A 57,671-nucleotide genomic window follows, 5' to 3' on the forward strand; every position below is an offset into this window, starting at 1 on the left:
TCACAGACTTCTTATTTCAGTTTTACATCTACCAGTAATCAGGTTTCCAGTCTTTCACTGAATAACTTCACCGGAAACCCTTCCGCACCAAACAGCTGGAAATTATATAAAGGAAATGACCTTTCAAGCTGGCAGGCAAAAACCAATTTATCTCAAATTCAGCTGAATAACAATGACTGGCTAGGTTTAAGTTTCGGACAAAGAAGACCAATTACTCCGGCAGAATCATTTTCTACATTGGGTGTTTCCAGCGTCAATAAGAAAAAATTCGGTATCTATCCTAATCCGGCAAGTGACTTCATTCAAATTGATAGTCCTGAGAATGTGAAGGAAGTGAATATCTATTCTGCTACAGGGCAGAAAGTATTAACTTCCCAAGCAACAAAGATTAATATCCGGTCTTTGAGTTCAGGAGTTTATTTTGTTGAGATAAAAACTTCTGCCAATTCAACCATTCATAAGATAGTAAAGAAATAGGAAAAAAAATATTTTCCCGGCCACGACTGGTAACTTTTTTTAAGTGCAGTGGTGTCAAAACACGAGACTTTCTCAATTTTTGAGAAGGTCTTTTTTCGTCACGGGATTCCATTTTAACGACCGAAATTGTAAAATGAATTCAATATAAACTATAAAGCTCCTAATTTTAATTCTGAAAAACCAACAATAAAGGTAGATTACTTATCAATTTGATAAAATATCTTTTTGAATAATTTATTAAATTCCATAAAAGACTTGAAATCAGGTACAATTCACAAAAAAACACCTATTAATTTATATGATATATTTGCAGCGTTTTTAAGGTTGAACATTGTTCATTAATAGGGAATCAGGTGAGAATAAATATTCGAATCCTGAGCTGTTCCCGCAACTGTAAACTAATCTACTTATAGCCTTTAATACCACTGGATAAAAATCCGGGAAGGCGGCTATAAGATGTAAGCCAGGAGACCTGCCTTAAATTAATTTCAACTTTCGGGAATAAAAGTTTGTGAAAGAAAAATCTAAACAGATTTTTTCATGAATGTTTTGTCCTGTGGTGAGGTTTCGGGAATAAAACTTTAATTTAATTATATCATGAAGAAAATCTATTTTCTTATTCTTGCGTTTGTACTCTCTTTTGCAAATGCGCAAACTGAAGGGGTCCTGGTACTCAACGAAGGCGGTGCCGGAAGCAATAATGCTGAAATATCGCTGATCTCCAATCAATCGGTTGTGACCAACAACTATTTTAAAATCAATAACAATAATGCAACACTGGGCGATACCGCACAAGACATTAAAATTTTTGGTGACAAAATTTTTGTGGTTTTAAACATTTCCAACCAAATAAAGGTCATCAACAAATCTGACTTTTCTTTGATTACCACGATTTCAAACAACCTGGACAATCCAAGATACATTGCTTTTAGCGGAGATAAATTCTATGTAACCAACTGGGGAGGAACAGGTTCTGTCAATAATTATGTAGCGGTTTACAATCTCAACACGTATTCTCATGAAGCAAATATTGCTGTAGGGTCGGGACCTGAAAAAATTTACAGTAAAGACGATAAGCTTTATGTTTTATTAAAGGGAGGTTTTGGAATCAATCAGTATATGGATGTTATCAATACTTCTACCAATTCGGTTATCTCAGAAGTAAATGTAGGAGATTTTCCACACAGTATTTTTGAAAAAAACAACCTTCTTTACATCATGAGTTCCGGAAATCCTTATACTCCTAATTCTTTTGGAACTTTTACGGTTTACAATACAACAAGCCAAAGTATCGTTTCCAGCACAGCACTTCCTGCAGGGACAAAACCAGCTTATATGGATACAGACGGTACGAATATTTATTATATGAAAGATGCGTCAATTTATAAAACATCTATTGCGGCTCCTTCTTTTTCAACAAATGCAATTGCAAGTGCACCTATTCCTATAAATAGTTATGGTACGGCCTATGGGTTTAATATTGTTAATAATAAAATTTATGTTGCTGACCCTAAGGGATATGTTGCACCGGGAAAAATTTACACTTATGATTTGCAGGGAACCTTAGAAAATACTTTTACAGTGAGTCTGCTTCCTAATCAAATCATTGCTTATAATAGTGCATCACCATCTCTTTCTACAGCTGAAAATACAAAAGCTTCTAAATTGTCATTATATCCGAATCCTGCAAGTGACAAATTCTTTGTACAAGGTTTAAATACCGGAAATATTCAGATTTATGATACTGCCGGAAGAATGATCATCAACACGCAGTATACTCAAAACGGTATTGATGTAAGTACTCTATCTAAAGGCAATTATATTGTAAAAATCACAGATAAGAATAATAATTTCACTGAAAAACTAATCATTAAATAATTCTTCAATGCAAAAATTATTAAGTCTTTTATGTACACTTATTGTGGGACTGTGCCTTGCGCAGTTTACTGCAAATGATGTAAAATTTTTCGTGGGAACAGGTTCTCAAACTGCCTATTTTGTAGCAGATTTCAAAGATGGAACTGATGACCGATCTTACGTCTGGGGAGTAAGATTTAATCCGGGGCAGAATATAACCGGGCCTCAAATGCTTCAGATGATCAAAAGTGCAGAACCTGCTTTTGATTATATTTTAACGTTTAATAACGGGTTTCTTGATAAGGTTAGTTTTAATGACCATTCTCAACAATCAACACCGGACTGGTGGAGTTTATGGCGTGGTAATGATACGAACAGCTGGTCTTCAGTAGGATGGATGAACAATGGAACGATATTAAACGGCCAGTGGTACGGTGCATCTTATGGATTCAGCAATCCTACAGCACAAGCACCTGCTACGCCAATTCCTGCATACAGTTCTTTATGGTACGATTCCTCTCAAATTACCAACTGGATTGGCACCGGATCTAATAAAAGCTTAGTTGTTATAGATTTCGGAACTGATAATTCTAATGGAAATGCTAATTCATTTGTCTTTGGAATTCAATACAATGGAACGATTACTGCTGAACAGGCTTTGCAGTTGATTCAGTCACAAGCTTCTTATTTTACCTTTACCTCAACCAACAACCAAGTTTCCGGTCTTTCACTGAATAATCTCACTGGAAACACTTCCGGATCAAACAGCTGGAAATTGTATAAGGGAAATGATATCTCAAGCTGGCAGACACAGTCCGAGCTTTCACAAATTCAATTAACCAATAACAAATGGCTTGGATTAAGTTTCGGACAAAGAAGACCTTTTACTCCTACTGAAGCATCTAATGCAACACTGGGTGTTTCTACTGTCAATAAGAAAATTTTAAGCATTTACCCTAATCCGGCAAGTGACTTCATTCAGATTGACAGTCCTGAAAATGTGAAGGAAGTAAATATCTATTCTGCATCGGGTCAGAAAGTAATGACAGCGCAGGCAACTAAGATCAATATTCAGTCTTTAAGTTCAGGGGTTTATTTTGTTGAGATTAAAACCTTAAGCAATTCAGTACTCCATAAAATGGTTAAGAAATAGAAAAAAGAATATTTTTTCAACCCTAAATACACGATTTTTTTATTCATGTATCATGGTAAAACAAAAACGCACCCGGTTGGGTGCGTTTTTCATTTGATTTAAAATCAATTATTTTTTTTCTGTAGATCTCTGTAAAACCTCATCTACCATTCCGTAGCCTTTAGCCTCTTCAGATGTCATCCAGTAATCTCTGTCAGAAGATTTTTCAACCCACTCATAAGTTTGTCCTGAGTGGTGCCCGATAATTTCATAAAGCTCCTGCTTCAATTTCAACATCTCTCTAAGGTTGATTTCCATATCAGAAGCCACTCCCTGAGCCCCTCCTGAAGGCTGGTGAATCATGACTCTTGAATGCTTCAGCGCAGAACGCTTTCCTTTTTCACCTGCCACCAATAATACAGCTCCCATAGAAGCAGCCATACCGGTACAGATCGTTGCTACATCCGGCTTAATGATCTGCATGGTGTCATAAATACCTAAACCTGCATAAACACTACCCCCTGGAGAGTTGATGTAGATCTGAATATCTTTTGACGGATCTGCACTTTCTAAGAATAAAAGCTGTGCTGTAACAATGTTTGCTACCTGATCATCAATCCCTGTTCCAAGAAAGATAATCCTGTCCATCATCAAACGGGAGAAAACGTCCATCTGAGCAACGTTTAATCTTCTTTCTTCCATAATGTACGGAGTAAGATTCGTTGGCCCATACATTCCCATATACTGATCGGTTACCAAACCGTTGTTTCCTAAATGCTTTACAGAGAAATCTCTGAAATCTTTTTTAATGTCCATATTTCTATTATGTATTATTTTAAACAAATATTTTCAAAGTTTAAATTACAATATTTATTCCTAAAATTTTATAGGACTTTTTGTCACAGAATATAAAATATTGTCTATAAACTATCTATTTCTATCTCCATAGATCCCTTTGATCGGGGAATATTCGATAATATTACTAAGTCTTATTGAAGCCTGTTTCAGCAAAGTGATCTTCTTGATCAGTTCATAATATTTTCCTTCATCGGTATTGCTGTACTGATCCAGCTCTTTTGCTGTCTCTGTAATCAGATAATCAATGTACCGGTATTTGTGCAGTAAAACATCCCCCTGAATCTGATCCGCCACCTTATCTCCATAATTGGGAGGATAGATGTTTCTGGAAGCCCAGTTTTCAAGATCATCCAGCGGTATCAGTGCATCTACTACTTTGGTTGTGATTTCTTCATCCATAAAAGATACAAAAAAGTTTCCGCTTCTAAGCTCATCTTTCTGAATTCCCTCTCTTACCTGATTGATAATAATCTCATTTTCTTTGACTAAAAACGTATACTGTTCTTCTTCAAAATGATGAAGAATTTCTTCAATAACTGTAATCTGGTACTCTTCATTTTGTTCATTTCTGCGTTTCAGGACAATATCCCCAAACATCAGCATATGATCTACCAGCTTATTCTCCATAAACAGTACTCCAAACAGGAAAGGATCTTCTTTCTCTTTATCCAGAGGGACAATCTCCATCTTGGGAGCCGTTTTATCCTTCTGCTGCTGCTGAACATGGCTCGTCTGATTCTGGGTAATCTGCTTCTGAACATCCAGTTCGTTGAAAAGGCTCTGCTCAGAAAGTCCGAACTTATTCGAAACCTCCTTAAGATATACCTCCCTTTTCAGGGCATTCTGTACAAAGGAAACCGATTTTACAATATCCCTTATCGCTTCAGCCTTTTTAATAGGATCATTTCCTATATCTCTCAACAGGATTTCCGCTTTAAAGTCGATAAAATCCATCGCTTCATTTTCGATGTATTTTTCAACGTATTCCTGCGGATGTTTTCTGGCAAAAGAATCCGGGTCATCTCCATCAGGGAACAGTAGTACACGGATATTCATGCCTTCTGTCAAAAGCATATCGATACTTCGGAAACTGGCTTTAATACCGGCATTATCTCCGTCAAAAAGTATGGTTACATTTTCCGTAAGCCTCTTGATCAGTTTAATCTGCTCAGTCGTCAGCGAAGTTCCGGAGCTTGCTACCACATTTTCTATCCCGGACATATGAAGTGAAATCACATCCATATACCCTTCTACCAAAAGACAGGCATTTTTTCTTGAAATAGCCTGTTTACTTTGGTTTAACCCGTAAAGAACATTGGATTTATGGTAAATCTCCGTTTCCGGAGAGTTGAGATATTTTGCTGTTTTTACATTATTCTTAAGAATTCTGGCTCCAAAACCTAAAACTCTACCCGAAAAACTATGAATTGGGAAAATAACCCTTTCACGAAACCGGTCAATTCCTGCCGGTGAATTTTCAGGGAAGATAGAAAGTCCTGATTTTTCAAGAATATCTTTGTTATAGCCTTTCTCCAGCGCATACGCTGTAAAAGCATTTTTCTTTTCAGGAGAATATCCAAGCTGGAATTTCCTGATGATATCATCCTTAAGCTCTCGTTCTTTAAAGTAAGAAAGACCTATACTTCTGCCATCCTGCTCATCCCAAAGTATCTCCTGAAAGTAAGTGTTGGCGACCTCGTGGATCTTATATAAAATATCTTTTTCGGTCTGGGCATTCTTTGCTTCCTCAGAAATTTCACGTAAATCCTCTTCTATTTCGATTCCATACTTTTTAGCAGCATGACGAAGAGCTTCAGGATAAGTAAAATTCTCAATTTCCATCAGGAAAGAGATCGCTGTTCCTCCTTTTCCCGTAGAGAAGTCTTTCCAAATCTGCTTACTTGGCGAAACGACAAAACTTGGCGATTTTTCTTCATGAAAAGGACTGAGTCCTTTAAAGTTAGACCCCGCTCTTTTCAACTGCACATATTCCCCTACAATCTCTTCTACCCTGATTGTGGAGAATATTTTATCTATCGTCTGCTTAGAAATCATGCTGTAAAATTAAGTATTTTTATGTAGAATTCGGAAGCTTTTGAATAAGAGAGTTTGAGAGCCGGAAGTTAAAAGAACCTGAAAAAGGAAGCCTATCAGGCTTTATAAGTAATAAAATAATAGGATACCTTTGCTTATTCGGTACTTATAACTATTTCACAACACTGCTACTCTTGCATTCTCAAACTTAAAATTTCACTATTTTTGCAAACAAATTAGCTTATGCAGTTCACTATTAATACAATCGAAGACTGGCAGGAAGTTGTCACTACCATCCTTCCGGAATTGAAACATAACATCCTTCTTTTAAAAGGAAATCTGGGTGCCGGGAAAACTACTTTCACGCAGTTTCTTCTTAAAAATCTGGGAAGTACGGATGAAGTAAACTCCCCTACCTACTCTATTGTCAACGAATATATGACGCCTAAAGGGAAGATCTATCATTTCGATCTTTACCGCTTAAAAAACATTGAAGAAGTATATGATATCGGGATTGAAGAGTATCTTGACAATTCCTTTCTGTGCATTATAGAGTGGCCGGAAGTGTACGAAGAAGAGCTTTACGGGCTCAACTACCACACAATGAGTATTGTGAATACGGGTGAAAACAGAGAAGTTTCATTCGATTAAATATTATGTATCTTTGCTCATTAATTAAGTATAAAAACAATCTGTAAGACATAATTTAATTTAAGGATGAGTACAAATATTTTTACTCCTTTCACAGAAGAAGAATTGATGCCGAAAGAGGAAAAATTGGAGGTTATAAAAAAAGGAAAACAGTTCAGTATTGGGATTCCTAAAGAAACCTGTCTCAACGAAAGGAGAACCTGCATTACTCCTGACGCCGTACAGGTGTTGGTAGAACATGGTCATGAGATCATTGTGGAGGCAGGAGCCGGAGAAGGTTCATTTTTTACAGATTTACAGTATTCTGAATCTGGAGCAAAGATTACCACTGATCCTAAAGAAGCTTTTGGACAGGATCTTATTTTAAAAATTAATCCTCCTACCGAAGATGAAATTGATTATATGAAACCAAATACCTATCTGGTTTCAGCACTTCAGATCAACCTTCGGGATAAAAATTACTTTTTAAAACTTGCGGAGAAAAAAATAAATGCTATTGCTTTCGAATTTATCGTTGACGAATACAAACAGCTGGCATTGGTAAGATTAATCGGTGAAATTGCAGGAACAGTTTCTATTCTCTATGCATCGGAACTTCTCGCTTTATCCAACGGATTAATGCTGGGTGGTATTACAGGAGTAAGACCAACTGAAGTAGTGGTTCTTGGAGCCGGAATTGTGGGTGAATTTGCTACAAAAGCAGCCATAGGATTAGGAGCCAGTGTAAAAGTTTTTGATAATTCATTATCTAAACTGAGAAGACTTCATACAATAGTTGACAGCAGGGTTCCCACTTCTATCATAGACCCCAAAGAACTCAGTAAAAGTTTAAGACGCGCTGATGTAGTGATAGGAGCTTTACCAAGATTAAATATGACTCCTATTGTAACTGAAGATATGGTCATGAAAATGAAAAAAGGCAGTGTCATCATCGATATTACAATAGACAACGGTAAGGTGATTGAAACATCAGAACTGACAACTATGGAAGACCCATATGTCATCAAACACGGTGTTATCCACTGCGGACTTCCGAACCTTACATCCAGAATGCCAAGAACTACAACAAAGGCAATTTCGAATTTCTTCCTTTCCTATATTTTAAATTATGATGAAGAAGGCGGTTTTGAAAATATGCTGATCCGCAAAAACGAAATGAAGCAGAGTTTATATATGTACAAGGGAAGACATACTAAAAAGATCATCTGTGACCGTTTCGGACTTACGTACCACGATATCAATCTTTTAATTTTCTAATGAAAAAACTGAAATTTTATGCAATAGGCTTCGTTCCGGGGTTGTTGCTTGTATTTTTTATTTTAAACAAGAAAGGAGCAAGCTGCAGCGGTTATTTACCGAACAGCCGTGTGATTGCAGAAACACTTTCTAAAGAATTCAAATACTCTGAAGACTTTAAAAACGGAATGACTACTTACAAAATCAATGAAAAATTTGTAAAAGACAGTATCATTACCAAAGGAAAAGTAGATTTTGACCGAAGCAATGCACAAAAACAGCCTTGCCCGGACTATCTGATCTCTTATCCTGAAAAAAATCCATCATACGAGATCACTTTTGAAAAGTGTGAAGAAACCGTGACTTTAAACAGTCTTAAGAAAATTAGATAGTTTTCTATAACTGATACGATATGGAAGGCAATTACTACATGATTCATGATTATCTGATATTCATCGGAGTTTTTGCCATTTTCCTTTTCCTGACAGCAAGTATTTATCTGTTCAGCCAAAGCCAGAAACTGAAACTGAAAAATGCCAAACTGTCAGAAGCCAATAAAATCATTGAGCAGCGACTGAATGAAGTCCGTCTGGAACATATCGGGACCAAACTGAATCCGCACCTCTTTAAAAACATTCTTAACTCCGTTCAGTCTCATGCCTACCAGACTTATATGTCTCTGGATAAGCTGGCCAACGTTCTGGATTACATTTTGTATGAAAGCAACAATAAGTTTGTTAGCCCAAAAGAAGAACTGCACTTTGCCTTGAGCCTGATTGAAATTAATAAAATTAAAATAAATCCCCTTTTCGACTTCAGGATTAAATCCAGGATCAACAAATCTGACTCTGTATACGAAGAAAAGGTATTTGCTCCTCTGATCTCTGTGGATCTGATAGAAAATGCTTTCAAACACACAGATTTTCTTGCCCCGGATTCTTTTATTTCCATCTATATGGAGCTTGAGAACGGTATTTTCACAATGAAAGTCAGTAACAAAGCTTCCCAGAAAAACATTCTTGAAAAAGAAAAAAGTGGTTTCGGGAGCCAGTCTTTTGATCAAAGGCTTAAAATGATCTACACTACTTACTACCAGCTGGAAAGGAGTTCCAAAAATGGAATCTTCACCGCTGAATTAAAAATCAATTTAGGAGAATTCTATGGTAAAATGCGTTATTCTGGATGATGAACTGCTTGCAATAAGCTATCTGAAACTTCTGTGCGGGCAAATTGACGATGTAGAAGTGGTAAAAGCATTCAATGATCCTAAAATTTTCCTGAAAGAAATTGAGACTCTCGACTGCAATCTCTGCATCCTGGACATTGAAATGCCCGGAATGACAGGCCTTCAGGTTGCCGAGTTGATTTCCGGTTCTAAAAAGATCATCTTCACGACCGCTTACAAAGAATATGCAGCAGAAGCTTTTGATCTTAATGTAGTAGATTACGTAAGAAAACCCATCAAAAAAGAACGACTGATTCAGGCTTTTGAAAAGGCTAAAGAACAAATCAGCACTGTTCAGAAAAAAACCTTTATCGAATGGAATACCAACATCGGCAAGACCATTATCCCCACCGAACAGATTGTCTACATCAAAACGTCTGAAATTGACAGCCGTGATAAGGATATTACCCTCAATGATGGTACAACCATTGTATTGAAAAATCTTAACTTCAAAAATCTTCTTGAAATGCTGCCTGCCAGAGACTTCGCACAGGTAAATAAAAAAGAGATTATCGCCCTGTCTTCCATCAAGGTATTTACCACCAACGAAATCATTACAACAATCCTTACCGAAGGAGAGAATTTTCTGAAACTTCAGATTGGAGATACTTATAAAAGCTCACTGATGGAATTATTCGGAAAATAGACTTTTCAAACATTTCCTGTTTCATTACAGAAAGACTCTGCTTCATTACACTCTCTGTTTTTGAGACCTCCTGCAAACGTACTTTTGTTCGATATTAAATGATTAATAATGAAAAAGGTTATTTATGCTGTGGGGATTATCATATCCGGACTGTGTTTTTCTCAGGAAACCCCTTCAAAAATTAAGGCTTCATTCTTTGAGGGAATTGCAGTTGCCGGATATGTAGATCACGGTGCTTTCATCAACTTTACCGGTCCAAACGTAAATGCTTCCTACAAAGGATTCAAATTCATTATCGGAATGCTTCCTTCTTTGAGAATAAAGGAAGATCAATCTCCCGGGGCGAAAAACAGTGCCATAACCCCTAATCTGGGTGCAGGACTTACAATGGTTTATAAAAAAATGGTTGTTCAGATTCCTGTTTATTACAATACCAAGACCGCTACACAGGACGGCAGCTGGAAAATAGGAGCCGGAATCGGATATTCTTTCAAATAGATTTTATTACATTTTTTGAAACCTTCATTACATTTTAATAAAAAGGACATTTAACATAACTATATTCTTATCAACTTTGCAAAAAATATTGGAATCATGAATTGGGGAAAATACAGAAATTTAATTTTCTATATCATTACTATAGCAGCCTTTTCCTGTCTGATGTACTACTTTATCATAGAAGGACAGACGCTGGAAATCAAAGAAAATATAGTTGCTAAAACAAGCAGCGGCTCTACCTGGGAAAACTTCCAGGAGTCTTTTAAAACGAATCTTCACCATCCTCTGGCATTATTACTGGCACAGATTGTTACCATCATTATGACCGCCAGGCTTTTCGGATGGATCTGTATGAAAATCAAACAGCCTACCGTAATCGGAGAAATGATTGCCGGGATTGTATTGGGGCCTTCACTTGTAGGGATGTATTTCCCAGAATTTTCCGCTTTCTTATTCCCGAAAGAATCTTTAGGCAACCTACAGTTTCTGAGTCAGATAGGTCTTATCCTCTTCATGTATATTGTGGGAATGGAGCTGGATCTTAGTGTGTTAAGAAAAAAGGCACATGATGCTGTTGTGATCAGCCACGCCAGTATTATTATCCCTTTTGCCTTGGGAATTGGGCTTTCTTATTTTATTTATCGTGAGTTTGCTCCTGATGGTATTCAGTTTACGTCCTTTGCCCTGTTTATCGCAATCTCAATGAGCATCACAGCCTTTCCGGTATTAGCAAGGATTGTACAGGAGAGGAACCTTCAGAAAACCAAATTAGGAACCATTGTTATTACGTGTGCCGCAGCTGATGATATTACGGCATGGTGTATTCTGGCAGCCGTTATTGCCATTGTAAAAGCAGGTTCTTTTACAAGCTCTATTTATGTTATTCTGATGGCGATTGCCTATGTCTTTTTAATGATTAAAATAGTAAGACCTTTCCTGAAAAGGATTGGCGATCTTCAGGCTGGCAAAAATACAATCAGCAAGCCAATGGTTGCTATTTTCTTCCTTACCCTTATTCTTTCTGCTTACGCTACTGAGGTTATCGGAATTCATGCTTTGTTTGGAGCGTTCATGGCTGGTGCTATTATGCCGGAAAATGCAAAATTCAGAACGCTTTTCATTGATAAAGTTGAAGATGTGGCATTGGTATTACTTCTTCCATTATTCTTTGTATTTACAGGTCTTCGTACACAGATCGGCCTTTTAAATGACAGCCACCTGTGGATGACTGCAGGGTTCATTATTCTGACTGCAGTTATTGGAAAGTTTGCAGGAAGTGCATTGACCGCCAAATTTGTCGGCATCAACTGGAAAGAGAGTTTAACAATTGGAGCATTGATGAATACCAGAGGCTTAATGGAACTTATTGTACTGAATATAGGATATGATCTTGGAGTACTAAGCCCTGAAATATTTGCAATGCTTGTCATTATGGCTTTATTTACCACGTTCATGACAGGTCCTGCTTTAGACTTTATTAATTTTATTTTTAAATCTAAAAAAGAACATCCTGAACCTGTTCATGACAATGACTCCAAATACCGTGTTCTTTTGTCCTTTGATAAACCTGAATCCGGCAGCACACTGCTAAAACTGGCACATGACTTTACTAACAAAATGAATGGCAATAAAAGTATTACCGCCATGAATATTGCTCCGGTAGATGAAATGCACGCTTATGACAGTAATGAATATGAAGACTCACAGTTTCAGAATGTGATCGAAACGTCTCACGAACTGAATCTGGAAGTCACTACCCTGTTTAAAGCTTCAACCGATATAGAAAATGACCTCACCAGCATTACCAATAAAGGACATTATGACCTTCTTCTGATCATGCTTGGAAAATCAATGTACGAAGGAAGTTTGTTAGGAAGATTATTAGGTTTTACCACTAAGATCATTAATCCTGAAAAGCTTCTGAACACCGTAAAAGGCAAAGGGAATATCTTCAACAACTCACCTTTTGACGATTTCACGCTTCAGATTTTAGATAAAGCCAATATTCCTGTAGGCGTATTGGTGGAGAAAGATTTCAAAGCGGCAGATAAAGTATTTGTCCCAATCTTTAACCTGAGTGATTTTTATCTGCTTGAATATGCCAAAAGGCTTATTAATAACAACAATTCACAGATCATTATTCTGGATGCTGCGGGACAGATCCGAAACAATATTGAAGTGAAAGAGCTGATAAGAAGTATTGAGCAGGTAGCTCCCAATCATATTACATTGTACAATGAAAAAAAGATTGAAAAAGAATTCCTGAACTCACAAGATCTGATGCTTATCAGCAGTAAAAGCTGGAAAAGCCTGATTGATACGAAGAGTCTCTGGCTGTCTGACATACCTTCCACTTTAATTATTTCAAATCCATAACACACACCGATATTTCTATTTCCAGAAGAAGCTGTTAAATATTATTCGTTGCCTGTAAAGAAAAACGAGTATATTTACAGCTTCTTTTTTTGAGACGTACTGATTAACAGTGACAACGGCGGAATAAAAAGAGATAAAGGCTCTGATCCCTATCCCTGAAAATTCTCCATCCAAAAAAAGATAAAACCATATCCAGGCTGCTTTTTTAAATTTCCATGGGGAAATAAATGGTCAGTACATGACCTGTGAAGTAACAGCCGCCCGATGGTAATACGTTTGATGAAGGGGGATAAATAAAATATAAAATAACCAAAGAATAAGATCGTACTATGTGCCGATATGCCATGATGGTTTACAAAGGTCATTATGCCTGCTTTAACTGCCAGAAAACATTTAAACGCCGTATATTAAAAGATGCGAACAAAGATGCCGTTACTTCAGTGGAAGCCAAATGTCCTGAATGTGGAAATCTGATGGCCAATATGGGCCTGGATTTTGAATCTCCGGCAAAAAATGATCACAAACAATGGGCACATATCAGAAATCTGTATACTGTAGGGATCACCTTCCATTCATGTGGCTGTTCCGGTCCCGGTTATATTCCACAAGACCATAAAGCCATCATCTCCTATCTCGAAAAGATCCGTTCAGACTATATGCATTCACTTGTATTCTGGAGATACCGCATTGAACCTGAAAATAAAAGGGAGCGCGAACTGGACTATCAAAAAAACGGCTCCCATCTATGGACTGTCAGCCGTAATGCCTTTAAAGAGACAGTCTCCAATCAGGAAGGGATCAATTACTGGATCGCAAAGATAAAAGAAGTGGAGGAACGGCTTAGCATGATCCGGCAATCAAAATAATCATGCAAATCCCGCATCATAGCATGTATATCCGGAAACTTTTTACTTTATTTTTTATTTTAGCCACGAAGGGATTTTACATTATAAACTTTAAGTAGATCCTAGCCGTCTAAGAGGCAGAAAATTGCAGGACCTGACAAGTTGGCTATAAGGCCTGTCCCCTAAAAATACACCACGCAGTGAAAAAGTTTCTGTTTAGAAAAATAATCTTTTGTAATGTTTGCCATACGAATGGCCTTCAACAGATCAGCCCACCCGGTACACGGGCAGGCTTCTCCATTAAAAAAAAACTGATAGGAAAATAATGGTCAGCAATACCGCGGTCACTCTTTTTTTGAAGAAGCCCCGCGGCCATATGAAAACCAATAATCTGTAATGATCCGATTTACTGGATCGCGGAAAAAATAATATTGAAACTTCTCACCCCGGCAGTGAAACCACCTAAAGCAGCAGGATTACGGTAAGCTCCCACCCAGATGACCTCTCCCGGGTCAAGAATCATAGTCCCTGTAACACTCAGGTTTTGGGAGGTCTGGCCAGGAGAACCGGCCGAAGCCACCTGGCTCCCTCCATGTATAGAGAGACCAGACCCTGCAAAATCAGTCATGTTTTCCATCGTTAATGCTGCTGACATCAGGAAAACCCCTCTTTTAGACACCGTAAACCGGCTGTGAGCGCTATCCCAAGTTCCAATGCTGCTGTCTGCATTAATGTTGACAACAGGAAAACTAAGCGTGGTCTCAGGTGTTGCCGGAAATATAGTAGCGTCCGGATTTCCGCTTGCATTAAAGGCGGTGACTACCGCAGGCGCCCTCACCACATCAATAAATTTCACCCATACTGATCCGTTAAAATAAAAATATCCCCGGTTAACCACGGCAACGGTCTTGTCACTTGTTTCGGTTACCGCCAGCCCTTCCGTCACATACACGATAGCCCCCGTTTGGTTTGCCCCGTAAAGACCATCTTTTGCCTTAAGGGCACTCCCGGTAATTCTGGGTGCCAGAAAACCATCCGGCTTGGTAGCAGCACCCGGAGTAGAGGCCACATCCAACGTAGCATAGGGAGTGGTTGTATTGATACCAATTTGGGAACATACAAATGCATATATGCACATAAGCCCGGTTATCATTATTTTTTTCATAATATAAGTATTTAATAAAATTAGAACGATAATTGTTTGTATAAAAATCTGCTGTAAAAGTAAGATAATGAAAAAGCCCTATCAGGAAAATGGCTGTCATTATTCGGAATAATGACAGCTATTCACTATTGATAAATACTTAAAAATAAGCGCATTATAAATATAACAAAAACACATAGCGCCTTAGTAAAAAGGCTGCCACTATCCGTGAAAAGTGACCCAACATTTTTTTGAATCGGTGGAGTCTGACCACACAATCCGGATGGTTCTGATATGCTCCTGTACCTGCAAAATATAACTTTCCAAAATATTCCGGAAGCTCCCTATAGGGTCAGTATTATTTTTAGAATTAACGATATTCCGGCCATGGCAGGTATCAGAACTAATGAATCTCAGAAAAGATAATATTAATTGTTCTGGCCCCTACTGTAAATCCTGAAGTTCCAGCATTACGGCGCGCACCTATCCATATAATGTCACCGGGATTAAGAATCATGGAGGCCATGTTACTTACTTGTATTCCAGCAGGGGAAGAGGTACTTCCCCCAGCAGGAGTACTAGTAGTTGACAACTGACTTCCTCCATGTATGATGATAGCGCATGCTCCAAAATCCGTAATATTTTCCATTCTTAAGTTTCCTGAAATAAGGAAAACCCCCTTTTTATATACCGTGTATTCATTGGTTGTACTGTTCCATGATCCGATAGAAGAATCGGCTGCAATATTCACAACGGGGAAGTTAATCTTATTTTCGGGGAATGGAGGAATTACAGTCCCCAGATCCGGATTTCCCTTGGAACTAAAAGCCATTACCATTTCCGGCTCCTGCACTACGTTTTCAAACCTCACCCATGCGGTTCCGTTAAAATAAAAATATCCGGGATCAATAACCGCACGGGTCTTTACACTGGTATCCGCTGCAGCAAGGCCTTCTTTAACATAAATGATGGCACCTTCCTGATCAGGTCCATACGCCGCATCTTTTGCCTTAAGCTCGGCTCCTGAAAGCCTTGGAGCCATAACCCCCTCCGGTTGGGAGGTCAGGCCAGCATTGACCCTTACATCAAGGGTGGCAGACGGAGTATTTGTATTGATTCCAACCTGAGAGAACATTAATGCAGAAGCCCATAAAAACCCTGCAATCATTATCTTTTTTTTCATCATAAAGTATTTTTTCAAATTATTTTTCATCATAAAAAAGCATCCAAAAATAACCTATAGCAAAGGATACGGCAATAAAAAGGCTGTCACTATTCGCGAATAATAACAGCCTTTTTATTAATTCAGTATACCTTTAAATAAATTATACAAATAAACACCAGGTAAATCTACTGATTCCTATAAGCGCTGCAGAGTGCTCCTTATTTGGCTCTCATTCTCTATTTATATATTGAAGCTTACCTTTAGTTAGTTTAGACGACTCAGTCTTTTGTTTCTTCTGTGATTTACACAGTCTGAAAACCCCTTCCGGAATCATCAGATAAAATTCTTTGACGGCAGCAAATAGTTTCCTGTGACCCCGTCAAAGAATTGAAAAATGAAAATTTAAACTAAGACTTTCTCATCACTTTAGTAGCACAAAATTATAGTGATGTTTTTTTACCCGCAAGAAAGTATCTGTCAATATTCGGGAATATTAACAGCCTAAAAAAGTGGATCACCTGCCTCTGATACTAGTAAATTGCTTTTATATAACGGTAAATAAAATCTTAATCTTTATAAGATAATATCTGTTATTATTCGGGAATATTAACAGTTTAAAGCATGATATAAGATTGAAAAATAATAAAAAATTACGGGGTCTTCCACTCTGCTGCTTTCTATTTCCAGCAAAACATTTATATACCCATCACTCTTCATGGACCAATTTTCCTCCAACTGTTATTATAAAATAAAGTCCGGACAGCCACTTTTAAAGTACCCGAACGAAATCATGAAAAATACAGGGCGCATTGGTTTTCAGCAGAACTCCAATAAGCAGTCCCGTAATGTGTACATATGCATATATATTGTATGCATATTGTATGCATATTGTATGCAGGAAGCAACAACCTGTAATCTGCAGGCCGCCTCTTTCCTGCAAAGAAAGTCCCGTAATGCTATTTTCATAATAACAGATGAAGAATCCCCCCATCACTTACCCCTGATATCCAATACAATATATTTAAATACAAATCTCAATAAAAATGAATAAAACGATTTCTTCAACTGCTTTTTACTGAAATAATTTCGTAATTAAATCATATGAAAAGAATGTTTTTCAATTACGGTTATAAAGTATAAATAAATCCTAAATTATTTACATAAAAGCTCTATCAGCATGAAGAAAAATTAGTGTATGCATATTGTATTTACGCCATGCAATATAGACATCCGTACAGAATTATTGTACAATAGTAAATGTATCATTTCTTTCCCGGATATGGTAAACCGGTAGGCTTCGGCGATTTGTTCATTCACATTGTACTTTCCTGCCACAGAAGTGAATTATACAGTTGAAATTATAACATTCTATATCTATAAAAACAGTAAATAATGAAAATAACAGAACATTTAGAAAAGTATATCGGTAAAATATCCAGAAGAGCAGATATAAAAAATAAAAGATATAATCATACTATATCCTTTTACGATAACATTCCATTTGGAGGGACACGAACTTATACAACATTAGGATTGAACAGGTATTTCACAGATTATAGCATAGAATTTGTCTTGGTTTGCCTCTCACAATATAACGAGAATGAAATTGCATCGTTTTTAACAGCTTTTTCAGAATATCTAATTGACAATAAAAAGGGAGTCCAAAAGGGAGATGTGATATCCTTTGATTTTACGATGACTTCTGAAACCCAAATGGATTCTTTGTATTTCACTTTCCCATTTTATTTTTACGACGATTTACAGCAATTAGAATTAGAAGACAAATCTGTAATTTTTCTACTCATAGTTCCAATTTACAGGGAAGAAGCTGATTTGATAAGGGAGAAAGGATGGGATCTCTTTGAAGAATTTATGGAAGAAAAGACAGTGGATGATCTTTGGGATTTAAAGCGAGAGCCCTATATCTGGTCATTTTAAATTGGTCATTTTTACAAAAAACCATGAGAAAGTTATTCCGGATTTACTGTGACTTTGAAGAAAATTGAGCAGGAGAAACTGAATGGATAGCCCTCCTTGTGTTGATACGAGCATCATGCTCTCTTCCGAAATGCAATCAAGACTGATATAGGAAGGTAAATAATCCTATATCTTTTCTTAGTATAGCTAATTTAGAAGTAGTGTTTGGTGATAACGGATATCAGAAAACCATTAAGGAAAAAGAAGTAGAATCAGCAGAACTTCTGATGGCAGAGCTGCCAAAGCAAAGTATAAACAAAGAAATCAATCAGGATGGTTTGGATCTGATCAGTTATAAAGTATCTTCCAACAAAATTGAAATTGATTTCCAGTTTGCAGGCGACGTTACCACTTTAGAGCTGGAACAAAAAGGCAGTGATGTGAAAAGAACCATTACCCACAGTGCTGATTAGGCCTTTATAGATGCTATCCATATATAATTTAGATAAGAAATTTTTAAAGTTTAAAAAAAATTTTATACCTTCGCTTCGTGAATTTCAACAACGGAACATATTATTATAGAATTTTTAACTCAGAACTGGGATAGGGATTCTTATGAACATAACTTACAACCTCGTCCTTGACGAGGTTTTTTTATTTACAAAAAGTTTAAAAGATGAAAATAGGTATTATCGGAATAGGATTAATCGGAGGTTCAATGGCTTTGAAGCTGAGAGAAAAAGGCATTGCGGACTTCATCTATGGAATTGATAATGATAAACAGCATATTGATGAAGCCCTGGAATTGAAAATAATTGATGCCGGAGCTGACCTTGAGCAAGGTGTGAAAGATTCTGATCTCATTATTATTGCCATTCCCGTGGATGCTGCCCGAAAAATACTGCCGGGAGTTTTGGATCTTATATCAGACCACCAGACGGTGATGGATGCAGGTTCTACAAAAGCAGGTATCGTAAAAGCCGTAAAAGACCATCCTAAGCGATCAAGATTTGTAGCCTTTCACCCGATGTGGGGTACAGAAAACAGCGGTCCAAAATCAGCTATTGCTGAAAGTTTCTCGGGAAAGGCCGGAGTGATCTGCAATAAAGAAGAATCTGCAGAAGATGCATTACAAACGGTTGAAAAAATAGTTGAAGCTTTAGATATGCACATGATCTACATGAATGCAGAAGACCATGACATCCATACCGCTTATATTTCCCACATTTCCCATATAACCTCTTATGCCCTTGCCAATACCGTACTGGAAAAGGAACGCGAAGAAGAAACTATTTTTCAGCTTGCCAGCTCTGGTTTTTCAAGTACCGTACGTTTGGCCAAATCTCACCCTGAGATGTGGGTTCCAATCTTTAAACAGAATAAGGAAAATGTACTGGATGTACTGAATGAGCATATCACCCAGCTCAGAAAATTCAAATCTGCTCTGGAAAAAGAAAACTATGAATATCTTGAAGAGTTGATCACTAATGCCAACAGAATCAGAGGAATTTTAAGATAAAACATCCCGCGGAGAAACTGAAGATTTATTTCATTTTCATCTGCCTTATTTCAATTTTTAAAATTTAGTTTTTAAAGTACATAAAACATTTGATTTTCAAATCAATACTACAAAATACTATAATCCCTTCAGAATAACAAGAGTGGTACTTACTGTATGCAGATTTTGTTATTCCGAAGGAATTTAAACTTATCTATTCAGAAAAGATATTCTTAGATTTATAACACTACTACTTCTACATATTTATTCATCTTACTGGAAGTCTATTTCATCTCGAAATTTTTCTTTCTTCTGGTCTTTTTTACAATTAATTTTAATAAAATTAAAAAACATTTTAACTTTATTAAAAAAAGTATTACTTTCGTAAAAAAATAATCCATGAAGCTACCCATAATCTGTCCAAGTTGTGATCATACCCTGAACGTAAGCCAAATGAAATGTCCGAGCTGTAAAACGGAAGTCAGTGGTGATTATGAACTTCCTGTTCTCCTGAAACTAAACCGTGAAGAACAGGATTTTATTCTCAACTTTTTCTTATCCAGCGGAAGCATTAAAGAAATGGCCAAACAGGCTAACCTTTCTTACCCGACTATGAGGAATAAAATGGATGACCTTATTACAAAGATTAATCAACTAAAAACTAACCTGTAAACTCATTCTAATGAACTGGAAAACCATTTTTAATCCATTTGAAAAATTTGATGAAAAACTACTCCTGTTGATAGGTATTCTCACTGTAATTATTTCTATTATAGCAGGATATTGGACAGGTACTACTTTCTCAAGCATATACAGAATAAGTAATTTAAAAGAAATTTCTTTTCAAGCCATAGCTATTTCTACCTTAGCCAGTTTTTCGTCTTCCATTATTATTCTTTTTATACTGGGTAAAATCTTAAATAGTAAAACAAGGCTTATAGATATTATCAATACCGTCTTAATTTCACAGCTTGTCCTGGTTATTTTACAACCTGCTTATAAGATTCCCTTTATAGATTCTGCTAAAAAAAACATGGCCGCCTACTCGAAAAATCCTACTGATTCTATTCCACTAATAGATATGTCGATGATGATGATGATGGGCATATTCAGTATTCTGGTTTTAACTTATAGCATTGTAATTTTTTATAACGGCTTTAAAACAGCCACCAATATCAAAAAATGGCAGCATATCGTTCTGTTTGCAGTGGTATCACTGATCAGTACTATAATCTGCCAGATCATAACGACTAACTTTATTTAACAATACCATGAAAATCAAATTATTATTCGTGCTGGTCTTTCTGGCACACCTTTGTCATGCCCAAATTGAAGGCATCTGGAACGGAGAACTGGACATCCAAAGTATGAAACTTCCTGTAATCCTCAAGATTAAAAAAGAAAAAGAAGGCTACACTTCGTCTCTGAGCAGTCCAAAGCAGAGCAAGGAATACCTCTATTCAGAAAAAACTGCTTTCATTAATAATGAACTTAGTTTCGAAATCCAAAAGATAAATGCTTCTTATAAAGGGACATTTAAAGACAATCATTTTGAAGGAAACCTTACCCAGAAAGGTAAAAGCTTACCTTTAAATTTATTCAGAGAAGTACAAAAAACTACAGATATTCCTTATCTCAATGGAAAAGCAATCAACACAAAAAAAATCGACAGCTTTCTGGATTATATCGCTGAAGAAAATCAGGGCATCGGAAGTGTATCTATTTTCAGAAATGGTTCTGAAGTCTACCGTAAAGACTTTGGCCAGAAGCAGCTAAAAAATGTCACTCATGACAAAAACACCTTATATCAGATAGGCTCTGTCAGCAAACTTATCACTGCTGTTATGCTTCTTCAGCTGGTAGAGCAGAATAAACTCAGCCTGAGTGACAAACTTTCAAAATTTTATCCCGAAATCCCTGATGCTGAAAACATTACTATTAAAAGCATGCTTAATCATACCAGCGGATTGGGAGATTATGTAGGAAAATCTATTGAAAACAATTGGCTTTTTGGAAAACCGGTCGGTGATAAGGCTATTATTGATGTTATAATAAAAGATGGCGTAAGTTTTAAGCCAGGACAAAAAATGCAATACTCTAACTCAGCTTATTTCCTATTAAGCAGAATCCTGGAAAAATTATACAACAAGCCTTACAATGTAATTTTAAAGGAAAACATCTTGAAAAAAGCCAATATGAAACATACTTTTTCAGTGCTTGATAATGTTCAGAATATTTTTAAATCTTATGAATTCTCCAAAGGCAATTGGGTTAAAGTGAAGGATTTTGATTTTCATAACTGCATAGGATTGGGAGATATCGCATCTACTACGGAAGATATGAATATCTTTATTAACGCATTATTCAATGGACAGTTCATTGATGAAAATACTCTGAAAATGATGATTTCAGATGAGAATGAAAAAATATTCGGGACCGGAATCATTAAAATGCCATTCTATAATATTATATCCTACGGTCATGGTGGTGATACAGCCGGTACTCACTCCACTGTATCTTATCAGCCGAATGATAAACTATCCTTTGCTATAACTGTGAATGGTAAAAATTTTCCACACAATCAATTATTCCTGGCTGTCCTGAATTTGATATATGACAGGGACTATGAATATCCTGTATTTGAAGCAGACAAAACAACTTTACCAGCACAGAAAAAATAAGCTGATATAGCTTACACTGAATGGAAAAACACAGTTGTTCAACAAAAAATAAATTTTAAGTTTTAGCTAAGCAGGCTATGTAAAATATTATAAAAAAATCCTTAGATATGGACTGCCCCTAAAAAGTGTCTAACTTTTTGGGGGCAGTCTAATAATAATCCAAGGATTTTATATTTTTAAAATGATTGGTTCTAGCACTCAGGAACGTTAACGGCAATAGCCAGCCCTCCTTCAGAAGTTTCTTTAAAACGATCACTCATTGCCTGAGCCGTTTCCCACATCGTCTGAATAACTTCATCCAACGTTACTTTTGCTTTAGCAGGATCACTTTCCAAGGCAATATTGGCTGCCGTAATGGCTTTTATAGCTCCCATTGTATTTCTTTCAATACATGGGATTTGTACAAGACCTTTAATAGGATCACAGGTTAGTCCAAGATGATGCTCCATTGCGATTTCTGCTGCCATAAGCACTTGCCCTACACTTCCTCCTAAAATTTCAGTAAGACCCGCTGCAGCCATTGCTGAAGACACTCCTATTTCTGCCTGACATCCTCCCATAGCTGCAGAGATGGTTGCATTTTTCTTAAATAACGTTCCAATTTCCCCTGCCACAAGCAGAAATCTTACAATATCATCTTCACTTTTGAATGACGTAAATGCCTGTGCGTACATCAAAACAGCCGGAATTACTCCGCTCGCCCCGTTAGTAGGAGCTGTAATAATTCTACCAAAGCTTGCATTTTCTTCATTCACAGCTAATGCAAAACACGCGATCCATTTATTAATATTGGTAAAGTTCTCCTCAGCATCTATTACAAGTTTGAACCATTCGTCTTTATTTTTGTAGATCTTATCACCAAGAAGTTTTCTGTTAATTCCCGCAGCTCTTCTGGTAACATTTAGTCCACCGGGAAGGATACCTTCTTTATTTACGCCTTTATAGACACATTCTTTGATCTGGCTCCAGATATATAAAGCTTCCTTTCTTGTTTCTTCCTGAGATCTCCAGCTTTCTTCATTGATTAAGATAAGATCTGAAATTCTGCTGAATCCCAGTTTTTCACAATATTTTACAATATCCGAAGATTTATGACAAGGATATAGGGTACGTACACACTCCTTTTGAATAGAGTTTTTTTCCTGGCTCGCGATAAAACCTCCTCCTACAGAATAAAAATCCTGAACAAGCTCTGTTCCATCTTCAAAAACCGCTCTAAAGATCATTCCGTTTGGATGAAAATCGAGTGATTTTTGCATATTCAGGACCAAATGATATCCATAGATAAAGGGAATTTCCTTCTCTCCACCCAGGTTAATAATCTGCTCTTTTTTTATCTTTTCTATTTTTTCGTCAATTTTGGAAGTATCGATGGTCTTAAAGTCCTCTCCATTTAGCCCAAGCATTCCTGCGATATCCGTTCCGTGTCCGATACCGGTTTTGGCTAGAGAGCCAAAAAATTCAAGGAAAACCTCCTTCACCTCTTCAATTGACCTTTCTCTTTTTATAATTCTGATAAATGCAGACGCTGCATTCCAGGGCCCCATCGTGTGTGAACTGGACGGGCCTATTCCTACTTTAATAATCTCAAAAACCGATATAGATTCCATAAATGATTCTTCATTTTCCTCAAAAGCAAAGATACATGATAAATCTTAATAAAAATCAGGATTTAACTGTGCTTTGGTGATAATTTAGGAACAGGAGAACATCACATCAGGCTTTCATCGTGCTGAGAAAGGTCCAGCCCCTTATTCTCGGATTCTTCAGATACCCGCAGCGTAATAATAGAATCAGTAATTTTATATAGCAGCAATGATCCGAAAAAAGTAAAACAGGAAACAAGAATCAAAGCAGCCATGTGATGAAGAAATACATTAATTCCTCCATGAAGGAGACTTGCCTTTTCACCATGAGCAAAAACTGCTGTCAGAATCATTCCCATAATTCCTCCTACTCCATGGCAGGCAAAAACATCCAGTGTATCATCTACCTTTTTTAAAGCTTTCCAGTTGACCATTACATTAGAAACTACAGCGGTTAAAAATCCTATAAAAAGGCTCTCCCCGATACTTACAAATCCACATCCCGGCGTGATCGCTACCAATCCTACTACAGCTCCAATGCAGGCTCCCAGTGCTGAAACGCTTCTACCATTGATTCTGTCAAAAAATATCCATGTCATCATCGCAGATGCTGATGCAATAGTAGTGGTTCCAAATGCTGTAGCCGCAGAAGCAGAAGCACTGAGTGCCGATCCTGCATTAAAACCAAACCAGCCAAACCAAAGCATTCCGGTTCCTAAAAGCACATACGGAATATTGGATGGTTCATGATGGGGATTTTTTCTGTTTCCTACTACCAAAGCTCCTGCAAGCGCCGCAAAACCGGCACTCATATGCACTACGGTTCCTCCTGCAAAATCTTTTACTCCAAAATATTTGTTCAGAAGGCCATCAGGATGCCAAACCATATGACAAAGCGGGGTATAAATGAAAATGCAGAAAAGAACAATAAACAACAGATAGGAAATGAAACGTACCCTCTCTGCAAAAGAACCTGTGATAATGGCAGGGGTAATGACTGCAAATTTCATCTGAAAAAGGGCAAAAAGTATAAAGGGAATGGTAGAAGCCATCTGAGAATGAGGCAGGCTTCCTACCTTATTGAAAAACGGATAGCTCAAAGGATTACCTATAATCCCGTAATGGACACCTTTAAACGAGAATCCAAGCGATTCTCCAAAAGAAAGGGAAAACCCAACGACCACCCATAAAATAGAGATCACCCCTAAAGCAATAAAGCTCTGAAGCATCGTAGAAATCACATTTTTCCTTCCAACCATCCCTCCGTAAAAAAACGAAAGCCCCGGGGTCATCAGCAATACAAGTCCTGCAGCAGCCAAAATCCAGGCTACATCTGCTCCCACAATCTTATCTTCACTTAAAAACTCTCCGGTATTGGCAACATCCGAGGATGGATTCCAGAATAAACCTCCGACAGCTACCAGTGAAATAACCGAGAATGAAACGATCCATTTTAATCCTATTTTCATAAAATTCATATTTAACCCTATCAAATTTAAATATAAATTCTGAAAAAATTAATTTTTCAACAGCAATACCCCTGTTAAAAAACCAATCAATAAATAATATTACTTTTTTTCACAGAAAATATCTGCGAGTATTTTTGAAACTTCCTTATGTTTAGTTGCCGGAAAAAGATGAGTTCCTCCCTTGATTACATAGTCAGGCTTTGAATTCCGGATAGGAAAAACAATATCTTTATCTCCCAAAATCTGGATTACGTCAGGATTTTCATCGAATTTCCACTCAGCAACCTTCTCTACAGACCATTTCAGGTAATAAGGATCTCTCACTTTGAAATACTGAAGAAGCTTAGGATTTTTAGGATCAAAAAGTTTTCGGACCACCACATATGCATTAGCAGCTTTATCATTAAACAAACCTACCGGAAGAATGCGTGGGATCTTCGTGACCTCTCCTGTTTTTATAAATTTGGATTTTTCTTTATCAGATTTTATACTTCCCAGAATAACAACTTTCTCTGCGGTTTTCAACCGGTTGATTTCCTGTACAATGATTCCTCCGAAAGAATACCCCAAAAGACAGAATGGCTCCGAATCATCTACTTTTTCAGCCATTCTTTTGACATAGTCATGAAAAGGTTCATTTTTTTCAGGGATAAGCCAGTCTATAAAAATCAATTCACAGTGCCTGGGAAACTCTATTCTTTCAAGTACCTTAAAGTCTGCTCCAAGACCACTTACGATATAAATTTTCATGCCGCTAATTTATAAAAATTGCAGAAAAAGGAAAAAGTATAAACCAAAAAGAACATAAGAAATATGAGAGATTGCTTTTGTATGACGCACTTGATCATATTTGGAGGTTATCTTATTAAATCGTCATGAGATGTACAAAGATTTGTTTCGGCATTAGCAGCTAATAAAAAAGAGCAGTCCCGCAGGAACCGCTCTTTTGATATCAATATAGTATTTAATCTTATTTTTTCTTTTTAGCAGGAAGTCTGTTCTCGTTATCTAACATTTCAGTAGTTACTTTGAACTGGATATCCATTTCATTTTTGATGAAATAATCTTTCAGTGAAGATTGATAGAATACTTTAAAGTCTCTTCTGTTCAGAGAGAACTTAGCAGATTCAATAGATGTTGTAAACTGAGTCACATATACATTGGCTGGGAAAGATATTGTTTTTCTCACCCCTTTAAGGGTAAGATCACCATACACTGTAGAGTTATACTCACTGTTTGCTAAAGGAATAATTTTAGTCAAATGGAATTTGGCAATCGGGAATTTCTTTACTTCGAAGAAGTTAGTACTTTTCAGGTCATCTGTAAGTTTGATCTGATCTTCGTCGGAAACATCTCCCGCCATGATGCTTCTCATATCTATTACAAACTCTCCGTCTACCAAAACAGTATGGTCAAAGTTGAATTTTCCGCTCTTTAGCTTTACAGTTCCTGAGTGGGAAGAAGCTTCAGTCTTTACAACCTTATACCCCCACCATCTGATCTCTGATGAAGTTACCTTTGCAACTTTATCAAACTTCTTCTGAGCAGAAACAAATGATATACCTGCGCACACCATAGCAAACAATAGTAATCTTTTCATTCTTTTTTATTTACAATTCAACAAAAATAAAAAAAAGTGTAGAACTTCTACACTTTTAACAATCTTTTTTTGATTAATTTATTGAGCAGTTACCTTTACAATCATATCGATGTCATCTTTCACAAAAACATCCTGCATTGTAGATTTGTATGCAACATCAAATTTCTGTCTGTCGAAAGAGAATTTGTTAGATACCAAACTTACTACTCCTTTGCTGTAAGAAATCTTGGCAGGGAAAGTAATAGGGCTTGTTTTCCCTTTTAAAGTAAGGTTTCCTGTTACTAAAGAACTGTAAACTTTATCATTGTTTTTCTTTACAGAGGTGATTTTGAAAGCAGCTGTAGGGAATTTTTCAACTTCAAAGAAGTCACCGTTTTTAAGGTGTCCGTTTAATTTTTGCTGATATTCACCTGTAAGGTCAGTTGCATTGATAGAAGTCATATCCAGAACGAAGCTTCCTCCTACCAAATCATTTCCTTTCATCACCATATCTCCTGACTTTACTTTTACAGTACCGTCGTGAGAACTTGCCTCAGATTTTGCTACTTTATACCCCCACCAGTGTACATCAGATGCTACTACTTTTTTTGACTGCCCGAAAGCTAAACCTCCAGCTAAAACTGCTAATAAAAATATTTTTTTCATTGAATAGAGTTATTTACTTATTTAATACCACAAAGGTAGCTATCTTATCCGATAGACCACATTGATGTATATCAAGAAAATTAATTATTTTTATGAATAATATCATCTCATAAAAAAGCTCCGAATTTCTTCGGAGCTTTTTGTTATTCTTGAGAGTAAGCGGTGTAAAGTGCCATACCCTTTAGTGCGGTGTGGTTTTGCTTGACCAGATAGATTGGAATATTTTTAAGCATTTCTTCCATCTTATCACTGATCTTGAATTTTTCGTAGAACTTATCTTTATCCATATATTCTCTCATCATCTGTGGAATATCTCCTGAAATCAGTAAACCTCCTGTCGCTTTTAATTTTAATGTTAAATTGTTCGCTTCACGGGCCAGAAACTCAAGGAAGGTATCTAAAGCAATTCTACAGATCAATACATTATCTTCTACGGCAGCTTTATACAATTCTTCTACAAAGTTCCCCTGGGCAAGACGCTCTCCCAGCCATTCAGGTTCAGGATGTCTTTTTACGTCTCTCAGGAATCTGTATATATTGAATAAGCCTGTCTTAGAAAGTACATTTTCCCAGCTAACAATTCCGTAGATATTATTTAAAAACTGATAGAATTCTACCTCTACGTTTGTTCTTGGTGAAAATTCAGAATGTCCCCCTTCTGTAGCGAAAGGTCTCAGATTTTTTCCGTCAAAGAAATATCCCGCTTCTCCCAATCCGTTTCCGGGTGCAAGAATGGCAACATTTCCTTTTTCAAGATGACCGCTTGTATAGATGGCATCAAGATCGTCATCTTCCAGAAGAGCCATTCCGTAGGCAGATGCTTCCAGGTCATTCAGCATATCTACTTTTTCAAACCCGAATTCTCTGGCATACTCCTGGATGTCTAAATTCCAGCCTAATCTTGCAGGGTTGCTTTTCCCGTCAAGTACAGGTCCCGGCACAGCCATTCCCAGACGTTTTACGTTTTCCAGCTGGTTATCCTGAATAAACTTCTTTAAAATATCAGAAAAAGAAGCGTACTCTTTCGTTGAATAAGTATTCTGGAGTTTTATATCAAGACCTCCGTTACCGGAAACAAAATAGCCAAGGATGGTTATATCTTCACGGAGACTTGCCCCGATGATAGAAATGTTCTCATTATTACTGTTCTCTACTCCTGGTAAATAAAGTGGAAACTTTGGATTCAGAATCATAACCTCAAATTTTACCAAATATAATAATTGTTTTTGTAAATCCTGCACAGAACAAAAAAACCTTTTCACTTTCGTGAAAAGGTTTTGGTTAATAATTGTTTATATATTAAATCTAACTACTTTCCTAATGGAAGATTGTAACCGAATCCTACTCCGATGTTCCCCACATTATAGTCCTGACCAGCTAAATCTCCTTTAGTTCCTACAAAAACCTTCTGGTATTGTACGAAGAAATTCCAGTCTTTATTGTGGTATCCGATCTCCGGCTTAATGTAGAAACCACCGTTGGCTCTTTCTACACTTGTATTGGAAGCAACCTGCTTATCTCCAACCAGGAAACCATATCCTAAGTCTGTTCCGAAATAGAAACCGGTTTGTTTTGGATAAATTCTTATTAAAGCTGCTACAGGAACTACGCCTACATCATTATTTTTATAACCGTTGTTCTCTTTACCAAAATAGTGAGTATATCCTGATGCGATTCCTAATCCGAACCCAGGTGTAATAAGGTTCTGATAAGACACATCTACTCCTACAGCTGCAGAAAGATTGTCTGCAGGAACTGCTAAACCAACATTTGCGCCCACTTTGATCATATTATTCATTTTTGAATTCTGTGCGCTTGCTATTCCTGCTGTTAAAACTCCAGCCAGCAATATTGCTTGTTTAAACATTTTCATAACTCTAATTTTTTAATTTTACTAAACTAGAAGATGTAAAAATCGTGCCAAGGAAAGCAAACCGCTCCACTTTAACACTCGAAAAACACATAAAACAATGGTTATCAATTGATTATTTTTAACAAAATTTAAATGATTGTTTAACAAAAATTACCAGAAAAAAGCCTTGAAAAGTGAATTAAGAGTTAAAATTTGCAAAAATATAGTAGGAGTTATTATGCTTATCCTGAGATTTAGTATATTTAGTATTTATCCTTAAAAAATACAGATCATCTAATTTTCGATCTGATTCTGTTTACAGATGATTATGTCTTCTGTATTAATATAGTAATATTAACAATCATTAATTCGTTATCATTTTAACCTTTCTCCTTAAAATACATCAAAAAAATAAATGTTCTCACCATGGCTGATTCATTATTAAAAAACAAGCATCTTCTTTGGCGCGCAGGTTTCGGTGTTGGAATCAATCAGATTGATGATCTGAAAAATAAAAACACCCATACCCTTTTAAACGACCTGTTCAGGCAAGATAGCTTTAAAGAGATCACATATGACACTCCCGATTCAGATCCAACAGCTGATGACATGAGCAGCACCGCCCTTGCGGAAAAGAAAAAAGAAATGCAGCGGATTTATAGGGAACAGAACAATGAACTGAACCTTAATTTTCTGGATTCCATGGTGAACAGCAAGGAACAGATGAGAGAAAAGATGGCTTTTTTCTGGCATGGACATTTTGCATCAAGGGTTCTGAATCCAAAATTCAACAGGCAGCTTCTCAATACCATTCGGAAAAATGCATTGGGGAACTTCAAAGATCTGCTTTTCGAAGTCAGCCAATCACCGGCTATGCTCAACTTTCTGAACAATCAGCAGAATAAGAAAGATCATCCTAATGAAAATTTTGCCAGAGAGGTTATGGAGCTTTTTACGATGGGCAGGGGAAATTACACTGAAAAAGATGTACGGGAAGGAGCAAGAGCTTTTACAGGATGGAGCTATGATAAGGATGGAAATTTCAAAGAAAGAAAAAATCTTCATGATGAAGGAATCAAAACTTTTCTAAACAAAACAGGAAACTTCAGTGGAACAGATGCTTTAAACATTATTCTGGAACAGAAAGCGACGGCCAGATTTATTACGGCTAAGATCTATAGGTTTTTCGTTAATGAAAAGGTGGATGATACTATTGTAAACAGCTTAAGTACTAAGTTTTACAGCTCTGGATATGATATTAAAAAATTAATGAATGAGATATTTTCAAGTTCATGGTTTTATGATCAGAAAAATATAGGAAACAGAATAAAATCTCCTGTAGAGCTGATGGCAGGAATCATGCGGGTACTTCCTATGCATATTCAGAATCCGGAAAACCTCATCGTTTATCAGAAACTCTTAGGACAGATGCTTCTTTATCCTCCCAATGTTTCAGGATGGCCCAATGGAAAATCCTGGATCGACAGTTCTACGCTGATGCTGAGGCTTCAGGTTCCACAGATCTGGTCCGGACTCCGTCCGCTAGAATACAGTCCTCGTGAGGATGACGATATTGATATGGGAATGAAATCCAGAGAAACAGCCTTAAATAAAACGTTTAAAAACCCGAATATCACCATAGACTGGGAACGTGTAGACAAGATATTTGCGCATAAAAACTGCGAGGATTATCTTATCCAAAATGCCCAAAGCCTGGATATAAATACGGTGAAGAGTTTTTCTGATAACAGTACAAAAATGAATGTCATCAATCTGATGTCTACCCCGGAATATCAGTTAATGTAGTTTTTTAAGATCGCAGATGATACCATTAAGACATTATTCCGGTGAAATATAAGGTATAATCTGCAACTTAAGATCTACTCATTATTCAGCAACCTAAACCTTAAAGTTATGCTAATCAAAAGAAGAGAATTCCTCAAAATAAGTTCGTTGGCTACCGCTTCGCTGCTGGTGCCTAATTTTCTGCAATCAATGACATTGGATGATGCTCTGGTTCCGGGTCAGAATATTTTGGTAGTCCTCCAGTTTACAGGTGGTAATGATGGTTTAAATACTATCATTCCGGCAAAAAATGACATTTATTTCAGGGAAAGAAAAACACTGGCTATTCAGGATTCACTTTCTCTAACAGATGAAGCGGGGATCAATCCTTCTCTCTCCTATTTTAAAGAGCTTTTTGACAATGGTGAACTTTCTGTAATGAACAGTGTGGGATATCCAAATCCTGACAAATCCCACTTCCGGAGTATGGATATCTGGCAGTCTGCAAGCCGGAGCGATCAGTTTCTGGAAACAGGCTGGCTTGGGCGTTTTCTGGATGAAGAATGTTACCGTTGTGACCACCCAACTCAGGCACTGGAAGTAGATGATATGCTGAGTTTGGCGTTAAAAGGTGAAAATAATAAAGCTTTTGCTTTTAAAGATCCTAAAAGACTTTATCAAACCAGTCAGGAGAAGTATTTCAAATCTTTGTATGATCACCATCATGATGATGAGACAGTTTCTTATCTATATCAGACCCTGGGCTCTACCATCAATAATGCCGGTTATATTTTTGAAAAGAGTAAAGCTAAAAAGACAGAACAAGTTTATCCCAATTCACAATTAGGAAAAGATTTCAAAACAGTCGCTTCCTTAATAAAGTCTGATATCAATACACAGGTTTACTATCTTTCGGTGGGAAGTTTTGACACCCATGTTAATCAGAGCGACAGACAGAAAAAACTATTTGATGACATCAATGAAGCTGTAAAATCATTTGTTGCGGATATGAAAAGCAACGGGCTTTTCAATAATATGCTGCTGATGAGTTTTTCGGAATTTGGCCGCCGTGTTGCTCAGAATGCCAGCAACGGAACGGATCATGGAACAGCCAACCAGATGTTTTTCATCAGCGGAGCTCTTAAAAAGAAAGGATTATTAAATCCTCTTCCAGATCTTCAAAACCTGAATGAAGGAGATCTCATCTACAAGGAAGATTTCAGAAAAGTATATGCTACAATTCTGAAAAACTGGCTAAAAGCGGATTCTTCTAAAGTGTTGGGGTGGAAAGACGGAATTTACGACTTTATATAAAAAAAAGGGACTGTGCATATTCATGACAGTCTCTTTTTCAATAATTTTAAATTTCAACCATTTTTAAGCAGTCACCTGCTTTGGCTTTTTTTCTTTCTGCTCTTCCTTTGGATCAAGTTTTTCTGATATTTTTTTCACAATATATTCTATTACCAGTGGTGCTACAATTGCAACTAATGCTTTAAATATTCTTGATTTCATAAACGTGATTTTATATATGTTAAAATAATGCAATTTCTAAGCCAAGCTTAAAATCATTAATTAAGAATTTATTAATCATTGATCCATTTTCTTTTAAAAGCCTTTACAGATTAATTCTCATCGGTAACAATCAGATTCTGATAATTTTTACTTCCTGCACTGAACTTCTCTTCCATTTTAATTCTCAGTTTCTGAGGTCTGTGAACAATCAGAGAATCGCCAAACCCCAGCAGAAGTCTTTCCAGTTCAAAATTAATCTGGACACATATTTTAAAAATTGTTCCTTCATTATCTTCACTTACAATCACCTGGCTTTTATGGAGTGGTTTTGTCTTTACATAAGGGGCATTTCCGGAATCTACCCAAAAAACCACGTTTCTGGGAGCCATTCCATCTGCAACTGTAACTCCTATAATATCTTTAAAATATTCGTCCCCATCCAGATCTTTATCAATATACTGAAGGCGTTCATCAATTTCGATACTTTCCATCCTGTCCAGTGCCAGATTATACATTTTCTGTTTATAAAGGCAGATCAGGAACCAGCGGTTATTAAATTCCTTTAACAACTGCGGGTGAACCGTGAAGATATTGGATTCTTTTGCGGTAAAGCTTTTATAGAAAATCTTTAATACTTTCTTATTGGCAATACTTTCGTACAGAATATCGATGTGTTCAAGTCCTTTCAGCTGTTCATTTTTATCCAGATGAATAATCGATTTCTGGCTGGTAGCATGAATAGAATCCTCCAGTTTCTGGATAACCCCGTTCATTTCTTTAAACATCGAAAAGTCTTTGAACTGCTTTAAAATCTGAACCGCATTATTCATTGCCTTCAGATCACTTTCATTCACAGAGATGTTATGGATACTGTAATCGGGATCACTGTACCGGTAATATCTTCTTTCATAGACTTCAATAGGAGCCTCATATCCGAACTTCTCACTCCGCATATTCTGCAGATCAAGCTGAACCGTTCGCTTACTGACATAGGACTCCTTACCTTCGAATTCAAATAAAGCTTCGGAACATTCGTCAATGAGATCTTCAAGCGTATATTTCCTGTATTTGTTCTTAAGGCATTTATCTAATGTTTTATATCGAATCAGAGCGTTTTTATTGGATGACATAACCTTAGTGTTTAATAGTCTGATTTATATAATATTTCAGGTTTTAGCATTCGCTGATTTGCAAATTTATCTTTTGCTTTATCTGCTTTTTAGCTTAAAAATTACTTCTCTTTCAAAGCTTCTCCTTCAAAATTAATTCCGTCCCAGCCAAACTGCATAAAGTTTCTGATATTCTGGTGGTCTTCTCCTTCAGGATTTTTCAGGACCTCTTCTCTGTAGAACTCTCCAAATAGCTGAAGAGTTTCTTCTTTCGGCAGATTGTGAAGCTGGGCATAGCTGAAAACTTTACATGAACCGTTATTTTGTCCTGCTTCATTGCTTGTACCACCATTCTTAAACGATGTTGGTGTAAAATCGTAAGTTTCATCGATATGAGCAATGACATCAGCAAACTGAATGGTTTCCGGGAAATGTTTTAATTGTTCTAATAGTACCATAATAAATATTGTTTTTAAAATTTAAAAGATTTACTTATCAGGTAAATTTGCGAATTCACCCTTCACTTTATTATTTTACAAAAATAATTATTTTTTTTAATCTACGCAAAACTATTGCGCAATTATACTTTTACTTTGCATCATCAAATTGAATAAGATGGAATTTAACGGAAATCATTTAATCGAATTAGGATATAGACCAGCAAAATGGTTTAAAGACGCCATTACCTATATCAATGAAAATAATCTGGATGAAATTCAGATTGCAGCATATCTTGAACAGTTTAAACAACCCGACCTTATGCCGCTTCATGAAACCGCTAAAGATTTTGTGATTAATATCAGAGCTGAGCACGAGAGTGAAAATGATAATGTAGAAAAGGTAATCAGAACGATGAAAGTTCTGATGAAAACACCTACACTGACTGGAGGAGCACTAATGCCGGATGCCTGTCCTACAGGTCCTGAGGGTCAGATTCCTGTGGGAGGTGTTGTGATTGCTAAAAATGCTATTCACCCGGGATTCCATAGTGCTGACATCTGTTGTTCTGTCATGCTGACTGATTTTGGGAAGGCAGATCCAAAAAAAGTGCTGGATGCAGCTCATTCGGTAACTCATTTCGGATATGGAGGAAGACCAAGAGGAGAACAGATGCCAATGTCTCAGGAACTGATGGATGCTTTCAGAGAAAATGATTTCTTAAATGATGAAAAGTTAATCAGCATCGCCCGTTCTCATATGGGAACTCAGGGAGATGGAAATCATTTCTTGTTCGTAGGGATTTCTAAAAATACCGGAAATACCATGATGATTACCCATCACGGGTCAAGGGCTCCGGGAGCTGCATTGTATGATAAGGGAATGAAGACCGCTAACCGTTTCAGACAGGAAATCTCTCCTGAAACGCTAAGAGAGAATGCATGGATTCCTTATGATACTGAAGAAGGTAAATCTTACTGGGAAGCTCTTCAACTGGTCAGACAATGGACAAAGGAAAACCATACCTCTATTCATGATGCTGTATTGAATAAAATGGAAACAGAAAAGGAAAACAGATATTGGAATGAGCATAACTTCGTTTTCAAAGATGGAGACCTGTTTTATCATGCTAAAGGAGCAACTCCTCTGGATGATAAATTCCTGCCTGATATTACAGGGCCAAGACTGATTCCTTTGAATATGGCAGAGCCGGTATTGATTGTTCAGGGAAAAACCCATGAAAGAAATCTGGGTTTTGCGCCCCATGGAGCCGGAAGAAACTTCAGCAGAAGCCAGCATAAGAAGTCTATGACTCATAAAACAACTGAAGAAATTTTCAATGAGGAAACAGAAGGATTAGATATCCGTTTCTATTCCAATGAAATTGATATTTCTGAATTGCCAAGTGCTTATAAAAGTGCTAAAAATGTAAGAGCACAGATAGAAGAATATGGTCTTTGTGAGGTTCTGGATGAAGTGATGCCTTACGGATGTATTATGGCCGGAGATGTTCAGAAGAATGCACCATGGAAGAAAAAGAAAAGATTCAGAAAAGAATAATTTTTCATCTAATATTTAAATCTTATCAGTGTAAAAACCTATAAGATTGACAAAAAACCAATAACTAAACTTTATGGGTGTAAAAGCCCGTAAGGTTACTGAAAACTTTTTTCATAATGGCAGGGGCAGTAGCTCACATGGCAGAGCAACAAGATTACTTTTCTCTAACAGCAGATAAAGTTCCTATTAATTCAAGTTTTGGTCACAGGTTCGAGTCCTGTCTGCTCCTCACTATCATGGAAATGTCTATCTTTAGATATTGATCATTTTCATTGATTACAAAAAATAAAGCAAAGGGAGTTCCTATATTTTTGGTAATTACTCCCCGCTTTTTATAAATTATAGGTAAAAGGAGTTCCTATATACTTCACTTTTAACGAATCTACTCCTCACTTATTTTTTAAACTAAAAGACAATGAAAACATTAAAATTATTCAATGCTGTACTGGCTAGAAAGTCAGATGAACAGCCATTTATTTCTAATGATGGTTTTATCGTTGAATCTGATGCTGTTTGGGCAAAAGATGAAATCATCTCCTACTATGCAAAGGAAAAACTGAATGGAAATGAGTTGAATAAAACCTTCCATAAATCCTGGAAGAAAATAAAAAATACTTCCAGAGCTGATTTATTTTTTGAACAGATTAAGCATTATCTTTCAACATATGGAAGCGATTTTCAGAATGAAATCTATATTCCCTCAGAGGTATTGAATGTTCCCGATATGAAACTTATTTTTAAGGTGATAAAAGCCTATACTGCAGAAGAAATGAAGGAAAAATGCCTTTCTCTCCTGAAGTCCGGAATTGCCTTGAAAGAGGAAACGATTGATGATCTCCTTTATATTCTGCATACAGAACTGGAGTATGATTTTACCGGAAAGGAGAATATCAGAAATAAAGAAGCGATTATAAAAATAGCCGATCTGTATGACATCTACCCTGAAAATCCTGTGGAGTTTTTCCGGTATGTAATTTATAAAACAACCACGACAACGCTTTTAATCAAAAATGATGAATTGACTGACTTAATAAAGCAAAGCAGATTTAATCCAACCTATCTGTTCGAACGCTTTGGTCTGGAAAAACTTGCGGAAATTTTCAACAGATTTAAACCACTATTCCTTGCTTTTAAAAATAAGGCTCCGAAAGCAATTAATAAAATTTCAAAACTGTCTAAGGTACATCATAAGCCATTAATTTCAAATCCATTGAATGATGCTACCAACACATTTCTTGAAAACAGCGACTGGCACTGGCTGGAAAACGCGACACCTTTTGCTCTATTTAAAGCTTTGTCAGCATGCTATTCAAGAATATATGGTCAGGATACTTTTGTGTACAGAGTCAGAAACGGAAAATCATGGGTAAAAAAAGGTAAGGCAACTTACGTAAATCAAATGAACTATGATTTTATTTTGGATTATCTGAAACTGAAATATGAAAATCTTTCCGGAAAGAAATTCTATTTCCCTGAAAATGTAGAATTTGCATTGCCAACTTCTGAAAAGATGTTCGTTGGCATATTCCTACAGGAACCCGTTTTTATGGAGATAGGCTGGCTGTTGGTATTTATTGGGAAAATCAATGGGGGGCTCATGACCTTGACCTTTCGGGACTGAATATTGCCGGAAAGACAGGCTGGAATGCCGCTTATAATCACGATAACGGACAACTGATGTATTCCGGAGATATAACTTCCGCTCCCAATGGTGCTGTTGAATATCTTTACGCCAACAAGCGACTGAGTACACCAACACTCGTGATGAATAATGTTTTCAGCGGAGATACCAACTGTGGATATAAAATCGTTATCGGAAAGGGAGATGATATTTCCTACGACTATATGATGAATCCTAATCATCTATTTGCTGAGGCCAGATGTAACTCTGTTCAAAAACAAATGATTCTGGGAATACTGCTGCCAAAAAACGGAAAACAATGTTTCGTACTATTGAATTTCGGAGCAGGACATTCTCATATTTCAGGAAATACAGAGGTTTCTGCGATGGCAACAAGTGCATTATATCAGCAATGGTATGATTCTCTGTCTTTCAATGATCTTGTAAAAGAACTTGGAGCCGAAATTACAACGGAAAGAGCGGAAGCTGATTTTGATTTCTCGCTGGAAAGGCTTGAAAAAGATAGCTTTATGAGGATTTTTAAATAAAAATGTGCCATTTGACAGGATCGAATGGCGTTTTTTTGTTATTTTAGCAAGCAAGTCGCCACTGAAGAAATCTTGGCTGCCAAAAACTAATTAACAAGGAATAAAAAATGAAATTCAAGCCTCTCTCACAAACTAAATATGTATGGATTATTATCATTCTACTGTCCATTGTAGCAATACTTTTTAAATCGATTTACAGACAGTATATTTATGCAAACCACATTAATGATTACGGGATTGCAGATTCTTCACCCAATTTTTTCGCAGGACTTATCATTGTCATTTTCTATTTCACTCAAAATCAAAACTTAACACTAAAAAAACATACCCTATTTACAGTTGTAGGACTTGTAGGTTATGAATTAATTCAAGGAAGTATTTTTAAAAACAATGTTTTTGATTACAAGGATATCTTCGCATCCATTCTTGGCGCTTTTATAGGATATTTATTGTGTCTGAAGTTTAAAACAGGTTCAGCTTTGAATAATCCAGAAACCAAATAAAATATTTGATTCTTCTCCAGGCACAAAATAAGTATATTTCAGACATTAATATTTTTAATTGACATCAGATTTTTATGACGATTGAGAAGTACTTTTTTTCCATAATCAATCTGAATACTAAACATTTTCTCCAACGGAAACTGAAGGACAGCCTGAAGAATCAGACGAATCACTCCGGCATGGCTAACAATCAATACTTTATCCGTATCTTTTTTCAGAATCAATTCATTCCAGAAACTAAGAACCCGGGTTTGCATTTCGAGTAAATTTTCACCACCGGCCGCTTTTACATTGACGAAATCCTGATACCACGGATTGATCTCTTCTTCCGGAATATCGGTCAATTTTTTCATCTCCCAATTTCCAAAATTCATTTCACGAATCCTCTCATCTGTTGTATACTCGAATTGAAAATGATCAGCTAAAAGGTGACATCTTAAAGACGGACTCGAAATGACAAAATCATAATCATCATCCAGTAATATTCTTTTAAAATCTTCCTGATAATTCTTTCTTAAAGGGATATCCGAAAATCCATAACACAGATTTTCGGGATTTTCTACAGCAGTATGGCGGATCAGATGAATTTCCATGCGATAATTGTTCCTAAATAAAATAAAACTTCACAAACCTGCTGTACAGACCCCAGACAATCGCCTGTATACCCTCCGATATGTTTTTTAAAATACCATCCCATATAGATTTTACCCAAATATGCCAACGCAAAAGCAAAAATCAAACGCCAGTCCGGAATTATGGCAAAAGCAATTAAAACACTGATAAATCCCATCACTAAAGCCATTCCATCCAGTGGTTTATTGGCTAACGGTTTGGATTTACTGGCGTCAATATCTGTCACATACTGATGGGTATAGATCATCGTTCCGGAAATAAAACGGCTTACGGTATGACCTAAAATGACAATTGATAAGGTTTTAAACAAATCAACTGTTCCCAAAGCCTGAATACTGTAAAATTTCAAAGCAAAAAGCAAAATTATCCCAATCGTTCCATAAGCACCCACTCTACTGTCCTTCATGATGGTAAGGATTTTCTCTTTACCATAACCTCCTCCAAAACTGTCACACATATCTGTGAAACCATCTTCATGAAAAGCCCCGGTCAACAAAATACTTGAGATCATCATGAGAACAATCCCTATTTCCAGATTAAAAAGCTGGCTGGAAAAGTACAGAATCCCGGCATTGATTAATCCAACCAGCAGCCCCACCCACGCAAAATATTTTTGAGATCTGTTCATAATCTCACTGGAATATGGAATGGTAAACGGAACCGGAATTCTGGTGAAAAACATCAATGCAGTTGCAAAGTAGATGAGTTCATTCTTTACTGCTTTCATCACTCTTTATTTGAAATATGAGCATCTTCAAAGCTTGACATTTCATTTAGGAAATTCACTGCACTCTGTATCAGCGGATAAGCTAACGCACAACCTGTTCCTTCTCCAAGACGCAGATTGAGATTTAAAAGTGCTTTCTCCCTCATCAACCCTAAGAGCTGAAGATGGGCATTTTCATCACTTACATGGCAGAAAATGCAGTTGTTCAGAATCTCAGGATTCTTTTTCCAGGCAGCAGCTACGCTCACAGTTGCGATAAATCCATCCACCATAATCAGCATATTATGGTGATAAGCTTCTTCTATAGCCCCTATCATTTGGGCAATTTCTAATCCACCAAAGGTTTGTGCAATTTCGTCCTCAGACATTGAAGCGGGATATTTTTCTATCCCTTCCGTTAAGATATTGATCTTATTCTGCAGCTGATGATCATTCAGTCCGGTTCCTCGTCCGATACAGTTTGTAATCGGGATATCAAACAGTTTGCTCATCATCAGAGAAGAAGCAGAAGTATTCCCGATCCCCATTTCACCGAAACCAATAATATTACATCCTTTTTTTACAATTCCGGCCACCACTGATCTTCCGTTTTCCAAAGCCTGCTGGTATTCTTCAACTGTCATTGCAGGTTCTTCCAGAATATTTCGGCTTGACTTTCTGACTTTTTTATTTACCAAATTTAATCCTTCCGGAAAATCAAAATTCACCCCAGCATCTACAATTTTAATCTCAATACCGTGCTGTCTGCAAAAAACATTGATGGCAGCTCCTCCCCCAATGAAATTCATCACCATCTGATAGGTTACCTCCTGAGGATAAGCACTTACACCTGCTGTGGCAATCCCATGATCCGCAGCAAAAACCACCATATGTGGATTCAATAACTTTGGTGTAGTTGTCTTCTGAACCATTCCAATTTTGTGAGCAAGGTGTTCCAGATGCCCTAATGCGCCTAAAGGCTTTGTTTTAAAATCAATTTTATGCTGTAGTTCGTTTGATAACATGGTCGTGATAAATAATTATGTTAAGTAGAGAAAGTGCAATATTAGTGAAATGGGGGTTAAGAGCCAAGAATTGAGAAAAAGAGAGGAGCAAGGAGTAGGAATGCAAGATTTAAGATTATTAAGATGAAAGGGACATTCAACCTTAAACTCTGAAATCTGAGCTTTAAACTCTTCACATAAAATTACTACGTAATAACATTACGCACTTAACTGTTTACTTTGCATGAGAAAATTGAAAACAATGACACCAAAAATTATAGAAAAAATAAAAGAAATAGAGGAAGAAAAAAGTGTAGAAGTTCTTCTTGCTGTTGAGTCCGGAAGCAGGGCATGGGGGTTTGCCTCTCCTGACAGTGATTATGATATACGTTTTATATACCGTCATGAAAAGGACTGGTATCTTTCTCCCTGGGATAAGGATGAAACCATAGAATTCATGACAGAAGATGATCTGGATGGTTCCGGTTGGGATCTGCGGAAGACTTTTCACCTTTTGCTGAAGTCGAATGCTGCCTTGCTGAGCTGGTTCTATTCTCCTATCGTTTATAAAGCAGATGAAAAGTTTGTAGAACTATTCAGACCTTTTGCAGAAGTCTGTTTTTCACCAATAGCGGTATCCTATCACTATTTAAGCATGAGCAAAAAGTATCTGGAAGCCTGCAGAGTGGATGAAGTAAAGCTAAAAAGCTATTTTTATTGTCTTAGAACTACATTAACTGGAAAATGGATCATAGAAAAAGGGACTGTTCCTCCTGTACTGTTCAGTGATCTTCTTGTCTTAACGGATGATGCAATCAGACAGAAAATAGAAGATCTTATTGCCTTAAAAGCGACCAAAGGAGAATCATACGACCATCCGAACGATTGGGAATTGTTTGGTTTTCTTGAAAAAACAGTCGCCGAAAATGAGGGAAAATCGAAGAGTTTATCAGGAGGAAAAGCAGATAGAGGTGAGATGGAGAGGGTTTTTAGGGAGATATTAAAACTTTAAAAAAAGATAACATGATCATATTTAACTTCTTCAAAAAGAGGTATATTCAACCCCTTCAAAAGGAGGTTGAAAAATTGATTCCCAAAGAGAAAGAAAAAATACATGAATTTATTGAAAGGTGTCAATTTTTAAAGGAAGAAATGGGAATTGAAGTTCCCCTGTCAGTGATTGAAACTTTCAAAAGGTATGATCTTCCAAAACACAATTATTTTTATAGTATTTTTTGGAATGTTGATGATGATAGTTTTATCATTTTTTATACAGAAGCTTTTATTGAATTAGTTGTTACCCGATACAAAGAAATTCACGGAAAGGATGCAGATTTGGCTACATTGTTACAGCAGCTTGATGATGCAGTTTATGAATTCCGTGTAAAAGAAGATTGTTTTGACAGAACAAATCCTTCTTTTGACTTCGTCAACAACTGTTATGAAGAGTTCAAAAAGTCTGGAGAAGAGCTGACTATAACCATGGATCTGGGAAATTATGACAATCTCGTTCTCAATAAAGAAGAAAAAGGCAATGTGGGGTATAATCTATCATCTTATAAAACAACTGCAGGAATAAAATATAAATTCCTTACACAATTCAGACCTTTAACGGAAGTCATCAAAGAAACTTTAGACAGTCAGCAAAACCATTATTAATTTTATTAAATAAAATCAAATGAGAAATATAATCGCACTCTCCCCCATGTATACTGAAGACAGCAACAATCTTAAAAAAGCATCACTCAACTCATCCTATAGGCTCAGCCGTTTCAATGCCCAATGGAATGTGCCTGAAGAATTTCGTGAGGATGTAATTGCGGTGTATGGTGAGGATATTTATGCAGAGATTGTTGCTGAGCAGTGTCATCTTACCCTGCTCAAACCTGCTGATGACTGGTTAGCTCATATCAGTGAAGATTTTATCAAACGTAAAATCTCTTATGGCCGCCTTAAGAATTTTACAGATCAGAAAAATATATTTATAAAATGTTCTGATTTCAAAAGTTTTAAGGCCGGAGTTTATCAAAAAGTAACGGATATAAAAGGTTTTGAATCCCTGGATTTGGAAACTACAGTTTTTACATCAGAAGTAGTTGACTGGGATCTTGAAGTAAGATGCTTTGTTCTCAATAACAAAATAAAAACATATTCTTCTTACTGGAGAAATAATACTTATGACACAGATTCTCTTTCAGAGCAAGAACAGAAAAATATGTCTTCTTTTTTTGATTCATTTATAAAAAAATACTCCTCTACCCTTCCAGATGCAATTGTACTGGATTTTGGGATAATCAGAGGAAAGGGCTGGGCACTGATCGAGGCAAATCCTGCATGGTGCTCCGGACTGTATTCCTGTGATGCAGAAAAAGTTTTGGAAGTGGTTGTAAAAAGCTGTATTAAAAATTAGAATAATGGAAATGATCATTTTTACAGGAATCCCTGCCAGTGGAAAAAGTTCTTTATACAAGGAACTTTTTTTTAATTCTCATATCAGAATAAGCCTGGATCTCCTAAATACAAGGCATAAAGAAGGAAAGCTTCTCCAGTACTGTTTTGATACCCAATCCCAAATGGTCATTGACAATACGAATGTATCCAGAGAAAGCAGGAAAAAATACATTGACCTTGCCCAACGGAATAAGTATAGAGTGGTCTGCTATTACTTCGAATCCGATATTCAGGATTGCCTTGAAAGAAATAAAAATCGGAAAGAATCTATTAATGAAACAGGTATAAAAGCAAAATATAAAGAGTTTGAAATTCCTGTATCAGAAGAAGGATTTGACAAAATAATAAAAGTAAAAATCATTAATAATCAATTTGAAATCAATGATAATGAAGTTTGAGAAAATAGAAAATTTAATGCGTACAAATGAAGCTTTTTCTGAGCAATATATCCTGCCTGAAAACTACATTATTGTAAGATTGGATGGAAAAGGTTTTACAAAACTGACCAAAGAAAAACTTTCATTAGAAAAACCTTTCGATGAAAAATTCAGCCAGGTAATGACTAAGACCGTAGAGCATCTTTTTAATTCAGGGTTCAGAATTTTGTATGGTTATACTCAAAGTGATGAAATTTCATTGTTGATCCATAAGGATGATCATACATTCAGCAGAAAAACAAGGAAAATTAATTCTGTTCTGGCAGGAGAAGCCAGTGCTTTTTTCAGCCTTCAGTTTAATGAAATCTGCGTTTTTGACTGCAGAGTGATTTCAGCTCCCAACCAGAATATGATTTTAGATTATTTTTGCTGGCGGCAGGAAGATTCACACAGAAATTCCCTTTCCGCATACTGTTACTGGACTTTAAGAAATAATTCATTTAATGCAAAACAGGCTGCTGAAAAAATTGAAAAGATGTCTATGTCTGATAAAAATGAAATGCTTTTTCAGTATGGAATCAATTATAATAACGCTCCACTTTGGCAAAAAAGAGGAATAGGAATCTACCCTAAAAACGAAATTAAAACAGGCTATAACCCTATTACAAAGGAAAATACAGTTTCTACACGAAAAATTCTTTATGCTGAAAAGAATTTGTCGGTAAAAGAGGACTACAGACAATTTATACAGGACATTCTGAATAAATTTTAATTTTTTTTCAATAAAAAAATCTACGCAAATACAATGCGTACATATGTACTTACTTTGCATCATCAAATAACAAGGAGGCTGTAGCTCAGTTGGTAGAGCAACGTAACAACACTTTATAATATTTTAATCTGCATTGCAGGTGTGATCCATAAAGTTACTTCGCATTAAACGCCGTTTGTCGCCGGTTCGAGTCCGGCCAGCCTCCCAATTGAAGCGGTGTGAGATTTAGGTTACTTCGATTCCAAAAAAAAGCCTTAATCAATTTTTTAACCGCTTTATTTTAATAAAAAAACTAAGAATATGTCAAAATTTAACACAAAAAAAACTGGGTTTGACTCCGGCATCATTGCTGGAAAATTGACAGATAAAGCTGGAAAATATTCAGATTACGAATTGCTGAGACGGGTAACTCTGGCTAATATGCTTTTTGAATCCGACTATTACCAATCTTCGGACGAGATCATGAAACAGATCGAAGACCTTTGCTATACAGTAAGTGGTGAAATGATTATTGAACTTGCTCTTGAGTGCCGTTTTGAACAAAAATTAAGACATACTCCACTATGGCTATTGATACTTGCCAATGAAATTCATGATATTTCTGTAAAGGATGCTGTGGCTAAAATTGCCAACAGACCAGATATGACTATTGATCTTCTTCAGATGCTGAAAGTAAGAAACGGTTCTTATAAAATGTCAAAATCCATCAAAAAAGGCATTGCCAAAGCATTTGATAACTACGATAAATACCAGATTGCTAAATATAGAAAAAGTAATATGGAGATGTCTCTGGTAGATGTTGTCAACCTTGTGCATCCTAAGCCAACGGTAAAAAATGAAGAGGCATTACAATCACTTGTAGCGAATACGCTTCAACCCGCAAACACCTGGGAAACAGCTTTGTCACAAGGTGCTGATAAAAAACTGACGTTTGAAAGAATGATCGCTGAAAAAAGCCTTGGTTCTCTGGCTATTCTGAGAAATCTTAGAAATATGACAGAGGCAGGACTTTCAAGAACAGATATCAGAACTGCTCTATCACAGGTAAAAAGCAACTGGCTTACTCCGCTCAACTTTCTGGCAGCCCAGAGAAATGCTCCGGATTATACTGCTGCGATTGATGAGGCCATGGAAAACTGCTTCGCACAGGAGAAAATAAAAGGAACTACGATTCTTGCTATTGATGTTTCCGGAAGTATGGGAAGGGTTACATCTTCTCATTCGAACTTTTCAAGAATGGATCTTGCATTTGCCATGGCAGCTGCCGGTTCCTATATTTTTGAAGATCTGATTTTGGTATTTACTGCCGGAAGCGATCAGGAAAGAAAAGGTAAACATATGATCTGGAACCATTCCAAGGGATTAAGCATGTTCAACAATTATTCTAAAATCGCTGCAGAAATGGGCGGAGGTGGTATTTTCACTTACCAGCTGTGTGAATGGCTGAAAGAAACAGGGTATGCCAGGGATGCTGAAAGACTGGTCGTAATCTCGGATAGCCAGGATATTGACGCCCATTACGGAGTGAACAGAAAACCTGATACGTCACCTTATAAAAGTTCATATATCATTGATATCTCCACCCATACCCATGGTATAAAAACCGGAAACTGGACCGCTGAAATCAATGGATGGAGTGATAAAGTATTTCATTATATTAAAGCTCTGGAAAACTAGGATTTTCCAGAGTTTTTTTAACCAGAGCCATGAATTATAAAATCATATACAACGCAGAAAAATTGAAGGAATTCATTGATGAGAGAAATTTCTGATAAACTGATCAGAAATGACAATGCCATCAACCCTCATAAATCGGCTTTGAATAGTATTCAGACCACAACATCAAGAAAGATATTCTTTGATCCTGATATTGATTTCAAAACTGATGATCATCAGAATGCTGTTAACCGATTCAGATCAGACATAGAAAGTATTGTGAATGCAGATTGTCTAGTCTTTATTAGTCTTTATCAAAACTCATGGTGGTTTCCATTGCCTGATAAAAACAGAAAGTAAAGAAAATAAATAGAAAGCTGGTATCAGAAGGTTTTTCAACTTAGCTGTGATGAATATGAAGTAACTATGAATGGTGGTAATGTACTTCCTGTTCCCGGATGTATTCAGGGCATAGATTTTTCACCTTATTTTTTAGATTAAATTATTCATATCCAATCATGACGATCCAAGACTTAAAAACCAACAACCTCATCCTTTTCGAAGTTATCTCCGGAAGCCGGTCATTTGGGCTGGCAACTGAAAACTCAGATACCGATATCCGTGGGGTCTATTATCTTCCGAAAGAGGATTTCTTTGGACTGAACTACATTCCGCAGATCTCCAATGAAACAAATGATATTACCTACTATGAAATCGGGAGGTTTGTAGAACTGCTTCAGAAAAACAATCCCAATATTCTGGAAATTCTGGTAAGCCCCCACGAATGTATTTTGCATAAACATCCGTTGATGGACTTTTTGAAACCTGAAGATTTTTTATCCAAACTCTGTAAAGATACCTTTGCCGGATATGCTATTTCACAGATCAAAAAGGCCAAAGGACTTAATAAAAAGATATTGAACCCCATAGATAAGGAAAGAAAATCAATTCTTGATTTTTGTTTTATTCTGGATGGTCAAGGTTCTATTCCTTTGAAAAAATGGCTTTTGGAACATAGGAAAGTTCAGGAAAAATGTGGATTAACGGCTATTGACCATACCAAAGGAATGTTTGCCTTATTTTACGACGATTCACACACATTGGGATATAAAGGAATTATACAACACGAGGAAGCGAATCAGGTTTCTGTATCCTCTATTCCCAAAGAAGAAAAACGTATTGCTTACCTGTTTTGCAACTTAGACGCTTATTCCATTTACTGTAAAAATTACAGGGAATACTGGAAATGGGTCACTGAGCGTAATGAAGACCGTTATAATGCGAACGAGAACCATGGTCAAAATTATGACAGCAAAAACATGATGCATACGATCCGGCTCCTACAGTCTTGTGAATCTATTTTTAAAAATAATTCGCTTAAAACCCGTGTGGAAAACCGGGATGAACTGCTTGATATCAAATCCGGCTGTCAATCTTATGAAGTAGTAATGCAAAAAGCTGAGAATCTGATTGAGTCTATTGAACATCTTCATTCTATCTCTACGCTTCCTGAATATCCTGATTTAGAAAAAACAACACACATTTTAATAGAAATCAGAGAGAATTTATACCGCTAAATCAAATAAACAGGATTCAATAGAGAATGAAAGAAACAGGGAATTAAAGATCCAGATAACATCAAAAAAAGCAGTACATTAGCCAGATGCCATATCTTAAAAAAACAGTAGTAGTGAAGACCTTATTTTATCCTTTGGCCCTAACAGGTTCTACAAAAATCATTCAATGAAATTACAGTTTTATACTCCCCAAAACAATACTTTAAAAAAGTATATTGAGGGATATTATTTTATAACCGCTGATGATAGCGAAGAGCCGGTACATTACTGGACTTTCCCGAATAACTACTGTATTCTCAGTGCCAATCAAAATTCTATTGCGACACAAGTAGATCAGAAGATCTCTATTTCCTTTACTTCAGATAAAAATATTGCCTCCAGCCTGGTGTTCCGCTATACCTCGCCGATAGAGGTTCATTATGAAAGACCGGTTAATGAGATCACTCTCTACTTTAAACCTTTGGGACTTAATCAGTTTGCCAGTAATCTGGAAAAAATATTTATGCACCATGATCTCCTGGAATATAGTCCTTTTCCGGATTTTAATGAAACAATGGGCCATATCTTCAATCTCATAAACAGGGAACAACAGATTGAGGAATTGGAAAAGTATTGGCTGTCTAAACTGCATACAAAAGATCTGGGACTGATAACTGGTATTGTTTCGGATATAGAAGCTGATCTAAAAATGGAAGACATAGCAAAAAAACATCATATTTCAAGACAGCATATCAATAAAATATTTCTAAAAAACATTGGAAAACCACCTTCAGAATATCGGAAGATATACCGTTTTAGAAACACTGTTACCCGAAAAAAAGGAACAAAAAGCTTAACGGAACTATCTTATGACAATTTATTTTACGACCAGTCTCATCTTAATAAAGATTTTAAAGAATTAACGGCTGTCAACCCCAAGATGTTTTTCAAAAATGTAGATGTCAACAAGGAAAATATTTGGCTTTTTATATAGACTGTTTACATTTTTACAATTTTAGCCCATGAAACCGGCCTACATTTGTAAAAAAAATAAATGAAGATCTTGCATTTTTTAACTGTAATTTTATTAAGCAATACCACTGTTCTCGCTCAGGATTCTTTGATTACAAAGATTGCTTCTGAACATGAACAGATCATCAGTTTTGACAGCCATCAGTTTTCCGGCGAAGGAATTAAAACATTTACCCAAAAGATAGCACAGCACAGGTACGTTTTAATCGGTGAAGATCATCTTAATAATGAGGTGTTGGATTTCACTTCCTATCTGACCCAAAATATAGACTTTGACAATTATATCACAGAGGCAGATCAGCTTACAATGGATATCCTTAGGAAGGATTATAATAAAGTTAAAGAATACCGGTCTATAGTGACCAATTCTAAAGATAAATTTTCTTTTTTCTCTTTTGACAGAGACCGCGAGCTCTTAAACTCCTTTTTTAAAAACAATAAAACAACAATAGGCCTGGATAATGTTTATTTTAATTCCGACAGTGTTGTTTTCCAGGAACTGATCAATAAAACATCCAATAAGCAGGCTAAAGTAAAATATGAAGCAATGCTGCAGGAATCCCTTGCCAGATGGAACAGATATAAAGCTAATCCGGATCAACAGCCTTCTGTAGAGTCTAACCAGCCCTATCTGTTTACCAGTGATTTTGGCAAAAAGATTATGGACATTCAAAAATTAAAGATTTCCGAATATGAATACCAAGCCTTAAACAGTCTGCTGAAAAGCAATAGAATCTATAATCTTGGATACACCGGAGACGGACTTGAATCTCATTATATGAGAATCTCGTCAATGAAAGCACAGCTCTTGAAAAATCTGGATAAAATAAAAGGTAAAAGAAACTTATTTAAATTCGGAGCCAACCATGTAGGCAAAGGGAGGAGCTTATTTCAGAACAGTTTTGATGTTGGAAATCTGGTAACTAATCTTGCGGATGCTGAACAGGAACAGTCTTTACACATTGCGATTATTCAGCAGGGAGGAAAAGCCGGCTCTTTCTTCTCCGAAAGTAGTGAAGCTGATAATGTTTCCTTCTTAAAACCATTTTACAAACTGATAGGTAAAGACAATGAATGGCTGCTATTTGATCTGAATAAGATCAATGAAAATATAAAAAAGCAAAAGACCTTCATCAAATCTACCGGGCTTAAAAATTTAATAGAAGGGTATGATTACTTAATCATCATTCCAAAAGTAACTGCACAAAAAATAGTAACTGCATAGTTTAATAGCTATTGTCCATTACTATAAAAACAAAAATCCCTCAAAATAGAGGGATTTTTTTATATTTAAGAATAAATCTTATTCTTCGTTGGAAGGCTCCTGGTTTTCCACAGGTTTTACTTCACCTTGTGGCCTCTGTCCTTCAGGTCTTCTTTGTCCTTCCGGTCTACCCTGCCCCTCTGGTCTTCTTTGCCCTTCTGGTCTTCCTTGTCCTTCTGGTCTTGCAGGTCTTGGTAAAAGAACTTTACGGGAAAGTTTCATTTTCTTACGATCATCGTAACCCATAAATTTAACTTCTACTTCATCACCTTCAGCATAAGGAACTTTGTCCAGACGAGCCCACTCAATTTCTGAGATGTGAAGAAGTCCTTCTGTTCCTTTAGCAATGGCTACAAAAGCACCGAAGTCCATTACTTTCACTACTTTCCCGTTGTAAACTTCTCCTACAACCGGTACAAAAGTAATTTCGTTGATTTTAGCAATAGCAGCATTGATTTTCTCTCTGTCTGTTCCTGCGATTTCGATACGTCCTATTTCTCCCACTTCTTCAATAGCGATTACGGTATCCGTATCTTTCTGCATCTGCTGAATAATTTTTCCACCAGGTCCTATTACTGCACCAATGAAGTCTTTTGAGATCTCCATTACTACCATTTTCGGAGCGTGAGGTTTCACGTCTGGTCTTGGTACAGCGATCGTTTCAGTGATTTTATTTAAGATATGTAATCTTCCGTCTTTAGCCTGCATCAAAGCTTTTTCCATGATATCCATAGAAAGTCCCTGGATCTTAATGTCCATCTGACAAGCTGTAATACCGTCTGCAGTACCTGTTACTTTAAAGTCCATATCTCCTAAGTGATCTTCATCTCCTAAGATATCAGAAAGTACAGTGAATTTACCAGATTTTGCATCTGTAATAAGACCCATTGCAATACCTGAAACCGGTTTTGTAATCTGTACTCCAGCATCCATTAGTGCTAATGTTCCTGCACAAACTGTTGCCATAGAAGAAGAACCGTTAGATTCTAAAATATCGGAAACAATTCTGATTGTATATGGATTTTCTTCTGGAATAACTGCCTGTAACGCTCTCTGAGCAAGGTTACCGTGTCCTACTTCTCTTCTTGAAGTTCCTCTTAGAGGTCTTGCTTCACCTGTAGAGAATGGCGGGAAGTTATAGTGTAGGAAGAATTTTTCGTCGTGCTGAGAAATAACGCTGTCTACCATGTTTGCATCTTTCACAGAACCTAAAGTTACTGCTGTTAAAGACTGAGTTTCACCTCTTGTAAACACTGCAGAACCGTGAGCTCCCGGAAGGTAGTCAATCTCTGACCAGATAGGACGGATCGTCTGAGGATCACGACCATCAAGACGGATATTGTCTTCCAGAATCATCTGACGCATTGCTTCTTTCTCTACGTCATGATAATATACTTTTACGAAAGGAGTTACTCTTTCCAATTCTTCTGCATCATCTGCATATTGAGCAAGGAATTCTTCACGAAGTGCTTTGAATTTCTCTCCTCTTTCTTCTTTACCAGAAGGAGTTCTTGCAACTTCATATACTTTATCGTAAGTTTCTTTCCACACTTTTTCACGAATTTCTTCGTCGTGGTTTTCGTGGCTATATTCTCTCTTAGGGAAAGCTTTTCCTACCTTTTCAGCCAATCTTTCCTGAGCTTCGATTTGCTTCTTAATTTCAGCATGACCAAAATTGATAGCTTCCAACATTTCCTGCTCAGAAATTTCCTTCATTTCTCCTTCTACCATTACGATTGAATCTTTAGTAGCTCCAACCATAATATCCAATTCAGAACTCTTCAATTCTTCATAGCTAGGATTAATAGAAAGTTTTCCGTCAAATCTTACTACTCTTACTTCAGACATTGGTCCGTTGAAAGGAATATCAGTAATTGCAATTGCTGCAGAAGCGGCTAAACCAGCTAAATCATCAGGAATCGTTTTTCCATCATAAGAAATTAAAGAAATCATTACCTGAACTTCAGCATGGAAATCTTCAGGGAAAAGCGGACGTAGAACTCTATCTACCAAACGCATTGTTAAAATTTCCTGATCTGAAGGTCTTGCTTCTCTACGGAAGAAATTTCCTGGAATTCTTCCACCTGCGTAGAATTTTTCTCTATAATCTACTGTTAATGGTAAAAAATCTACACCAGGGTTTGCTTCTTTATTGGCTACAACCGTTGCTAAAAGCATGGTTCCGCCCATTTTTACTACCACAGATCCATCAGCCTGTTTTGCCAATTTACCTGTTTCAATAGTGATTTCTCTGCCGTCAGCAAGAGTAATCAGTTCTGTAAACGCTTGAGGTATACTCATAAATTTGTCTTCTTAATACTCCGTATTGAGTATGAATTAATATTTAAACTCTTTAAATTTTCGTTTGCAAAGATAATATATTTTATTTGTAACTGCCAGCATCGAAAAGAAAAGAACCCGACATCCCAATCATCTTTTACCAACTGCTTAGGCCCTCTTTTAAAAGCATATTATAGTTTTCGATATGGAAGCTGTACAGGTCCGGAGACTTATGGGCACCTCCTTTCTTTCGTTCATCCAGTTTCTGAAGTATTCCCGTATTTTTTATTTTCCGATAAAAATTACCCCGGTTAAGTTCTTTTCCCAAGATAACTTCATACAGTTTTTGAAGCTCAGGGAGCGTAAATTTCTCTGGAAGCAGATTATAACCAATGGGTTTGTAAGCCATTTTCTCTCTAAGTGCCAACAACGCTTTTTCTATAATCATCCGATGATCCATCGTCAAAAGTATATCAGGGAGCTGAGTGAGATCAATCCATTCACAGGCCTCACTAAGAGCATCATGCTTCGGTTCTACATTCTTATAGTCTACCAATGCATAGTAGCCAATAGAAATAAACCGCTGCTTATGCCACAGATCATCATCAAAATCTTCAAAAAAAGACTCATTGCGGTTAAGCTCTCCAAATACCCCAAACTCTTCCAGAAAGATATTTTCTACACCGGCCCTGTTTTGTAAGATACGCTGTGCCGCAGCATCTAAAGATTCTGATTTTCCCACATATCCCCCAGGCAAAAACCATTGCTTATTATAATTCATTTTGAGCAGCAAAACTTTCAGTTCGCTTTCATTAAATCCAAATATGACAGTATCTATAGAAAGATGAGGCACGTAAATCTGGTAAGCCTCTTTTGACTTTTCAATAATCTGTTTCTTAAAATTCATATTTCTAAAACATTGAGTTCAACAAAATTAATGTTAAAAACAGACCTAATTCCATTTTTTTAATCTGAGGATAAATTTTGGTTAATTTTTAATCTCAAAATTTTCAATTCTTCACCATAACTCTAATTAATAAGCAATAAATAAAAAATACAATCAGCTGAATACAAACAACATATACGTAATATTAATTTTTTGTTAACAAAATTTTGGTAGTGTCAATAAAATTGCTAGTATTGTAATGCTTCATAATGAAGCATTAAAGAAAAACGCTACTTTATGATTAGATTTTTATCATTTTTTTCTGCATCAGGCAAAAAATTAATACATGATCAAAAAAGCATTAAAAAAAATAAAGAGATCATGCTTATGGGCGTAAATGCATCACAACACGTAGCAGGTAATCGCAGCAGGTAGATAATTGTCATATAAAAAATATGACAGCAATAGCAGAAAAGTGCAGATCTATAAAGGCGAAGCATTGTTATAAAAGAATCCCTCTCTTATATATGGTCAGAATACAAGATCACAGCAAATAAAAAAATTAAACATTATTGAAATGAAAAAAACTACATTTAAAATTGCAGTCCTAAGTCTGGTACTCTCCTGCTGCAATCAGGTATTTGGACAACAGACAGACAGTCTTTCTGTAAAAAAAGTATTAAAGGCTGAGGAAGGCATCAAAACTACAGCGGTATCTTCTAAAGAAGACAACAACAGAAACGTAATGCTAAATGCTGCCAACAACACCAGCCCCAGAGATGTGAATATCGGCCTTCCCTCTACAGTAGGTGGAATTACTATTCTCGAAAACGATCTGCCGTCTGTTTATCTCTTCTGGCCTGAACTTCCCAATAAAACATGGAGACAGAGTGTAGGGCTCGAAAAAACAGGACTCTTAAAAATGGACCAGCTCGCCAATACCATGGGAGACCTTGGTTTTGCTGTTAATTCTTACTCCCAGACTGGTACTAAAGATTTAAAAATAAAAGGAAAATTCACCACAAGCAGCTTTGGCTGGCTGCAGGGTGACGTCAATGTCTCCGGGCCTATTTCTAAAAACGGATGGACTTATACTGCCGGTGCATTTTTAAATTATGATCCCAGTACTTTTAAACTTGGATTTGCCAGAAATGTAGATGAAACCAAGATTTTCAGACTTGGGATTACAAAATATTTTAATAATGACAAAGGGAAAATCACGGCATTGTACAAATATGCAGACTCGTACAATATAGGCAACTATGCTGTCTTTCAATATGGAGAAAATGGTAAAGTAACCGAACTGGATGACTTTAGGATCGGAAGGGATTCATACGTTGTAAACGATGGGCGTATTAAAATGAAGGACCTTCTTAAAGGAAATGATTATTGGGCATCGATGGCAGGTAATGATAATACCACCAAATCCCACAACATTGATATTTTCGGTAATTACTTACTGAACAACGGATGGAATTTCAAATTCTCAACAAGAATGCATTTTGCTAAGGTTGCCATATCAACCATCATTCCATTGAGTATCTTCCAGGCTAGTGAATCGGCAGGCTATACAGTTGCCTCTACAGGCCAGCCCTATTCCGGGTACATAGGAACACAGCTTGCCATGCACACGCCGGAAACTCCCATCACCAATATTGCCGGCCGTTTTTCTTTCAATAAGCAGATTGGCAATCATAATCTTACTTTAGGAATATTAGAGCAATATTATAATGTTGACAAATTTACCTCCAACAGATCTTTCTTCTTTCAGACCGTCGGGGCACAGCCACAAAGATTAGTAGGTACCAATACAGATAGTGACGGATTTTATAATTACAATATAGGCGGAGAGTACCATAGCGGAACTGAAAACAAACTCTCTGTATATGCCACTGATGAATGGAAGGTAACGGATAACCTTAATCTGAGCTACGGCCTTCATCTAAGAAATCATATCGTTGACGGAGAGTTTTCAATGGTACCAAGAACTCCCGGATTTACTTTTGGAAACTCTGTTTTTACCAATATTAAACAAAACTGGCTGCAGGTTGCAGGAAGTTTAAATGCAACCTATAACATCAGTAAAAATTTCGGTCTACTGGCCAACTTCTTATATACTGAAGAAAACAGACGGTTAGAAAGCTATTCACAGGCATTTGATCCTAATACACAAAAAATAAAAAGTCCGCTGGGCGCCATTGGCGTATTCTGGAATACGGATTATATCCAGCTGATTTCACAAGCTACAATCCTTAAAAAGAATAATAATCTTAACCGATACAATCTAGTAAATCCCCTTAATACAACAGAAGCCCAGACAACAACGGTTTATTATGATATCCAGACTTTGGGATGGACTACAGATTTTGTTTTAAAACCATTCAAGGGGTTTAACCTTCATTATTTAATTACTTTCCAGGATCCTGTATATAAGAATTTTAAATTTAATGCCTTCGGAAAGGATTATGACTACAGTGATAAGAATGTATTAGGTGTTGCTAAAGTTTTAATGGAAATTGATCCAAGCTATACTATAGACAAATGGAGGTTTTGGGCAAGTTTCCGTTATTTTTCAAAACAATATGCCAACTTAACCAATGTACTGTACTTTGCTCCGAGATGGGAAACTTTTGGAGGTGTCAATTATACCTTCAACAAAAATATTAATGTAGGGGCAACCGTGATCAACTTCCTGAATCAAAGAGGAGCAAGCGGAACTATTAACGGTGCAGAACTGATTACCGATGCAAGTCCATATTACGGAAAACTATTGACCGGAACGTATATCATGCCGTTTACAGCCCAATTTTCAATCAACTTTAACTTCTAAACTTTATCTTATGAAAAATACAGTACTGAATATAGCCGCTTTATTTCTAAGCATTACAGCATTCTCACAGACCATCCATACCGTAACCAATGCTAAAGGACCTACTTTAGGATATACTGAGGAATCCGGTGTTGCCATTCTTACAGTGGGAGGTCATAAATTCAAAGATCTCAATAAAAACGGAAAATTAGATCAATATGAAGACTGGCGTTTACCTGTAGAAGAGAGAGCAAAAGATCTGGCTTCGAAAATGAGCATCGAGCAAATAGCAGGTTTAATGCTTTACAGTGCCCATCAGGCAGTTCCTGCTCCATCAGAAGGTTTCAGAGCCGGAAAATATAACGGAAAGTTTTTCAGTGAAAGTGGTGCCAAAGCCTGGGACCTTACTGATCAGCAGAAGAAATTCCTGAAGGATGACAATCTCCGCCATGTACTTGTTACCACTCTTCAGTCTCCGGAGGTTGCTGCCAAATGGAATAACAATCTGCAGGCTTATATAGAAGGATTAGGACTGGGAATTCCTGCCAACAACAGCTCGGACCCAAGACATTCTGCTTCTGTAACGGCTGAGTTCAATGAGGGTGCCGGGGGCCAGATTTCATTATGGCCGGATGGGCTGGCCATGGGAGCTACCTTTGATCCTGAACTGGTAAAAAAATTCGGAAATATAGCGGCTCAGGAATACCGCGCCTTAGGAATTTCCACAGCGCTCTCTCCGCAGATCGATCTGGGTACTGAGCCCCGCTGGTACAGAATTGCATATGTCTTCAGTGAAAGTCCAGAACTTACCACAGATATGGCACGAGGCTACATTGACGGTTTTCAAACCTCATTCGGGAAAGATGTTATCAAAAATGGATGGGGATATAAAAGTGTTAATGCTATGGTAAAACACTGGCCTGGCGGAGGCCCTGAAGAAGGGGGAAGAGATGCTCACTGGGCCATGGGAAAATATGCCGTTTATCCGGGGAATAATTTCCAAACACACGTAAAACCTTTTGTAGAGGGTGCTTTCAAATTAAATGGAAGTACTAAAGAGGCATCTGCCGTAATGCCTTATTACACGATCAGCTTTAACCAGGATACCAAAAACGGAGAAAATGTAGGAAACGGCTTCAGTAAATACCTGATCACGGATCTTCTCCGTGGAAAATACGATTACGACGGTGTAGTGTGTAGTGACTGGCTCATCACTGCAGATGAGGGCAAAACGCCTGGTACATTTGCTGGAAAACCCTGGGGAGTAGAAAAACTGTCAGTTGCAGAGCGTCATTATAAAATACTGGAAGCGGGTGTAGACCAGTTCGGAGGAAATAATGATAAAGAACCTGTACTGGATGCTTATAAGATGGGTGTAAAAGAACATGGTGAAAAATATATGCGTAACCGGTTTGAGCAGTCTGCGGTTCGTTTATTGAAAAATATTTTCAGAACAGGCCTGTTTGAAAATCCATATGTAGAGGTAGAGGAAACTAAAAAGATCGTAGGAAATCCGGAATTCATGAAAGCGGGTTACGAAGCTCAGGTAAAGTCTGTTGTCATGCTGAAAAATAAGTCAAATGCATTACCAATAAAAGAACGTAAGACTGTTTATATACCCAAAAGATATTCTCCCGCAGCATTTAACTGGTGGGCAGTCTATACCGCTCCTTCACTCAGCTATCCTATAGATTTAGAGTTTGTTAAAAAGTATTATAATGTTACCGATGATCCTGCGAAAGCAGATTTTGCTATTGTTTTTGTTCAGAGTCCC

General features: G+C 36.8%; 54 protein-coding genes, 2 tRNA genes and 1 riboswitch (2 of these 57 cut by a window edge). Of the genes, 37 read left to right on the forward strand and 19 right to left on the reverse strand.

Annotation, left to right across the window (positions count from 1 at the left end):
* The 3 genes from AC27VX_RS08265 to AC27VX_RS08275 all read left to right on the forward strand — a co-directional run.
* Nucleotides 1-477: the 3' portion of a T9SS type A sorting domain-containing protein gene (locus AC27VX_RS08265; protein WP_488694988.1), read on the forward strand. Its footprint begins 627 nt before the window's first position; only the last 477 of its 1,104 coding nucleotides appear in the window; the start codon falls outside the window, past its left edge; it ends in the stop codon at nt 475-477.
* Nucleotides 478-781: 304 nt separating this feature from the next.
* Nucleotides 782-971, forward strand: a riboswitch (cobalamin riboswitch).
* 103 nt (nt 972-1,074) lie between these two features.
* Nucleotides 1,075-2,355, forward strand: coding sequence for a T9SS type A sorting domain-containing protein (locus tag AC27VX_RS08270; RefSeq protein ID WP_488694990.1), 1,281 nt, complete (start codon nt 1,075-1,077; stop codon nt 2,353-2,355).
* Nucleotides 2,356-2,362: 7 nt separating this feature from the next.
* A complete protein-coding gene (locus AC27VX_RS08275; RefSeq protein ID WP_488694992.1) occupies nt 2,363-3,487 on the forward strand; it encodes a T9SS type A sorting domain-containing protein in 1,125 nt (374 codons plus the stop codon).
* A gap of 108 nt (nt 3,488-3,595) precedes the next feature.
* Here AC27VX_RS08275 and clpP read toward each other — a convergent pair whose 3' ends face one another.
* Together clpP and dnaG are read right to left on the reverse strand one after the other, a co-directional pair.
* Nucleotides 3,596-4,282, reverse strand: coding sequence for an ATP-dependent Clp endopeptidase proteolytic subunit ClpP (gene clpP, locus AC27VX_RS08280; RefSeq protein WP_034726592.1), 687 nt, complete (start codon nt 4,280-4,282; stop codon nt 3,596-3,598).
* Nucleotides 4,283-4,393: 111 nt separating this feature from the next.
* Nucleotides 4,394-6,379 (reverse strand): DNA primase, encoded by a 1,986-nt coding sequence (gene dnaG / locus AC27VX_RS08285; protein ID WP_488694995.1) that lies wholly within the window; start codon nt 6,377-6,379, stop codon nt 4,394-4,396.
* Nucleotides 6,380-6,601: 222 nt separating this feature from the next.
* Between dnaG and tsaE the strand changes: the two genes are divergently transcribed.
* The 8 genes from tsaE to AC27VX_RS08325 all read left to right on the forward strand — a co-directional run bounded on the left by tsaE (nt 6,602) and on the right by AC27VX_RS08325 (nt 13,856).
* Nucleotides 6,602-7,009: a tRNA (adenosine(37)-N6)-threonylcarbamoyltransferase complex ATPase subunit type 1 TsaE gene (tsaE, locus tag AC27VX_RS08290; RefSeq protein ID WP_488694997.1), complete on the forward strand. Its 408-nt coding sequence runs from the start codon at nt 6,602-6,604 to the stop codon at nt 7,007-7,009.
* Between the two features lie 66 nt (nt 7,010-7,075).
* Nucleotides 7,076-8,266 (forward strand): alanine dehydrogenase, encoded by a 1,191-nt coding sequence (locus AC27VX_RS08295; protein WP_488694999.1) that lies wholly within the window; start codon nt 7,076-7,078, stop codon nt 8,264-8,266.
* Nucleotides 8,266-8,637 (forward strand): hypothetical protein, encoded by a 372-nt coding sequence (locus AC27VX_RS08300; protein WP_236858030.1) that lies wholly within the window; start codon nt 8,266-8,268, stop codon nt 8,635-8,637. The genes AC27VX_RS08295 and AC27VX_RS08300 overlap by 1 nt, the downstream gene beginning before the upstream one ends.
* A gap of 20 nt (nt 8,638-8,657) precedes the next feature.
* Nucleotides 8,658-9,431 carry a histidine kinase gene (locus tag AC27VX_RS08305; protein WP_236858029.1) on the forward strand — a complete coding sequence of 258 codons (774 nt, stop codon included), beginning with the start codon at nt 8,658-8,660 and terminating at the stop codon, nt 9,429-9,431.
* A complete protein-coding gene (locus AC27VX_RS08310) occupies nt 9,406-10,116 on the forward strand; it encodes a LytR/AlgR family response regulator transcription factor (protein WP_488695002.1) in 711 nt (236 codons plus the stop codon). Before AC27VX_RS08305 ends, AC27VX_RS08310 begins: the two co-directional genes overlap by 26 nt.
* Nucleotides 10,117-10,224: 108 nt before the next feature.
* Nucleotides 10,225-10,614, forward strand: a complete 390-nt coding sequence (locus AC27VX_RS08315) for a hypothetical protein (RefSeq protein WP_300685088.1) — start codon at nt 10,225-10,227, stop codon at nt 10,612-10,614.
* 96 nt (nt 10,615-10,710) lie between these two features.
* Nucleotides 10,711-12,990, forward strand: a complete 2,280-nt coding sequence (locus AC27VX_RS08320) for a cation:proton antiporter (protein ID WP_300685090.1) — start codon at nt 10,711-10,713, stop codon at nt 12,988-12,990.
* A 329-nt stretch (nt 12,991-13,319) separates the two neighbouring features.
* Nucleotides 13,320-13,856 (forward strand): hypothetical protein, encoded by a 537-nt coding sequence (locus AC27VX_RS08325; protein WP_236858025.1) that lies wholly within the window; start codon nt 13,320-13,322, stop codon nt 13,854-13,856.
* 385 nt (nt 13,857-14,241) lie between these two features.
* Here the strand turns inward: AC27VX_RS08325 and AC27VX_RS08330 are convergent, their stop codons facing one another.
* Nucleotides 14,242-15,000: a hypothetical protein gene (locus tag AC27VX_RS08330; RefSeq protein ID WP_488695005.1), complete on the reverse strand. Its 759-nt coding sequence runs from the start codon at nt 14,998-15,000 to the stop codon at nt 14,242-14,244.
* A 382-nt stretch (nt 15,001-15,382) separates the two neighbouring features.
* Nucleotides 15,383-16,162, reverse strand: a complete 780-nt coding sequence (locus tag AC27VX_RS08335; RefSeq protein ID WP_300685096.1) for a hypothetical protein — start codon at nt 16,160-16,162, stop codon at nt 15,383-15,385.
* A 1,374-nt stretch (nt 16,163-17,536) separates the two neighbouring features.
* On the opposite strand from AC27VX_RS08335, the gene AC27VX_RS08340 reads away from it, so the two are divergent.
* The 6 genes from AC27VX_RS08340 to AC27VX_RS08365 all read left to right on the forward strand — a co-directional run bounded on the left by AC27VX_RS08340 (nt 17,537) and on the right by AC27VX_RS08365 (nt 22,240).
* Nucleotides 17,537-18,082 carry a suppressor of fused domain protein gene (locus AC27VX_RS08340; RefSeq protein ID WP_236858022.1) on the forward strand — a complete coding sequence of 182 codons (546 nt, stop codon included), beginning with the start codon at nt 17,537-17,539 and terminating at the stop codon, nt 18,080-18,082.
* A gap of 200 nt (nt 18,083-18,282) precedes the next feature.
* Nucleotides 18,283-18,534 carry a hypothetical protein gene (locus tag AC27VX_RS08345; RefSeq protein WP_300685100.1) on the forward strand — a complete coding sequence of 84 codons (252 nt, stop codon included), beginning with the start codon at nt 18,283-18,285 and terminating at the stop codon, nt 18,532-18,534.
* 203 nt (nt 18,535-18,737) lie between these two features.
* Nucleotides 18,738-19,580 carry a prephenate dehydrogenase gene (locus AC27VX_RS08350; protein ID WP_236858020.1) on the forward strand — a complete coding sequence of 281 codons (843 nt, stop codon included), beginning with the start codon at nt 18,738-18,740 and terminating at the stop codon, nt 19,578-19,580.
* Nucleotides 19,581-19,958: 378 nt separating this feature from the next.
* Nucleotides 19,959-20,231: a DUF2089 family protein gene (locus tag AC27VX_RS08355; RefSeq protein WP_488695008.1), complete on the forward strand. Its 273-nt coding sequence runs from the start codon at nt 19,959-19,961 to the stop codon at nt 20,229-20,231.
* Between the two features lie 10 nt (nt 20,232-20,241).
* Nucleotides 20,242-20,823, forward strand: coding sequence for a YIP1 family protein (locus AC27VX_RS08360; RefSeq protein ID WP_488695010.1), 582 nt, complete (start codon nt 20,242-20,244; stop codon nt 20,821-20,823).
* A 7-nt stretch (nt 20,824-20,830) separates the two neighbouring features.
* Nucleotides 20,831-22,240, forward strand: coding sequence for a serine hydrolase domain-containing protein (locus tag AC27VX_RS08365; protein WP_236858017.1), 1,410 nt, complete (start codon nt 20,831-20,833; stop codon nt 22,238-22,240).
* 191 nt (nt 22,241-22,431) lie between these two features.
* On the opposite strand, the gene AC27VX_RS08370 is transcribed toward AC27VX_RS08365, so the two are convergent.
* The 7 genes from AC27VX_RS08370 to AC27VX_RS08400 form a co-directional block, all read right to left on the reverse strand.
* Nucleotides 22,432-23,850 (reverse strand): L-serine ammonia-lyase, encoded by a 1,419-nt coding sequence (locus AC27VX_RS08370; RefSeq protein WP_488695012.1) that lies wholly within the window; start codon nt 23,848-23,850, stop codon nt 22,432-22,434.
* A gap of 101 nt (nt 23,851-23,951) precedes the next feature.
* A complete protein-coding gene (locus tag AC27VX_RS08375; RefSeq protein ID WP_236858015.1) occupies nt 23,952-25,295 on the reverse strand; it encodes an ammonium transporter in 1,344 nt (447 codons plus the stop codon).
* A 99-nt stretch (nt 25,296-25,394) separates the two neighbouring features.
* Complete coding sequence (locus AC27VX_RS08380) at nt 25,395-26,045, reverse strand: alpha/beta hydrolase (RefSeq protein ID WP_300685109.1); 651 nt, start codon at nt 26,043-26,045, stop codon at nt 25,395-25,397.
* Between the two features lie 220 nt (nt 26,046-26,265).
* Complete coding sequence (locus tag AC27VX_RS08385; protein WP_236858013.1) at nt 26,266-26,895, reverse strand: YceI family protein; 630 nt, start codon at nt 26,893-26,895, stop codon at nt 26,266-26,268.
* Nucleotides 26,896-26,973: 78 nt separating this feature from the next.
* Nucleotides 26,974-27,540, reverse strand: a complete 567-nt coding sequence (locus AC27VX_RS08390; protein WP_236858012.1) for a YceI family protein — start codon at nt 27,538-27,540, stop codon at nt 26,974-26,976.
* Between the two features lie 143 nt (nt 27,541-27,683).
* The gene (locus AC27VX_RS08395; protein ID WP_236858011.1) at nt 27,684-28,733 is read right to left on the reverse strand and encodes a glucokinase; all 1,050 of its coding nucleotides are present in this window, start codon (nt 28,731-28,733) and stop codon (nt 27,684-27,686) included.
* Nucleotides 28,734-28,849: 116 nt separating this feature from the next.
* A complete protein-coding gene (locus AC27VX_RS08400) occupies nt 28,850-29,413 on the reverse strand; it encodes a hypothetical protein (protein WP_236858002.1) in 564 nt (187 codons plus the stop codon).
* A 405-nt stretch (nt 29,414-29,818) separates the two neighbouring features.
* Here AC27VX_RS08400 and AC27VX_RS08405 point away from each other — a divergent pair, with 405 nt between their 5' ends.
* Complete coding sequence (locus AC27VX_RS08405; RefSeq protein WP_488695016.1) at nt 29,819-31,198, forward strand: DUF1800 domain-containing protein; 1,380 nt, start codon at nt 29,819-29,821, stop codon at nt 31,196-31,198.
* Between the two features lie 108 nt (nt 31,199-31,306).
* Entirely contained in the window at nt 31,307-32,491 is a 1,185-nt protein-coding gene (locus tag AC27VX_RS08410; RefSeq protein WP_488695018.1) for a DUF1501 domain-containing protein, read from the forward strand.
* 63 nt (nt 32,492-32,554) lie between these two features.
* Here AC27VX_RS08410 and AC27VX_RS08415 read toward each other — a convergent pair whose 3' ends face one another.
* The 3 genes from AC27VX_RS08415 to AC27VX_RS08425 form a co-directional block, all read right to left on the reverse strand.
* Complete coding sequence (locus tag AC27VX_RS08415) at nt 32,555-32,692, reverse strand: hypothetical protein (RefSeq protein WP_236857996.1); 138 nt, start codon at nt 32,690-32,692, stop codon at nt 32,555-32,557.
* 110 nt (nt 32,693-32,802) lie between these two features.
* Nucleotides 32,803-33,822 (reverse strand): helix-turn-helix transcriptional regulator, encoded by a 1,020-nt coding sequence (locus AC27VX_RS08420; protein ID WP_488695020.1) that lies wholly within the window; start codon nt 33,820-33,822, stop codon nt 32,803-32,805.
* A gap of 101 nt (nt 33,823-33,923) precedes the next feature.
* Nucleotides 33,924-34,259 (reverse strand): HopJ type III effector protein, encoded by a 336-nt coding sequence (locus tag AC27VX_RS08425; RefSeq protein ID WP_488695022.1) that lies wholly within the window; start codon nt 34,257-34,259, stop codon nt 33,924-33,926.
* A gap of 157 nt (nt 34,260-34,416) precedes the next feature.
* Here AC27VX_RS08425 and AC27VX_RS08430 point away from each other — a divergent pair, with 157 nt between their 5' ends.
* The 5 genes from AC27VX_RS08430 to AC27VX_RS08450 all read left to right on the forward strand — a co-directional run bounded on the left by AC27VX_RS08430 (nt 34,417) and on the right by AC27VX_RS08450 (nt 38,471).
* Nucleotides 34,417-35,799: an RtcB family protein gene (locus AC27VX_RS08430; protein WP_300685120.1), complete on the forward strand. Its 1,383-nt coding sequence runs from the start codon at nt 34,417-34,419 to the stop codon at nt 35,797-35,799.
* 122 nt (nt 35,800-35,921) lie between these two features.
* Nucleotides 35,922-36,028, forward strand: a tRNA-OTHER gene (locus tag AC27VX_RS08435).
* 186 nt (nt 36,029-36,214) lie between these two features.
* On the forward strand, nt 36,215-37,420 hold the full coding sequence (locus tag AC27VX_RS08440; protein ID WP_488695025.1) for a hypothetical protein: 1,206 nt from the start codon (nt 36,215-36,217) through the stop codon (nt 37,418-37,420).
* A gap of 56 nt (nt 37,421-37,476) precedes the next feature.
* Nucleotides 37,477-37,968 (forward strand): hypothetical protein, encoded by a 492-nt coding sequence (locus AC27VX_RS08445; RefSeq protein ID WP_488695027.1) that lies wholly within the window; start codon nt 37,477-37,479, stop codon nt 37,966-37,968.
* A gap of 107 nt (nt 37,969-38,075) precedes the next feature.
* Nucleotides 38,076-38,471, forward strand: a complete 396-nt coding sequence (locus AC27VX_RS08450; protein WP_236857991.1) for a hypothetical protein — start codon at nt 38,076-38,078, stop codon at nt 38,469-38,471.
* Nucleotides 38,472-38,509: 38 nt separating this feature from the next.
* On the opposite strand, the gene cobC is transcribed toward AC27VX_RS08450, so the two are convergent.
* From cobC to cobT, 3 genes are read right to left on the reverse strand one after another with little or no spacing between them, the layout of a single operon-like run.
* A complete protein-coding gene (gene cobC / locus AC27VX_RS08455; protein ID WP_488695029.1) occupies nt 38,510-39,064 on the reverse strand; it encodes an alpha-ribazole phosphatase family protein in 555 nt (184 codons plus the stop codon).
* Complete coding sequence (locus AC27VX_RS08460; RefSeq protein WP_236857989.1) at nt 39,049-39,831, reverse strand: adenosylcobinamide-GDP ribazoletransferase; 783 nt, start codon at nt 39,829-39,831, stop codon at nt 39,049-39,051. Before AC27VX_RS08460 ends, cobC begins: the two co-directional genes overlap by 16 nt.
* A complete protein-coding gene (cobT, locus tag AC27VX_RS08465; protein ID WP_488695032.1) occupies nt 39,831-40,835 on the reverse strand; it encodes a nicotinate-nucleotide--dimethylbenzimidazole phosphoribosyltransferase in 1,005 nt (334 codons plus the stop codon). Before cobT ends, AC27VX_RS08460 begins: the two co-directional genes overlap by 1 nt.
* Nucleotides 40,836-41,076: 241 nt before the next feature.
* Here cobT and AC27VX_RS08470 point away from each other — a divergent pair, with 241 nt between their 5' ends.
* The 11 genes from AC27VX_RS08470 (at nt 41,077) to AC27VX_RS08520 (ending at nt 49,883) form a co-directional block, all read left to right on the forward strand.
* A complete protein-coding gene (locus tag AC27VX_RS08470) occupies nt 41,077-41,826 on the forward strand; it encodes a nucleotidyltransferase domain-containing protein (RefSeq protein ID WP_488695034.1) in 750 nt (249 codons plus the stop codon).
* Between the two features lie 11 nt (nt 41,827-41,837).
* The gene (locus AC27VX_RS08475; protein ID WP_488695036.1) at nt 41,838-42,473 is read left to right on the forward strand and encodes a hypothetical protein; all 636 of its coding nucleotides are present in this window, start codon (nt 41,838-41,840) and stop codon (nt 42,471-42,473) included.
* 19 nt (nt 42,474-42,492) lie between these two features.
* A complete protein-coding gene (locus AC27VX_RS08480) occupies nt 42,493-43,224 on the forward strand; it encodes an ATP-grasp domain-containing protein (protein WP_488695038.1) in 732 nt (243 codons plus the stop codon).
* 4 nt (nt 43,225-43,228) lie between these two features.
* Nucleotides 43,229-43,663 carry an AAA family ATPase gene (locus tag AC27VX_RS08485; RefSeq protein ID WP_488695040.1) on the forward strand — a complete coding sequence of 145 codons (435 nt, stop codon included), beginning with the start codon at nt 43,229-43,231 and terminating at the stop codon, nt 43,661-43,663.
* A complete protein-coding gene (locus tag AC27VX_RS08490) occupies nt 43,653-44,414 on the forward strand; it encodes a tRNA(His) guanylyltransferase Thg1 family protein (RefSeq protein WP_236857983.1) in 762 nt (253 codons plus the stop codon). The genes AC27VX_RS08485 and AC27VX_RS08490 overlap by 11 nt, the downstream gene beginning before the upstream one ends.
* 74 nt (nt 44,415-44,488) lie before the next feature.
* Nucleotides 44,489-44,619 (forward strand) — tRNA-OTHER (locus AC27VX_RS08495).
* A 95-nt stretch (nt 44,620-44,714) separates the two neighbouring features.
* Nucleotides 44,715-46,091 carry a TROVE domain-containing protein gene (locus AC27VX_RS08500; RefSeq protein WP_488695042.1) on the forward strand — a complete coding sequence of 459 codons (1,377 nt, stop codon included), beginning with the start codon at nt 44,715-44,717 and terminating at the stop codon, nt 46,089-46,091.
* Nucleotides 46,092-46,169: 78 nt separating this feature from the next.
* A complete protein-coding gene (locus AC27VX_RS08505) occupies nt 46,170-46,430 on the forward strand; it encodes a hypothetical protein (RefSeq protein WP_488695044.1) in 261 nt (86 codons plus the stop codon).
* Between the two features lie 158 nt (nt 46,431-46,588).
* A complete protein-coding gene (locus tag AC27VX_RS08510; RefSeq protein WP_488695046.1) occupies nt 46,589-47,647 on the forward strand; it encodes a nucleotidyltransferase domain-containing protein in 1,059 nt (352 codons plus the stop codon).
* Nucleotides 47,648-47,813: 166 nt separating this feature from the next.
* Nucleotides 47,814-48,620: a helix-turn-helix domain-containing protein gene (locus AC27VX_RS08515; RefSeq protein WP_236857979.1), complete on the forward strand. Its 807-nt coding sequence runs from the start codon at nt 47,814-47,816 to the stop codon at nt 48,618-48,620.
* Nucleotides 48,621-48,680: 60 nt separating this feature from the next.
* Nucleotides 48,681-49,883: a hypothetical protein gene (locus tag AC27VX_RS08520; protein ID WP_488695048.1), complete on the forward strand. Its 1,203-nt coding sequence runs from the start codon at nt 48,681-48,683 to the stop codon at nt 49,881-49,883.
* A gap of 78 nt (nt 49,884-49,961) precedes the next feature.
* Here the strand turns inward: AC27VX_RS08520 and AC27VX_RS08525 are convergent, their stop codons facing one another.
* A complete protein-coding gene (locus tag AC27VX_RS08525) occupies nt 49,962-52,223 on the reverse strand; it encodes a polyribonucleotide nucleotidyltransferase (protein WP_236857977.1) in 2,262 nt (753 codons plus the stop codon).
* 136 nt (nt 52,224-52,359) lie between these two features.
* Complete coding sequence (locus AC27VX_RS08530) at nt 52,360-53,109, reverse strand: NUDIX hydrolase (protein ID WP_300686027.1); 750 nt, start codon at nt 53,107-53,109, stop codon at nt 52,360-52,362.
* A 556-nt stretch (nt 53,110-53,665) separates the two neighbouring features.
* Here AC27VX_RS08530 and AC27VX_RS08535 point away from each other — a divergent pair.
* Complete coding sequence (locus tag AC27VX_RS08535) at nt 53,666-55,918, forward strand: TonB-dependent receptor (protein ID WP_488695051.1); 2,253 nt, start codon at nt 53,666-53,668, stop codon at nt 55,916-55,918.
* A 10-nt stretch (nt 55,919-55,928) separates the two neighbouring features.
* A protein-coding gene (locus tag AC27VX_RS08540; RefSeq protein WP_488695053.1) for a glycoside hydrolase family 3 protein crosses the window boundary here: on the forward strand, nt 55,929-57,671 show its 5' portion. It continues 558 nt past the right edge of the window; the window shows 1,743 of its 2,301 coding nt (coding positions 1-1,743); its start codon is at nt 55,929-55,931; its stop codon lies beyond the right edge, outside the window.

It is taken from the genome of Chryseobacterium sp. 14P4.3.2 (assembly GCF_057799275.1).

Bases quoted from the DNA above. Each gene is read 5' to 3' on its own strand.
- AC27VX_RS08360 (WP_488695010.1), top strand. From the start codon at position 20,242: ATGAACTGGAAAACCATTTTTAATCCATTTGAAAAATTTGATGAAAAA.
- AC27VX_RS08480 (WP_488695038.1), top strand. From the start codon at position 42,493: ATGAGAAATATAATCGCACTCTCCCCCATGTATACTGAAGACAGCAAC.
- AC27VX_RS08445 (WP_488695027.1), top strand. From the start codon at position 37,477: ATGTATTCCGGAGATATAACTTCCGCTCCCAATGGTGCTGTTGAATAT.
- AC27VX_RS08500 (WP_488695042.1), top strand. From the start codon at position 44,715: ATGTCAAAATTTAACACAAAAAAAACTGGGTTTGACTCCGGCATCATT.
- AC27VX_RS08275 (WP_488694992.1), top strand. From the start codon at position 2,363: ATGCAAAAATTATTAAGTCTTTTATGTACACTTATTGTGGGACTGTGC.
- dnaG (WP_488694995.1), bottom strand. From the start codon at position 6,379: ATGATTTCTAAGCAGACGATAGATAAAATATTCTCCACAATCAGGGTA.
- AC27VX_RS08535 (WP_488695051.1), top strand. From the start codon at position 53,666: ATGAAAAAAACTACATTTAAAATTGCAGTCCTAAGTCTGGTACTCTCC.
- AC27VX_RS08370 (WP_488695012.1), bottom strand. From the start codon at position 23,850: ATGGAATCTATATCGGTTTTTGAGATTATTAAAGTAGGAATAGGCCCG.
- AC27VX_RS08505 (WP_488695044.1), top strand. From the start codon at position 46,170: ATGAGAGAAATTTCTGATAAACTGATCAGAAATGACAATGCCATCAAC.
- AC27VX_RS08270 (WP_488694990.1), top strand. From the start codon at position 1,075: ATGAAGAAAATCTATTTTCTTATTCTTGCGTTTGTACTCTCTTTTGCA.
- AC27VX_RS08485 (WP_488695040.1), top strand. From the start codon at position 43,229: ATGGAAATGATCATTTTTACAGGAATCCCTGCCAGTGGAAAAAGTTCT.
- AC27VX_RS08400 (WP_236858002.1), bottom strand. From the start codon at position 29,413: ATGAAAATGTTTAAACAAGCAATATTGCTGGCTGGAGTTTTAACAGCA.
- AC27VX_RS08330 (WP_488695005.1), bottom strand. From the start codon at position 15,000: ATGAAAAAAATAATGATAACCGGGCTTATGTGCATATATGCATTTGTA.
- AC27VX_RS08350 (WP_236858020.1), top strand. From the start codon at position 18,738: ATGAAAATAGGTATTATCGGAATAGGATTAATCGGAGGTTCAATGGCT.
- AC27VX_RS08380 (WP_300685109.1), bottom strand. From the start codon at position 26,045: ATGAAAATTTATATCGTAAGTGGTCTTGGAGCAGACTTTAAGGTACTT.
- AC27VX_RS08335 (WP_300685096.1), bottom strand. From the start codon at position 16,162: ATGAAAAAAAAGATAATGATTGCAGGGTTTTTATGGGCTTCTGCATTA.
- cobT (WP_488695032.1), bottom strand. From the start codon at position 40,835: ATGTTATCAAACGAACTACAGCATAAAATTGATTTTAAAACAAAGCCT.
- AC27VX_RS08405 (WP_488695016.1), top strand. From the start codon at position 29,819: ATGGCTGATTCATTATTAAAAAACAAGCATCTTCTTTGGCGCGCAGGT.
- AC27VX_RS08295 (WP_488694999.1), top strand. From the start codon at position 7,076: ATGAGTACAAATATTTTTACTCCTTTCACAGAAGAAGAATTGATGCCG.
- AC27VX_RS08530 (WP_300686027.1), bottom strand. From the start codon at position 53,109: ATGAATTTTAAGAAACAGATTATTGAAAAGTCAAAAGAGGCTTACCAG.
- AC27VX_RS08390 (WP_236858012.1), bottom strand. From the start codon at position 27,540: ATGAAAAAAATATTTTTATTAGCAGTTTTAGCTGGAGGTTTAGCTTTC.
- AC27VX_RS08525 (WP_236857977.1), bottom strand. From the start codon at position 52,223: ATGAGTATACCTCAAGCGTTTACAGAACTGATTACTCTTGCTGACGGC.
- AC27VX_RS08395 (WP_236858011.1), bottom strand. From the start codon at position 28,733: ATGATTCTGAATCCAAAGTTTCCACTTTATTTACCAGGAGTAGAGAAC.
- AC27VX_RS08415 (WP_236857996.1), bottom strand. From the start codon at position 32,692: ATGAAATCAAGAATATTTAAAGCATTAGTTGCAATTGTAGCACCACTG.
- AC27VX_RS08440 (WP_488695025.1), top strand. From the start codon at position 36,215: ATGAAAACATTAAAATTATTCAATGCTGTACTGGCTAGAAAGTCAGAT.
- AC27VX_RS08305 (WP_236858029.1), top strand. From the start codon at position 8,658: ATGGAAGGCAATTACTACATGATTCATGATTATCTGATATTCATCGGA.
- clpP (WP_034726592.1), bottom strand. From the start codon at position 4,282: ATGGACATTAAAAAAGATTTCAGAGATTTCTCTGTAAAGCATTTAGGA.
- AC27VX_RS08310 (WP_488695002.1), top strand. From the start codon at position 9,406: ATGGTAAAATGCGTTATTCTGGATGATGAACTGCTTGCAATAAGCTAT.
- AC27VX_RS08475 (WP_488695036.1), top strand. From the start codon at position 41,838: ATGATCATATTTAACTTCTTCAAAAAGAGGTATATTCAACCCCTTCAA.
- AC27VX_RS08325 (WP_236858025.1), top strand. From the start codon at position 13,320: ATGTGCCGATATGCCATGATGGTTTACAAAGGTCATTATGCCTGCTTT.
- AC27VX_RS08450 (WP_236857991.1), top strand. From the start codon at position 38,076: ATGAAATTCAAGCCTCTCTCACAAACTAAATATGTATGGATTATTATC.
- tsaE (WP_488694997.1), top strand. From the start codon at position 6,602: ATGCAGTTCACTATTAATACAATCGAAGACTGGCAGGAAGTTGTCACT.
- AC27VX_RS08470 (WP_488695034.1), top strand. From the start codon at position 41,077: ATGACACCAAAAATTATAGAAAAAATAAAAGAAATAGAGGAAGAAAAA.
- AC27VX_RS08430 (WP_300685120.1), top strand. From the start codon at position 34,417: ATGGAATTTAACGGAAATCATTTAATCGAATTAGGATATAGACCAGCA.
- AC27VX_RS08490 (WP_236857983.1), top strand. From the start codon at position 43,653: ATGAAGTTTGAGAAAATAGAAAATTTAATGCGTACAAATGAAGCTTTT.
- AC27VX_RS08515 (WP_236857979.1), top strand. From the start codon at position 47,814: ATGAAATTACAGTTTTATACTCCCCAAAACAATACTTTAAAAAAGTAT.
- AC27VX_RS08420 (WP_488695020.1), bottom strand. From the start codon at position 33,822: ATGTCATCCAATAAAAACGCTCTGATTCGATATAAAACATTAGATAAA.
- AC27VX_RS08315 (WP_300685088.1), top strand. From the start codon at position 10,225: ATGAAAAAGGTTATTTATGCTGTGGGGATTATCATATCCGGACTGTGT.
- AC27VX_RS08320 (WP_300685090.1), top strand. From the start codon at position 10,711: ATGAATTGGGGAAAATACAGAAATTTAATTTTCTATATCATTACTATA.
- AC27VX_RS08340 (WP_236858022.1), top strand. From the start codon at position 17,537: ATGAAAATAACAGAACATTTAGAAAAGTATATCGGTAAAATATCCAGA.
- AC27VX_RS08520 (WP_488695048.1), top strand. From the start codon at position 48,681: ATGAAGATCTTGCATTTTTTAACTGTAATTTTATTAAGCAATACCACT.
- AC27VX_RS08510 (WP_488695046.1), top strand. From the start codon at position 46,589: ATGACGATCCAAGACTTAAAAACCAACAACCTCATCCTTTTCGAAGTT.
- AC27VX_RS08365 (WP_236858017.1), top strand. From the start codon at position 20,831: ATGAAAATCAAATTATTATTCGTGCTGGTCTTTCTGGCACACCTTTGT.
- cobC (WP_488695029.1), bottom strand. From the start codon at position 39,064: ATGGAAATTCATCTGATCCGCCATACTGCTGTAGAAAATCCCGAAAAT.
- AC27VX_RS08425 (WP_488695022.1), bottom strand. From the start codon at position 34,259: ATGGTACTATTAGAACAATTAAAACATTTCCCGGAAACCATTCAGTTT.
- AC27VX_RS08355 (WP_488695008.1), top strand. From the start codon at position 19,959: ATGAAGCTACCCATAATCTGTCCAAGTTGTGATCATACCCTGAACGTA.
- AC27VX_RS08300 (WP_236858030.1), top strand. From the start codon at position 8,266: ATGAAAAAACTGAAATTTTATGCAATAGGCTTCGTTCCGGGGTTGTTG.
- AC27VX_RS08460 (WP_236857989.1), bottom strand. From the start codon at position 39,831: ATGAAAGCAGTAAAGAATGAACTCATCTACTTTGCAACTGCATTGATG.
- AC27VX_RS08410 (WP_488695018.1), top strand. From the start codon at position 31,307: ATGCTAATCAAAAGAAGAGAATTCCTCAAAATAAGTTCGTTGGCTACC.
- AC27VX_RS08375 (WP_236858015.1), bottom strand. From the start codon at position 25,295: ATGAAAATAGGATTAAAATGGATCGTTTCATTCTCGGTTATTTCACTG.
- AC27VX_RS08385 (WP_236858013.1), bottom strand. From the start codon at position 26,895: ATGAAAAGATTACTATTGTTTGCTATGGTGTGCGCAGGTATATCATTT.